Genomic DNA, 55,859 nt, shown 5'->3' on the forward strand with positions numbered 1-55,859 from the left:
TTTTGCTTTTGCCGGTCGGGAAAATCCCGAGGCCGGGGCGGTGAGGTTCCGCCCCGGCCGCTGCCGACGCACGGCGGCGGGCGGGCCTTGCGGCTGCCCGCCGCGGCGTTCAGAAGTCGATCTTCGCGCTCAGGCTGACCGTGCGCGGGTCGCCCGGCTTCACGTAGTCCGCGTACTGGTATTCCCAGTAACGACGGTTCAGCACGTTGTCGATCGATGCGCGCAACGTCACGTCGTGGCGGCCGACCCGCGTCAGGTAGCGCGCGCCCGCGTTGACGACGAGAAAGCCCGGCGCGTCGAGGCCGCCGGCCGCGCGCAGCGGCGTCGCGCCGGTGAATTTCGCGTCGACGCCGAGTGTCAGCCCCGGCACGCCAGGCACCGCATAGCCAACTTCACCGGCGAGCACGAAGCGCGGCGCGCCGGCAACCCGGTTGCCGTTGTTGCCGATCCCGTTCGCGTACCACGCGTCGAGCAGCATCGCGTCGAAGCCTGCATTCCAGTGCGCGCCGAATCTCGCGCGCGCGCCGACCTCGATCCCTTGAATGATCGATTCGCCATCCTGCACGTAGACGTTCGCGGCATTCGCGTATTCGGCGCTGCGCTCGATCCGGAACAGCGCGGCCGTCGCGCTCCAGCGTGCGTGCTCGCTCTTGATCCCGAGCTCGTACTGCTTGCTGCGCAGCGGCTTGAGCACCTGGCCCGCGTTCGCATAGACGTCGTTGACGCGGCTGCCGGGCTCGAGCGATTCGGCGTAGCTCGCGTACGCGGTGGTGGTCGGCGCGAGCTTGAACATCACCGCGAAGGTCGGCGTCACCACGCCGTTCTGGCGATAGCCGGGATCCTCGGCGCCGTTCGCCTGAAACGAGCGCTGCTCGTAGTTCATGTAACGCACGCCGGCAAGCACCGACCAGCGCTCGGTCAACTGCACGGTATCGCTCGCGAACAGCGATTTCTGCACGATCTCGCTCGTGCGGTACTGGACGAAGCCGTGCGGGCTCTCGTAGCGGTACGGGTTCGGCGCGTAGAGATTGCCGGCGCCGAGCGGCACGAACACGCTGTTCGCCGAATAGTCGTTCGCCTGCTTCTGCCACGACGCGCCGAGCACGATCTGGTGGCTGAACGGGCCCGTGCGCACCTTGCCCTCGACCATCGCGCGCCACTGGCTGAAGCGGTGATCCTCCATGCCGACGTAGCGGCTGTCGGTGTAGTTGCCGGCCGCGTCCTGCAGGTACAGCGTGCTTTCGTTGCGTCGGCGCGTCGCCTTGCTGTAGCTGTACGCGACGTCGAGCTGCCAGTCGGGCGCGAGCTGGTATTGCAGCCCGGCCGTGTAGAGCTGCAGGTTCGTGTTCAGGTACTGGTCCTTGCCGCCCAGGTTCGTCGACCCGCCGCTGATCGTGGCGGGCAGTGCGCCGCCCGGATAGCTGCCGGTGAAGATCGACGGCGTCTGGCCGGTCGTGCGGCGGTCCTGGTACAGCGCGCCGAACGACACGGAGAGGTCGCGCGTCAGGTTCGCCTGCAGCGCGAGCGACACGCTGTCGCGGCGGATGTTGCCGTCGTTGTACGTCTTGCCTTCCTCGTGCGTCGCATTCAGCCGCGCGCCGAACATGTTGCCGGGCCCGAAGCGCTGGCCGAGATCGACATGCTCGGTCCAGACGTTGGTGCTGCGGTAGCCGATGTCGACGCTGCGCACCGGTTCGGCGCCCGGCTGCTTCGTCACGTAGTTGACGACGCCGCCCGGCGTCACGAAGCCGTACAGGAAGCCGCCGAGCCCCTTCAGCAACTCGACGCGCTCGAGCTGCTCGTAAGGCATCGTGATGCCGTACGTGACGAACGGCAGCCCGTCGATCTTGTAGCCGTTCTGCCAGTCGAGCTGCATGCCGCGCACGGTCAGGTAGCTGGCCCACGCGCTGTACGCGCCGCTGTTGTCGGACACCGACGCGTCGTTCGCGAACACGTCGCCGAGCTTGTACGGCTGACGCGCCTCGAGCTCTTCCGACGTGACGATCGTGGTCGAGAACGGCGTGTCGAGCTGCCGGCGTGTGCCGAGCGCACCGGTCGAGATCGTGTCGGTCAAGTGTTGCGGCGAATCGTGCGCGGCCGTGATGTTGAGGGCTGGCAGCAGCGCGGCGTCGCCCGGCGAATCGTCCGCATGCGCGAGCGAGGCGGCAAGGCAGGCGAGGGCGGCGACGACGCGGGGACGGACGGGAGGGCGGGCAAGGCTGACGGTCATGGCGAGCGAGTAAAAATGCGAGTAAGAATCATTCGCATTGCGTTAAAATGTCGCGCATCGTATCAAAACCCGCCGAACGCGCAACAATTCCATGCCGCGCACAAGGGCATCCGGCCTCTTCCGACTGGGCCGGATGGCCGTTGCGCGGTGCCCAACCTGAAATGAACCGCATCCCGTCGAATCGGGGCCGCCGCTCGTGCCGGCCCGCTTTCCTTTCGCTGCGCACGCGATGAACGCGCTCCTGCGACCGTTGCTCGTGCGCCTGCACCGCTGGTTCGGGCTTGCCATCGCGCTGTTCCTGTTCGTCGCGGGGCTCACCGGCGCGCTGATCGCGTGGGACCACGAACTCGACGCGGCGCTGAACCCGGATTTCTATACCGCGCGCAGCGGCGCGGCGCCGCTTGCGCCGCTCGAACTCGCGGCGCGCATCGAGGCGGCCGATCCGCGCGTGCAGGTGACCTATCTGCCGCTCGCGGTCGAACCGGGGCACACGCTGCAGGCGGGCGTGACGCCGCGTACCGATCCGGCGACCGGCCAGCCGTACGCACTCGGTTTCAGCCAGATCGCCGTCGATCCCGCGACCGGCGCGGTGCAGGGCCGCCGCGAATGGGGCGCGCCGTCGCTCGCGCGGCTCGACCTGATGCCGTTCATCTACCGGCTGCACTACTCGCTGTTCCTGCCCGTGTACGGCGGGATCAACTTCGGGTTCTGGGTGATGGGCGTCGTCGGCATCGTGTGGGCGATCGACAGCCTGATCGCGCTGGTGCTCGCATTTCCGAACCCGAAAAGCTGGCGCAAGTCGTTCGCGTTCCGCGTGCGGCGCGGCGGCTATCCGCTCGTGTTCGACCTGCATCGCTCGGGGGGCGTGTGGGTGTGGGGGCTGCTGCTGGTCGTCGCGGTCACGTCGATCTCGATGAACCTTGCCGTTCCGGTCGTGCGCCCGCTGGTCTCGCTCGTTTCGCCGCTCGCGGAAACGCCGTATACGAATCCCGAGCATTTCCCGCCGGCCCCGCCGGGCAGCCAGGTGCTGCCGCGCGAGCGGATCGTCGAGATCGCGCGCTCGGCCGGACGCGACGCGGGCCTCGCCGCGCCGCCGGGCGCGCTGTTGTTCGCGCCGGCGATGAACGCCTATGCGGTCGGTTTCTTCACGCCGGGCAACGACCATGGCGACGTCGGGCTCGGCAATGCGTGGCTGTACTGGAATGCGGTGACCGGCAAGCCCGTGGCGGCTCAGGTGCCGGGCCGCGGTTCAGCCGGCGACCTGTTCATGCAGGCGCAGTTTCCGCTGCACTCGGGGCGGATCGCCGGTGTCGCCGGACGGGTCGCCGTGAGCGTGCTCGGCATCGTGATCGCGATGCTGAGCGTGACGGGCGTCTGCATCTGGGTGAAGAAGCGCAGCGCGCGCATGCGGGCTGCGCGGAGCGCGCGGCCGGTCGTGCCGGCGTCGTCGCGGGCGGCGCGGTAAGGAGCGAGTGGCAAGGGCCGAGCGGTAAGGGCCGAGCGGCAAGGGCCGAGCGGTAAGGACCGAGCGGCAAGGACCGAGCGGCAAGGGCCAAGCGGCAAGGGCCAAGCGGCAAGGGCCAAGCGGCAAGGGCCAAGCGGCAAGGGCCAAGCGGCAAGGGCCAAGCGTCAAGCAGTACGCGGACGGTGCAACCGACGCCGGTCGGCGGCGCGGCGCCTGCGCCCAGCGTGTGCCTGCGCCGTCAGCCCGCCTTGCGCCGGCGTGCCGGCTGCTTGCCGCCGAGCGCCGCGCATTGCGCATGGCACGGGCAGCCGGCTTCGTGATCGTTGACCATGCCGGTCGCCTGCATCAGCGCATAGCAGATCGTCGAGCCGACGAACTTGCAGCCGTACGCCTTCAGCGCCTTGCTGAGCGCGTCGGACTGCTCGGTCGAGGCGGGCGCGTCGCGGTACGACTGCCACGCATTCTGGATCGGCGTGCCGCCGACGAACGACCACAGGAACGCGGCGAGCGACCCGTGCTCTTCGCGGATGCGCTGCACCGCCCGCGCGTTGGTCACCGCCGATTCGACCTTCGCGCGGTTGCGCACGATGCCCGGGTTCTCCAGCAATTTCTCGATGTGCCGGGGCGTGAAGCGCGCGACGGCGTCGACGTCGAAATCGGCGAACGCCTCGCGATAGCCCGCGCGCTTGTTCAGGATCGTCGACCACGACAGCCCGGCCTGCGCGCCTTCCAGGATCAGCATTTCGAACAGGTGGCGATCGTCGTGCGACGGCACGCCCCACTCGGTATCGTGATAGTGAGCGTCCGCTTCCGTCTTCACCCAGTTGCACCGCTGCGACATCGTCTGCCTCGTTTTCAGTGTCGATTCGATCGCGCCAGCATAGCGGAAGCCCTTTTGGCGGGATAGCCGGCCGAACGGCAGATGGGCGCGCGGCGCCGATCCGGTTAAGCTTGGCGCCTGTTCGAATCAGCGGGATGAAGGCATGGCGGCATTACTTTTTGCGATCGGCATCGACGGCGGCGGCACGGGCACGCGCGCGGTGCTGGCCGACCGGGCGGGGCGCGAGCTCGCGCAGGGGCGCGGCGGCCCGTCGGGGCTCGGGCTCGGCATCGAGCGGGCATGGGCGTCGATCGGCGCGGCCTGCGCGGATGCGTTCACGCAGGCCGGTCTCGCGTTCGACTGGTCGCAGTGCGCGCTCGGTTGCGGGCTCGCCGGCGTCAACAACGCGGCGTGGCTCGCCGCGTTCCGCGCGCAGGCGCCGCTTGGCGCACTGGCGATCGAGAGCGACGCGTACACGACCGTCGTCGGCGCGCATGGCGGCGCGCCCGGGCTCATCGTCGCGCTCGGCACCGGCAGCATCGCGGCGGCGCTCGATGCGGCCGGCGCGTGCCGGATCGCGGGCGGCTTCGGCTTTCCGTCCGGCGACGAGGCGAGCGGCGCGTGGCTCGGCGTGCGTGCGCTCGCCTACGCGCAACAGGCGCTCGACGGCCGCGTGCCGCGCGACGCGTTCGCCACGGCGCTCCTCGCGGAAACGGGCACGCAGGATCGCGACGCGCTGGTCCAGTGGTCGTGCGACGCGAACCAGACGATCTACGCGCGTCTCGCGCCCGTCGTGTTCGCGCATCGCACGCATCCGGTCGCGCGCGCGCTGATCGCGCAGGCCGGCGACGAGATCGGCAAGATGATCGACGCGCTCGATCCGCAGCAGGCGCTGCCGGTCGCATTGTGCGGCGGGCTGGCTGACGCGCTCGCGCCGGCGGTGCCGGCGCGGCACGCCGCGCGGCTGCGCGCGCCGCTCGACGATTCGGCGCACGGTGCGCTGCGGCTCGCGCTCCAGGCGTTGCGGGCGGCGGAGGGCGGCTAAGGTGAGCGAGGCGCGCGGCGGATGCCGCGCCGCAGCAGCCCGCAGCAGCCCCGCCTCAGCCCCCCAGGGCGGCGCGTGCCCGGCAACGACCCGGCGCGCTGCCGGGTACGACGTTAAAATGGCGCTTCCTCCGTGCCGCGCGCGCCACTCTCCCGCCCCATGTACAAAGTCATCGCCACCGATCTCGACGGCACGCTGCTGAACAGCGACCACCAGCTCGACCCGTACACGATCGACACCGTTCGCCGGCTCGACCGCGACGGCGTGCAGTTCGTGATCGCCACGGGGCGCCACTATGCGGACGTCGCCGGCATTCGCGACGTGCTCGGCATCCGGCCGTACCTGATCACGTCGAACGGTGCGCGCGTGCATGCGCCGGACGACACGACGATCCACGCGCAGGACGTCGACGCGGCGATCGTTCGCCGCCTCGTGCAGCCGGAAGTCGCCGGCGCGCACGGCCGCGTGATCGTCAACCTGTTTACCAACGACGGCTGGCTGATCGACCGCGAAGCGCCGCACCTGCTCGAATTCCATCAGGATTCGGGCTTCCGGTACGAGGTGATCGACATGGCCGCGCATGACGGCGCGGCTATCGCGAAGGTGCTGTATATCGGCGAACCGGCCGATCTGGCGGTCGTCGCCGAGCAGATGCGCGTGCAGTTCGGCGATGCGCTGTACGTCACGTACTCGCTGCCCGACTGCCTCGAGGTGATGACCGCGAACGTGTCGAAGGGGCGCGCGCTGCGCACGGTGCTCGCGCGGCTCGGCGTCGATACCGGCCACTGCATCGCGTTCGGCGACAACATGAACGACATCGACCTGCTCGAAACCGCCGGTCATGCGTTCATGATGAACAACGCGAATCCCGACCTGATCGCGCGGCTGCCGCACATTCCGCGGATCGGCAACAACTTCGACGCGGGCGTCGCCCGCCACCTGCGCACGCTGTTCTCGCTCGAAGACGACGTCGTCGCGTCCTGAGCGCCGGCCCCGTGCGCGTTTGCCGCGTGGAAATGAAAAACGGGCGCCAGGGGCGCCCGTTGAAATTGCCTGCCTCGATGTTCTTCGACAGCGTGAGGCTCGCTGCTCTGCTCGCTTGACCCCGTAGTGTTTATTCGCTTGTGCGAGCTGATGCGGGCAGCAGGTCGACGGCGTCGTCACGCCCGGCGACCAGCGGATAGATGATTCCGGCGAGCACCGCGCCGATCAGCGGCGCGACCCAGAACAGCCAGAGCTGGCCGATCGCGTCGCCGCCCACGAACAGCGCCGGGCCGGTCGAGCGCGCCGGGTTCACCGACGTGTTGGTGACGGGAATCGAGATCAGGTGAATCAGCGTCAGGCACAGCCCGATCGCGATCGGCGCGAAGCCGGCCGGCACGCCGCGCTTGTCGGTCGCGCCGAGGATCACGAACAGGAAGAAGCCCGTCATCACGACTTCGCAGATGAACGACGCGGCGAGCGAGTAGTGGCCGGGCGAGCGATCGCCGAAGCCGTTCGTCGCAAAGCCGCTGCCGACCACGTCGAAACCCGGCTTGCCGGTTGCGATCAGGTACAGCACGAATGCGCCGAGCGTGGCGCCCACCACTTGCGCGACGATGTACGGTGCGAGATCGCGCGCCGGAAAGCGGCCGGCGACCGTCAGGCCGACGCTCACCGCCGGGTTCAGGTGGCAACCGGAGATGTGGCCGATCGCGAAGGCCATCGTCAGCACGGTCAGGCCGAACGCGAGTGCGACGCCGGCAAAGCCGATGCCGAGGCCCGGAAAGGCGGCGGCCAGCACGGCGCTTCCGCACCCGCCGAGCACCAGCCAGAACGTGCCGAATACCTCTGCAGCGAGACGCTGAGAAAGATTCATGTAGGGACCTCGTTCGAGTGGGTTGAAGACCCGGGGCGACGCAACGGATTTATTCGGTCGTCCGGAATTGGTCTGGATTATAGGAAATGAATCGGGCCCGGGAGGGTAAACGATTGTTAAATTTGAATGGCTGACGAATGCCTTTTATTAGAATAAGTCCGCATTCTCGATATAGGCGATTCGGTTAAAGATGGCAGCATTAATTTCGAAGGGCAGGGCGGCAGTGCGGATGACGTAACGGATGTTGGTGTCCCGGCCGGATTCGCCGGGGCCGCATCATCGAAAAGGGGAGTCGAAAAATGTCTCAATACGCGAAACTCAAGGCGCAGATCGCCGATCTGCAGGCTCAGGCGGACGACGTGCGCCGCCAGGAAGTGGCGGCGGTGATTGCCGAAGTCCAGCAGAAGATTGCGGAATATGGGCTGACCGCCCAGGATCTGGGCTTCGCGGAGCGGGCGAAGCGCGGGCGCCCGCCGAAGAAGGCGCCGCTGCCGCCGAAATACCGTGATCCGAAGTCCGGTGCAACCTGGAGCGGGCGCGGCAAGCCGCCGAATTGGATCGTCGGGAAAAACCGCGATCGTTTCCTGATCGAATGACCGCAAGCCAAATAGAAAGAGCCGCATCGACGATGCGGCTCTTTCGTTTTACGCGCCGATTTCGGCGCGGTTTTTACCGCGCATTTCCCGGCGGATTTCCGTGTCAGGCGCCCGCAACCCGGCGCAATGCCGGCTGCTTGGCGGCCGCGCAAAGCGATTCGTAGGTTTCGACGTAACGCCGCGCCATCGCCTTCGCGCTGAAGCGCGTGTCGAACCGTTCGCGGATCGCGGTGCGCGACAGGCTGTCGATCCGGTGCAGCGCGCCGACCGCGCCCTGCACGTCCTCGACGATGAAGCCGGTCACGCCGTCCTCGATCACTTCCGGCACCGAGCCGCGGTTGAACGCGACGACCGGCGTGCCGCAGGCCATCGCCTCGATCATCACCAGGCCGAACGGCTCCGGCCAGTCGATCGGGAACAGCAGCGCCTTCGCGCCGGACAGGAACGCGGGCTTTTGCGCTTCGTTGATCTCGCCGATGAATTCGACGTGCGCCTGGTCGAGCAGCGGCTCGATCACTTCCTTGAAGTAGTCGGCGTCGGCCTTGTCGACCTTCGCGGCGATCTTCAGCGGCAGCCCGCTTTGCGCGGCGATGCGGATCGCGGTGTCGACACGCTTTTCGGGACAGATCCGGCCGAGGAACGCGAGGTATTCGGGCTTCACGTCGGGCTGCGGCGTGAGCAGCGTGTCGGGCAGCCCGTGGTACACGGTGCCGGCCCACGCGGCCTGCGGCAGCGGCTTGCGCTGGTTGTTCGAGATCGACACGACCGGCGAATCGGGGAACGCGTCGAACACCGGCTGCAGCTCCGGCAGGTCGAGGCGGCCGTGCAGCGTCGTCACGTACGGCGTGTCGAGGCGCGACATCAGCGGGAATGGCAGGTAGTCGAGGTGGAAGTGCAGCACGTCGAATTCGTGCGCGACCCGGGCGACCTGCTCGAGGAGCCGCATATGGGGCGCCATCGAGTCGCGGACCGACGGGTCGAGCCGCAGTGCGCGCGGCCACGCCGCCTCGAGACGGGCCGACGTGACGGAGTCGCCGCTGGCGAACAGCGTCACGTCATGGCCGAGTTCGACGAGCGCCTCGGTGAGATAGGACACGACCCGCTCGGTGCCGCCGTAGAGTTTCGGCGGGACGGCTTCGTAGAGCGGCGCGATCTGGGCAATTCGCATGGATGTTCTCCAGTGTCGATCCGGGGGGCGCGCTGGCGCCGATGGGGATCCCGTACAAGGTGGCGGAACTCGCCGACGCACGCGCTTCGCGGCACGTGGCCGGGCCCTGGGCGGGTGCGCGGGGCGCCGGACGGCAAGCTGCGGGGCGGGCCGGCACGGCTCGCGCCGCCGCCCATTGGAGTCCATTATCGATATCGCCCTGAGGGGTTCGAGTGTTTTTTCAAACACTTAAGGCTTGTTACACGATGAAATACGCGAAAACCCCGAGAAAAAGGGCACGGAATCGTGAACCGAGATAGCCTCGACTATTGTTGCGCTATCGTGAAAAACCACTATAATTTTTACCGATCCGATTGTCGGCGGCCCTGCCGGCGAGCCTTCCGCCACCGGCGCGGCGGGCATCGGCCTCCTCGCAACCGAATCCGCGTTGCAACCCGTTTTTCCAATGGCGCCTTTCAATCGGCCTTGTCAGAAAAATTCCTACACGGTTTACAGACAAATCCTGCATGGCATACGCCACTTCGCTGATACCGACATAAATCCCGTTTGGCCAAAATTCGCCCTGTAAGACTATAAACGAGCCGACTGAGCGCCCGGTGCGCACTGATCGAGCAAACGTTTTCATAACATGAATGGCCAAAGCAACGCTCTTTAACGGGGGAATCATGGGCACCACCAGCGAAATGCTCAGTGAGATCAAAGAGGTCAACCTGTCGTACCTCCTCCTCGCGCAACGACTGCTGCGGGAAGACAAGGCGATGGGTATGTTCCGCATGGGCATTTCTCAGGAACTCGCCGACGTGCTCGCCAACCTCACGCTCGCGCAGACCGTGAAGCTGGCCGCGTCCAACCAGATGCTGTGCCGCTTCCGCTTCGATGATCACGCGCTGCTGTCGTCGCTCGCCGACAAGGGCCGCAGCGATGTCGTCGCGCACGCCCACTCGGCCATCCTGATGGCCGGCCAGCAGGTCGAAGGCGTCCGCTGATCCATTCCGCCTTGCGTTCGTCCCGGCGCGCCGCGCCGGCCGGCAGCGTATTGGCCATTCATTCGAACAACGTCAAGCGGACGGTTATCACCATGGCAAGCAAAAGCGTCGTGATCGAGGTGAAGGAAATCACCCTCGCCATCGAACTGATCGAACTGGGCGCCCGGCTGCAGCTGCTGGAGGCGGAGACGAGCCTGTCGCGGGACCGTCTGATCAAGCTGTACAAGGAACTGAAGGGCGTGTCGCCGCCGAAGGGGATGCTGCCGTTCTCGACCGACTGGTTCATGACGTGGCAGCCGAACATCCACTCGTCGCTGTTCTACAACATCTACCGGTTCATGCAGGACCACGGCCGCTGCGAGCCGATCCAGTCGATCGTGAAGGCGTACCGGCTCTATCTGGAGCACGTGAACCTGTCCGGCGACGAGGCCGCGCTGAGCCTCACGCGGGCATGGACGCTGGTGCGCTTCTTCGATTCGGGGATGCTGCAGATGACCCCGTGCACGCGCTGCGGCGGCCATTTCGTCGCGCATGCGCATGATCCGCATCAAGGTTTCGTGTGCGGCCTGTGCCAGCCGCCGTCGCGCGCCGGCAAGACCCGCAAGGCCGCCGCCGCGCGCGCCGAACTGGCCGCCGCCCTGGCCTGAGCGCCGGGCCGGGCAAGGCCGGGCGGGGCGCGAGCGTCGCACGGGCGGCGCCCGCGGGCCGCGCGAATCGTCCGCGCACTGCTGGTAAACACCGTCGGGCCGCCGCCGGGCGGCCGCGAAAGTTTTCCTGCCGACTGCCGTAAACCTGTTTAACGGCGGTCTTCCCGCCGGTCTTTCGTGAGGGACAGGCAGTGCTGATTATCGTGGGAACACTCGTGACGCTGTTGTCGGTCTTCGGCGGTTATGCGCTGGCGGGCGGGCATCTGGGAGCCTTGATCCAGCCCATCGAGGTCCTGATGATCGTGGGCGCCGGCGTCGGCGCGTTCATCCTCGGCAACGGCGGCAAGACCATCAAGGCCACGCTGCGCGTGCTGCCGACGCTCTTCAAGGGCTCGAAATACACGAAGGACGTCTATATGGAGCTGATGGCGCTTCTTTACGTGCTGCTCGCGAAGGCACGCAAGGAAGGCACGCTGACGCTCGAGGCCGACATCGACGATCCGGAAAAGAGCCCGATCTTCACGCAATACCCGAAGATCCTCGCCGATCACCACATCGTCGAATTCCTGACCGACTACCTGCGCCTGATGGTGGGCGGCAACATGAACGCGTTCGAGATCGAGAGCCTGATGGACGAGGAGATCGAGACGCACCACACGGAAGGCGAAGGCCCGGCGCATGCGCTGATGCGCGTCGGCGACGCGATGCCGGCGTTCGGGATCGTCGCGGCCGTGATGGGCGTCGTCCACACGATGGCCTCGGCCGACAAGCCGCCCGCGGTGCTCGGCGCGATGATCGCGCAGGCGCTGGTCGGCACGTTCCTCGGGATCCTGCTGTCGTACGGGCTGATCGGGCCGCTCGCGAGCCTCGCGGAGCAGCGCGTGGCCGAGTCGACCAAGATGTTCCAGTGCATCAAGGTGACGATCCTCGCGACGCTGAACGGCTATGCGCCCGCGATCGCGGTCGAGTTCGGCCGCAAGGTGCTGTTCTCGACCGAGCGCCCGTCGTTCTCGGAGCTCGAAGAGCACGTGCGACGCGTGAAGGCGAAGTGAGGCGGAGCGACCGATGAGCAAGAGCAAGGATCGCGCGATCGTCGTCAAGCGGGTGGCCCCGGCGAAGAAGGGCCATCACGGCGGCGCATGGAAGCTCGCGTACGCGGACTTCATGACCGCGATGATGGCGTTCTTCCTGCTGATGTGGCTGCTGAGCTCGGTCACGCCGGTGCAGCTGAAGGGGATCGCCGAATACTTCAACATGCCGCTGAAGGCCGCGATCCTCGGCAGCGGCGACCGCAGCTCGCAGGATTCCAGCATCATCAACGGCGGCGGCCGCGACCTGTCGAGCGCGGACGCCGGCACGCTGCGCCGCACCGACGGCACGACGCCGCTTGCCGAGCGCCTCGCGAAGGCGGGCGACGAGCATTCGCGGTCGCAGGCGCAGGGCGCGCAGGACCGGCTCGAGCAGACGCGCCTGCACGACCTGCAGATCAAGCTGATGGCCGCGATCGAGGCCAATCCGACGCTGCGCCAGTTCAAGCAGCAGATCCGCATCGATTCGACGCTGATGGGGCTGCGCATCGAGATCGTCGATTCGCAGAAGCGGCCGATGTTCGCGATGTCGAGCGACCACGTCGAGCCGTACATGCGCGACATCCTGCGCGAGATCGGCAAGACGCTGAACGACGTGCCGAACCGGATCATCGTCCAGGGCCACACCGACGCCGTGCCGTACGCGGGCGGCGAGGGCGGCTACAGCAACTGGGAGCTGTCGGCCGATCGCGCGAACGCATCGCGCCGCGAGCTGATCTCCGGCGGCATGGACGAGGCGAAAGTGCTGCGCGTGCTCGGCCTCGCGTCGACGCAGAACCTGAACAAGGCCGATCCGCTCGATCCGGAAAACCGCCGGATCAGCGTGATCGTGCTGAATCGCAAATCCGAAGAAGCGCTGATGCGCGACGACGCGACGACGACGACGCTGTCCGCCGACGCGGCCGGTTCGAAGCTGCTCGCGCAGCAGCTCGGCGGCCCGACGCCGGCGGCGCGTCCGGTCGTGGCGAGCGCCGTGGCCGTGGCGCCGAAACCCTGACGTTTCCGAGACAGACATGATCCGAACCATTCTCGCCATCGACGACTCCGCGACCATGCGTGCGCTGCTGCAGGCGACGCTTGCGCAGGCCGGCTACGACGTGACGGTGGCGCCGGACGGCGAAGCCGGCTTCGACATGGCGGCGACGGCGCCGTACGACCTGGTCCTGACCGACCAGAACATGCCGCGCAAGAGCGGGCTCGAGGTGATCGCCGCGCTGCGCAAGCTGAGCGCGTACGCGGACACGCCGATCCTCATCCTGACGACCGAGGGCAGCGACGCGTTCAAGGACGCGGCACGCGACGCGGGCGCGACCGGCTGGATCGAAAAGCCGATCGACCCGGGCGTGCTGGTCGACCTGGTCGCCACGCTGTCCGAGCCGGCTGCCTCCTGACATGAACGCGACGAATTCAACCGGTGACCGGGCATGACTCTCGACATCACTCAGTTCTACCAGACCTTTTTCGACGAAGCGGACGAGTTGCTCGCGCAGATGGAGCAGCTGCTGCTGAACCTGGACGTCGATTCGCCCGATCCCGAGGATCTGGCGGCGATCTTCCGCGCCGCGCATTCGATCAAGGGCGGCGCGGCGACGTTCGGCTTCTCCGCGCTGACCGATACGACGCACATCCTCGAATCGCTGCTCGACCGCGCGCGCAACCATGAGCTGACGCTGACCAAGGAGATGGTCGACGCGTTCCTGGAAACGAAGGACGTGCTGTCCGACCAGCTCGTCGACTACCGCGCGAGCGCCGAACCGGACGCGGCCGCCGCCGCGGCGATCTGCGCGAAGCTCGAGCGGCTGAAGGCCGAAAGCGGCTCGGGCGCGCCCGCGGCAGCCGAGCCGGCGCCGGCCGCGCCTATGCCGGTCGCCGCCGCCGTGGCGCCGGCCGCCGAGCCCGTCGCAAGCGGCGATCGCGCGCCCGACCATGTGGTCGAGCAGGCCGTCGCGGCCGCGCATCCGGCGGCTGACGCCGATGCCGACGGCCCGCACCTGAAGATCACGCTGGTCGGCGTCGACGCGAAGGATCAGGCGCTGCTCACCGAGGAACTCGGCAACCTCGGCCGGATCGTCGGCCGCGAGGAAGCGGGCGCGGACCTGTCGCTGTGGGTCGAATCGGAGGTGCCGTCCGACGACATCGTCGCCGTGTGCTGCTTCGTGATCGACGAAAGCCAGATTCGCGTCGCACGCGGCACGGCGCCGGCCGCCGCCGGCGATGCGAAGGACGCCGCCGCAGTGGCCGCCGCCCCGGCCGCCGCGGCCGCGCCGCCCGCACGCGTCGAGGTGTTCGCGCCGCAGGCCGCCGCCGCGCAGCCGGCTGCTTCGGCGCCGGCCGAGCCGCCCGCCGCCCCGGCCGCGGCAGCCGCCACGCCGCCGCAGCAACACGCTCGAGCGCAACCGCAGCCGGCCGAACACGCGGCGCCGGCCGCCGCCGCGCATCACGACGACAAGCGCGCCCGCCCGGCCGCCGCGGCCGCGGGCGGCGCAGAAGGCAGCTCGATCCGCGTCGGCGTCGAGAAGGTCGACCAACTGATCAACCTCGTCGGCGAACTGGTGATCACGCAGGCGATGCTGGCCGAGACGGCCAGCGCGTTCGATCCCGCGCTGCACGACCGCCTGTTCAACGGGATGGCGCAGCTCGAGCGCAATGCGCGCGACCTGCAGGAAGCGGTGATGTCGATCCGCATGATGCCGATGGACTACGTGTTCAGCCGCTTCCCGCGCCTCGTGCGCGATCTCGCCGGCAAGCTCGGCAAGCAGGTCGAGCTCGTGACGTTCGGCCAGGCGACCGAGCTCGACAAGAGCCTGATCGAACGGATCATCGATCCGCTCACGCACCTCGTGCGCAACAGCCTCGACCACGGGATCGAAACGGTCGACAAGCGCGTCGCCGCCGGCAAGGATGCGGTCGGCCAGCTCGTGCTGTCGGCCGCGCATCACGGCGGCAACATCGTGATCGAGGTGAGCGACGACGGCGCGGGCCTGAACCGCGAGCGGATCCTCGCGAAGGCCGCGAAACAGGGCATGCAGATCTCCGAGAACATCAGCGACGACGAAGTCTGGCAACTGATCTTCGCGCCGGGCTTCTCGACGGCCGAGACGGTGACCGACGTGTCGGGCCGCGGCGTCGGGATGGACGTGGTGAAGCGCAACATCCAGTCGATGGGCGGCCATGTCGAAATCTCGTCGCAGGCCGGCCGCGGCACGACCACGCGGATCGTGCTGCCGCTCACGCTCGCGATCCTCGACGGGATGTCGGTGAAGGTGGGCAGCGAGATCTTCATCCTGCCGCTGAACTTCGTGATGGAGTCGCTGCAGCCGTCGAACGACGACATCTACACGGTCGGCAACGGCGAGCGCGTGGTGCGCGTGCGCGGCGAATACCTGCCGCTCGTCGCGCTGCACGAGGTGTTCTCGGTCGACGACGCGCGCACCGACCCGACCCAGGGGATCGTCACGATCATGGAAACCGAGGGGCGCCGCTTCGCGATGCTGATCGACGAGCTGGTCGGCCAGCAGCAGGTGGTCGTGAAGAACCTCGAAACCAATTACCGCAAGGTCCACGGCATCTCGGCGGCGACCATCCTGGGCGACGGCAGCGTCGCGCTGATCGTCGACGTCGCGGCGCTGAACCGCGAAACCCGTGCGACGCACGGCGCCCGTGCGGGCGCCGAACTCGCCGTCTTCTGACTCTCGCCATCAACCGATTGGGGGCAAACGTGTCCGCTGAAGTTCAAATGATCAATCCGGCCGCGGCGAACGCGGCCACGAGCCGCCGCGACGCCGAACACGGCGATGCGACGGGCCAGGAATTCCTCGTCTTCACGCTCGGCGACGAGGAATACGGGATCGACATCCTGAAAGTGCAGGAAATCCGCGGCTACGACAGCGTCACGCGAATCGCGAACGCGCCCGAGTTCATCAAGGGCGTGATCAACCTGCGCGGGATCATCGTGCCGATCGTCGACATGCGGATCAAGTTCCACCTCGGCCGCGTCGAGTACGACCACCAGACCGTCGTGATCATCCTGAACGTGTCGAACCGCGTGGTCGGGATGGTGGTCGACGGCGTGTCGGACGTGCTGACGCTGCAGACCGACCAGATCATGCCGGCGCCGGAATTCGGCGCGACGCTGACGACCGAGTACCTGACCGGCCTCGGCACGGTCGACGGCCGGATGCTGATCCTGATGGACATCGAGAAGCTGATGTCGAGCCGTGAAATGGCGCTGATCGAGACACTCGGCGGGTAAGCGCGCCGCGCGCGCAGCAATTTCGGGAGAATCTGCAATGTTGCATAACTGGTCGATCCGCACGACGCTCACGGCGGTCGGACTCATCCTCGTGTGCCTGGCCGCCGCGGTCGGCGGGCTCGGCCTCTACGCGCTCAATCAGGCGAGCCGTTCGCTCGACGAGATCGCGCACGTCGACCTGCCGGCGATCCACACGCTCGACGACACGGCCGCGCAACTGCTGCGCTCGCGCGTGGCGCTCGATCGCTTCCGTACGCTGACCGAAGCCGGCAACGCGGCCGACGCGGCGAAGGTGCTCGACCGCGCGCAGGAGCTGTTCGCGAAGTCGAACCAGAACTGGCAGGCGTTCCAGTCGACGCCGAAGCTCGGTGTCGAGCAGGCGCTTCTCGACGAGCTCGCCGCACGCTACACGACGATCGTGAAGGAAGGCGTGGAGCCCGAATTTGCCGCGGCGCGCGCGGGCGACATGGCCGCGTACCACGCGGTGGCGGACACGAAGATCAGCCCGATGTTCGTCGCGTTCGACCAGACGGCATCGGCCGTGATCGCGGCGCTGCAGAAGCGCGCGCAAGAACGTCAGGCCGCGACGCAGTCGCAGATCTCGACGATGGTCGCGCTGATCGCGGCCGGCATCGCGATCGCGTTCGTCGTCGTGATCGCGATCCGCTTCGTGCTGCGCGGGCTGATCGTCCAGCCGATCGAGGATGCGATCGCGCACTTCGAGCGCATTGCCGGGGGCGACCTCACGCAGCCGGTGAACGTATCGAGCACGAACGAGATCGGCCGCCTGTTCGGCGGCATCAAGCGGATGCAGGACGCGGTGACGACGATGGTGCAGGCCGTGCATCGCGGCACCGAATCGATCGACGTCGGCGCGCGCGAGATCGCCACCGGCAACATCGACCTGTCGCAGCGCACCGAGGAGCAGGCCGCGTCGCTGCAGGAAACCGCGTCGAGCATGGAGCAGCTGACGGGCACCGTGCGGCAGAACGCGGAGAACGCGCGGCAGGCGAGCCAGCTCGCGGTGAACGCGTCGGACATCGCGACGCAGGGCGGCGAGGTGGTCGGCCAGGTCGTGTCGACGATGCAGGACATCGCGGCGAGCTCCGGCAAGGTGGTCGACATCATCGGCACGATCGAAGGCATCGCGTTCCAGACCAACATCCTCGCGCTGAACGCGGCCGTCGAGGCGGCGCGCGCCGGCGAGCAGGGCCGCGGCTTCGCGGTGGTCGCGGGCGAGGTGCGCTCGCTCGCGCAGCGCAGCGCGAGCGCCGCGAAGGAAATCAAGCAGTTGATCGGCGATTCGGCCGAGAAGGTCGACAGCGGGTCGGCGCTCGTCGCGCGCGCCGGCTCGACGATGGACGAGATCGTGCAGGCCGTGCGCCGCGTGACCGACATCATGGGCGAGATCAGCGCCGCGTCCGACGAGCAGTCGACCGGCATCGAGCAGGTCAACCGCGCGGTCGGCCAGATGGATGCGGTCACGCAGCAGAACGCGGCGCTCGTCGAGCAGGCGGCCGCCGCAGCCGCGTCGCTCGAGGAGCAGACGCGCCAGATGAAGGCGATCGTGTCGGGCTGGCGCGTCGCGGGCGGCATCGCGCTCGCGCCAGCGCGCAGCGTCGCGCGGCCGGCCGCGCACGAACCGGCGGCGCTGCCGTCGGCGTCGCGCCACGACGCGCCGGTCGCCGCGCTGCCGGCGCCGCAGGCCGCGGCCCAGCCGGCGGCACGGCGCGCCGCGCCGGCGTCGCGCACGGCTGCGTCGGGCGCCGAGCACGAAGCGAAGCGCGCGGCCGACGCCGCGCCGCGCACGCAGAAGGACGCACCGGCTGCCCGGGGTGGCGCCGCCGCGGCGGGCGGCTATGGCCCGCGTCTGGCGAAGACGGCCGCCCCGGCGGACAAGCCGGCCGCGAAGCCCGCGCTCGTGCGCCCGGCGCTGAGCGGCGAGAAGCCCGCGCTGGCGGCCGCCGGCGCGTCCGACGACGACTGGGAGACCTTCTAAGCCATGCAGCACGCGCGCGCGCCGTTTCGACCCGATGCACCGGATGCCTCGCCTCGCGCGGGCGAGCCGGGGCGCGACTTCGCGTTCACCGGCGCGGATTTCGCACGCATTCGCGCGCTGATCCACCAACGCGCGGGCATCTCGCTGTCCGAGCACAAGCGCGACATGGCCTACAGCCGTCTCGCGCGGCGGTTGCGGGCGCGCGGCCTCGACACGTTCCGCGACTACCTCGACCTGCTCGAACAGGAAGACGATCCGCTCGAGTGGGAAGCGTTCACCAATGCGCTGACGACCAACCTGACCGCGTTTTTCCGCGAGGCGCATCATTTCCCGATCCTGTCGGAATTCGTGAAAGGGCGGCCGGCGCCGGTCTCGGTCTGGTGCTCGGCGGCGTCGACCGGCGAGGAGCCGTACTCGATCGCGATCACGCTGATCGAGGCGCTCGGCGAAACGGCCGCGCGCGGCGCGTCGATCCTCGCGACCGATCTCGACACGCAGGTGCTCGCGAAGGCCGAAGCCGGCATCTACACGTACGACCAGGTCAAGCACCTGTCGCCGGAGCGGCTCAAGCGCTTCTTCCTGAAGGGCACGGGCGCGCAGGCCGGCCGCGTGAAGGTGCGGCCCGAGCTGCGCGCGATGATCCGCTTCGAGCAACTGAACCTGACCGATGCGGACTACGGGATCGCGAAGCCGTTCGACGCGATCTTCTGCCGCAACGTGATGATCTATTTCGACAAGCCGACGCAGGGGCAGGTGCTGTCGCGCTTCGAGCCGCTCGTGAAGCCGGGCGGCCTGCTGTTCGCCGGCCATTCGGAGAACTTCACGTACGTGACCCAGGCGTTCCGGCTGCGCGGGCAGACGGTGTACGAACTCACGCGCGACGCCGCGCAGGGCGCGCGCGCGCGCGGTGCGCCGGCGAGCGCGGCGGCCGAGCTGCCGTCGCCCGTGCGCGCACGGGCCGCGAGCGGCGCGCCGGCCCTGGGAGAGCGCGGATGAGCGCACTGCCGATCGCGACCAATCGCTACTTCGACAACCACTTCGAGCGCCCCGGCGTGAAGCTGTTGCCGAACGAGTTCTACACGACGGCCGATGACATGGTGCTGATGACCGTGCTCGGCTCGTGCGTCGCCGCGTGCCTGCACGACCCGTACGCGGGCATCGGCGGGATGAACCACTTCATGCTGCCGGACGACGGCGCCGATCCGGGCGCGGCCGCGTCGGAATCGATGCGCTACGGCGCGTATGCGATGGAAGTGCTGATCAACGAGCTGATCAAGGCCGGCGGGCGCCGCGAGCGCTTCGAGGCGAAGGTGTTCGGCGGCGCGGCCGTGCTGGCCGGGATGACGACGATCAACATCGGCGATCGCAACGCCGATTTCGTGCGCCGCTACCTCGCGCTCGAGCGCATCCGCATCACCGCGGAAGACTTGCAGGGCGTGCATCCGCGCAAGGTCGCGTTCATGCCGCACAGCGGGCGCGCGATGGTGAAGAAGCTGCGGCTGCAGGTGCCGGGCGTGACCGAGCGCGAAGCCGCGCTCGCGCGCGAGGCCGAGCGCGCCCGCCGCGCGCACGTCGAGCTGTTTGCCGCGAAGCGGCCTGCCGCGCCGCAGCCGGCGCGCCCGCGCATCGAGCTGTTCGGCGGGCGCGGCGCCGCGCCGGCCGGCGGCAGCGCGGCCGCAGCCGGCGGCGGACGGGCGGCAAACCTATCAAGAAAGCAGGAGGCATGACCGCAGTGCAGAAGATCAAAGTATTGTGCGTCGACGATTCGGCGTTGATCCGCAGCCTGATGACCGAGATCATCAACAGCCAGCCCGACATGACGGTGTGCGCGACCGCGCCCGATCCGCTCGTCGCGCGCGAGCTCATCAAGCAGCACAACCCCGACGTGCTCACGCTCGACGTCGAAATGCCGCGCATGGACGGGCTCGACTTCCTCGAGAAGCTGATGCGCCTGCGGCCGATGCCGGTCGTGATGGTGTCGTCGCTGACCGAGCGCGGCTCGGAAATCACGCTGCGCGCGCTCGAACTCGGCGCGGTGGATTTCGTCACGAAGCCGCGCGTCGGGATTCGCGACGGGATGCTCGACTACGCGGAAAAGCTCGCCGACAAGATCCGCGCGGCGTCGCGCGCGCGCGTGCGCCAGGCGCCGCAGCCGCAGGCCGCCGCGCGCGCGGCGGACAGCGCCGCGGCCGCGCCGATGATCAACAACCCGCTCGTCAGTACCGAGAAGCTGATCATCATCGGCGCGTCGACGGGCGGCACCGAGGCGATCCGCGAAGTGCTGACGCCGCTGCCGCCGGATGCGCCGGCCGTGCTGATCGCGCAGCACATGCCGCCGGGCTTCACGAAGTCGTTCGCGCAGCGGCTGAACGGGCTGTGCCGGATCGCGGTGAAGGAAGCCGAGCACGGCGAACGCGTGCTGCCCGGCCATGCGTACATCGCGCCGGGGCACGCACACCTGTTGCTCGCGAGAAGCGGCGCGAACTATATTGCGCAACTGTCGGACGAGCCGCCGGTGAACCGGCACCGCCCGTCGGTCGACGTGCTGTTCCGCTCGGCGGCGACGCACGCGGGCAAGAACGCGATCGGCGTGATCCTCACCGGGATGGGCCGCGACGGCGCGGCCGGCCTGCTGGAAATGAAACGCGCGGGCGCTTACACGTTCGCGCAGGACGAAGCGAGCTGCATCGTGTTCGGGATGCCGCGCGAGGCGATCGCGCTCGGCGGCGCGGACGAGGTCGCGCCGCTCGCCGACATGAGCCGCCGCGTGATGGCGCGCCTGGCGACGATGGGCGACCGCGTGCAGCGCGTGTGAATGGAATGTCACGGGGCGCGTGCCACGCTACACGCCTCGACGGAAACGAATCTGGAAAGGAACGACGATGGACAAGAGCATGAAAATCCTGGTGGTGGACGATTTCCCGACGATGCGCCGGATCGTCCGCAACCTGCTCAAGGAACTGGGCTACACGAACGTCGACGAGGCGGAAGACGGCGCGGCCGGCCTCGCGCGGCTGCGCGGCGGCGGCTTCGACTTCGTGATCTCCGACTGGAACATGCCGAACCTCGACGGCCTCGCGATGCTGAAGGAAATCCGCGCGGACGCGACGCTCACGCACCTGCCGGTGCTGATGGTCACGGCCGAGTCGAAGAAGGAGAACATCATCGCGGCCGCCCAGGCCGGCGCGAGCGGCTACGTCGTGAAACCGTTCACGGCCGCGACGCTCGACGAGAAGCTGAACAAGATCATCGACAAGATGGCCAAGACCGGGAGCTGAACGTGAACGAGCCGATCCATGCGGCGCTCGCCGGCGCGGCGGTCAACGCCGACGGCCATGCCGAAGGCGCCGATTACGCGAGCGACCGGATCCTCGCGCGCATCGGCCACGTCACGCGCACGCTGCGCGATTCGATGCGCGAGCTCGGGCTCGACAAGCATGTCGAGCGCGCGGCCGAAGCCGTGCCCGATGCGCGCGACCGCCTGCGCTACGTCGCGACGATGACCGAGCAGGCCGCGGTGCGCGTGCTGAATGCGATCGAGATCGCGAAGCCGATGCAGGAGCGCGTCCAGAACGAGGCCGAGGCGCTTGACGCACGCTGGGCGCAGTGGTATGCGGCGCCGATCGAGCACGCGGAAGTGCGCGAGCTGATGGACGATACGCGCGCGTTCCTGCGCACGCTGCCCGAATCGACGGCGGCGACCCGCGCGCAACTGCTCGAGATCATGCTCGCGCAGGATTTCCAGGATCTGACCGGGCAGGTGATCAAGAAGATCATGGACATGGTCTACCTGATCGAGCAACAGCTCCTCACCGTGCTCGTCGAGAACATCGCGCCCGAGCGGCGCGAGCAGTTCGCGGCCACCGCCGCCGCGCTCGCGGCCGAACAGATCAGCGCGACCGGCAGCCCCGAGTCGCTGCTGAACGGCCCGCAGATCGCGCCGGAAGGCAAATCCGACGTGGTTCAGGACCAGGGGCAGGTCGACGACCTGCTCGCGAGCCTCGGTTTCTGACCCGCCGCGGCGCAGCCGCGCGCCCCTTCGCCGGGCGCCCCATTGCCGGGCGCCCCATTGCCGGGCGCCCCTTTGCCGGGCGCCCCGTTCCGCGGGGCCGCCGATGCGCGCATTCCCCTTTCTTGCGTCGTTCCTTAGTGCCCGCCGCCGCCGCTGCGCGGCGTGATCCTGCGTCGAATTGACACTCGGACACACTCCGCAGGCATACTACGCGTCAGCAGCAACGCAGGGTCATTCGTACGATTCATCAGTGGACAGGCGGCGCGGGCCGATGGCGGCGCCGTCGGCAACGCAGCCAGTCCCTTGGGGGGGAACGTGAAGCTGAAACGCTTGGGCTGGACCGTCGCGCACGCGACGGCTGCAATGGGTGTGCTGTGGGCGGTCCACGCACACGCGGAACTGGGCGGCGCGCCGATGTCGCCGCCGGCGGACGATCAGGCCGCCACCGTGCGCGCGCTGCAGCGCGCGATGCGCTCGGCGGACGGCGTGCAGACGAGCGCGGCCGCCTATACCGTGCGCGAGATCACGCTCGGGTCGGGCACCGTCATCCACGAATACACGTCGGCCGCAGGCAGCGTGTTCGGCCTCGCCTGGCGCGGGCCGACGATGCCGGATCTCGCGTCGCTGCTCGGCAGCTATTTCCCGCAGTACACGGCCGGCGTCCAGGCGGCGCACCGGGCGCGCGGCTGGCGCGCGCCGGTGGCCGTCGAGACGAGCGGCCTCGTGATCCGGACGGGCGGCCACATGGGCGCCTTCTCCGGCCAGGCATGGCTGCCGTCGGCGCTGCCTGCCGGCGTGGCCGGCACCGATATCCAGTGACAGCGGGAGAGCGATCTTGAGCATTCCTCGTACATTCAAGCGCTGGCTCTGCGTGCTGGGCCTCCTGGCCGCGACGGCCGTGCTCGTGACGGCATGCGGCGGCGGCGATGGCGGCGGCGGCAGTGCGGGCAACAACGGCAATACCGGCAACAACGGCTCCGACGGCAACAGCGGCAACACGGCCGTCATCACGGTCGGCGCCGGCGCCGCGAACGTGATCAACATCCCGACCGTCAGCGTGAAGGTCTGCGTGCCGGGCACGTCGAACTGCCAGATCGTCAACAACGTGCTCGTCGATACCGCGTCCTACGGGCTGCGGCTCGTCGGCAGCGCGGTGTCGGGCGTCCTTGGCAGCCTGCCGCATGTGACGAGCGGCGGCGCGCCGGTCGCCGAATGCGGCAAGTTCGTGTCGAGCTACACGTGGGGGTCGGTGCGCACGGTCGACCTGTCGATCGGCTCCGAGCAGGCGGCGTCGCTGCCGGTGCAGATCATCGGCGACCTCGGCACGGCGAACGTGCCGAGCTCGTGCACGAACGGCGGCGCGTCGGCCAACTCGACGGGCACGCTCGGCGCGAACGGGATCCTCGGCATCGGGCCGGCGCCGTACGACTGCGGCACGACGTGTGCGACGTCGACGTCGACGAGCAACAACTACTACGCGTGCCCGAACGGCGACAACGCGAGCTGCACGGTCGCGCTCGTGCCGCTCGCGCAGCAGGTGGCGAACCCCGTGCATCGTTTCGCGAACAACGACGGCGTGAGCGTGCAGATGCCGACCATCTCGGACAACGGGCAGGCGAGCGCGACCGGCACGCTGACGTTCGGCCTGCCGAACCTGAGCGGCAAGACGGTGATGACGTCGACCACGACCGGCGACGTCAGCGCGACGTTCCAGGGGCGCAACGTGACCGCGTTCTTCGATACGGGCTCGAACGCGTATTTCTTCAACGATTCGGCGCAGACGGTTTGTTCGAGGAATACGGAGTTCTACTGCCCGTCGTCCACGACCACCTATTCGGCGACGCTGAGCGGCCAGAACGGCGCATCGGGCACCGTGTCGATGCCGGTCGCGAACGCGGATTCGCTGTTCTCGAATTCGTCGACGTTCGCGTTCAACGACATCGCGGGGCCGTTCGGCTCGTCCAGCTGGCTCGACATCGGCATGCCGCACTTCTACGGCAAGACGATCTACTTCGGGATGGACAAGACCGCGAGCGGCGGCGCGCAGCCGTTCGTCGCGTTCTGACGCGGCACGGCCGCGGGCAGCAGCAAAGAGGGGGCGAGCGATCGCCCCCTTTTTTTATCCGAGAGCCGGCCGCGCGCGCACTACGGATCGAATCGCCGCCGTGTGCGCGTGCAGCGCCTACGATGTAAGACCGGCACCGGTGCCGGCACGACATCGAGGAGACAGCGCCATGACCCCGCGCATACAACGCATCACGCCGTTCCTGTGGTTCGACCGCGACGCCGAGGCGGCGGCCCATTTCTACGTATCGGTGTTCGACAACGCGCGCATCGTGCACGTCGCGCGCTACGGCAAGGCCGGCGCGCATGCGTCCGGACAGGCCGAGGGCACGGTGATGACGGTCGCGTTCGAACTCGACGGGCAGGCGTTCGTCGCGCTGAACGGCGGCCCCGTGTTCCAGATGACGCCGGCCGTGTCGTTCGTCGTCAACTGCCGCGACCAGGACGAGATCGACCATTACTGGGCGCGCCTGTCCGAAGGCGGCGACGCGCGCGCGCAGCAATGCGGCTGGCTGCGCGACCGCTTCGGCGTGTCGTGGCAGGTCGTGCCCGTGCAGATGGCCGAGCTGATGACGGGCGACCCGGCCCGCGCCGAGCGCGTGATGGCGCAGGTGATGACGATGAAGAAGCTCGATCTCGGCGCGCTGCAGCGGGCGGCGGCCGGTTAGGGGCGGTCGGCCAGGCCGCTTCGCTCGGTCTGGCCGTTCAGGCTTTTCACGTCTTTCACGCCTTTGAGGCCGGTGGCCGCCCGTGCCGTATTGCCGTCGGGCCAGGCGATGCGGCCGGTATCGACAATGGCGAAGGGTGACGCGACCGCCGCGCCTGCGTATTGCCGGCTGCCCGGTTAATCGCATGCCGGATACTCGAGTCGATTATCGGGGCGGCCGTTTCATTCGGCTGTAATCAAATGCCGGATTATCCGGGCCGTCGTTTCCGTCAGATCTTCACGATTATTAAAATGACGCGGCGTGCAAGCCCCGGCCAAGCCGAAATGCGCCATTGCAGCCATTTCCGTGTCATATGGGCGGGCGATACGCCCCTGTGCGCGTAGTGCGCCGCATGCGAAAAGAGATGGAGCGCACTGAAATTCAACCCTATAATTTCGGCGTTGTTTCCGGGGTGCCAATATAAAACAGGAGGGTAATAAGATGAATTTTTCCGAAGCCATTCGTGCCGTACTGAATAAATACGCCACGTTCGAAGGCCGTGCGCGCCGCGCCGAATACTGGTATTTCGCGCTGCTGAGCTGTGTGCTGTCGATCGTCGGCCAGGCCATCGGCGCGGCCGGCCGCGACGGCGGCCTGATCACGCTGCTGCTGCTCGGCGCGATCTCCCTGGTGTCGCTCGCGCTGATCGTTCCGGGCATCGCGGTCAGCGTGCGCCGCCTGCACGATACGGGCCGCTCGGGCTGGTTCCTGCTGCTCGCGCTGATTCCGATCGTCGGCAGCATCCTGCTGCTCGTGTGGATGTGCTCGCGCGGCACCGAAGGCCCGAACCGTTTCGGCGCGGACCCGATTCCGGCCGTCTGACCGACGCTGGCCCCCGACGCGCGACGTCGTTGGGGGCCGTTTGCCCCGCTTTTCCCGCTTTCCCGCGCTTCTCCCGCTTTCCCGCCCGCCGTTTCACCGTTCCCTTCGCATCTCACCGTCACCGTCCCGCCTGCGGCCGCCATTTCGCCGATGCGCCGCCCGGCCCGCTTTCGCGCCGCGCCGCGCGTCGTTCCGCCCCCGCTCCGGCCGCGTTCGCGGCCGCTCGCCCGATTCCCCGAAATACCCCCCTTTCCCGGCTTTGCTCGACCGATCGGCGTTTGACGCCTCCATGAATAATCGGTGTCACTGAAAAACGGCATTCCGCCGTACCCGACTGGAGGCCCCGTGGCAGACGAGAGCGATCTCGACAAGACCGAAGCCGCCACTCCCAGGCGCCGCGAGAAGGCGCGCGAGGAGGGGCAGGTCGCGCGTTCGCGCGAACTGGCTTCGTTCGCACTGCTCGCGGCGGGGTTCTACGGCGCATGGCTGTTCGCGGGCCCGTCGGGCGCGCATCTGCAGGCGATGCTGCGCGGCGCGTTCACGTTCGATCGCGCGACCGCGTTCGACACCGACCGGATGCTGTCGGCGGCCGGCAGCGCGAGCCTCGAAGGCTTCGCCGCGCTGCTGCCGCTCCTCGCGCTCACCGGCGTCGCCGCGCTGCTCGCGCCGATGGCGCTGGGCGGCTGGCTGATTTCGCAGAAGACGCTCGAACTGAAGTTCGACCGCCTGAACCCGATCTCGGGGCTCGGCCGGATGTTCTCGATCCAGGGGCCGATCCAGCTCGGGATGTCGATCGCGAAGACGCTGGTCGTCGGCGGGATCGGCGGCGTCGCGATCTGGCGCAGCAAGGACGAACTGCTCGGCCTCGCGACCCAGCCGCTCGGCGCCGCGCTGCCCGATGCGCTGCATCTGGTCGCCGTGTGCTGCGGCACGACGGTCGCCGGGATGCTGGTGGTCGCCGGGCTCGACGTGCCTTACCAACTCTGGCAGTACAACAAGAAGTTGCGCATGACGAAGGAAGAAGTGAAGCGCGAGCATCGCGAGAACGAGGGCGACCCGCACGTGAAGGGGCGGATTCGCCAGCAGCAGCGCGCGATCGCCCGCCGCCGGATGATGGCGGCCGTGCCGAAGGCCGACGTCGTCGTCACGAACCCGACGCACTTCGCGGTCGCGCTGCAATACACGGATGGCGAGATGCGCGCGCCGAAGGTCGTCGCGAAGGGCGTGAACCTCGTCGCCGCGCGCATCCGCGAACTCGCGGCCGAACACAACGTGCCGCTGCTCGAAGCGCCGCCGCTCGCGCGTGCGCTGTATCACAACGTCGAACTCGAGCGCGAGATCCCCGGCTCGCTGTACTCGGCGGTCGCCGAAGTGCTCGCGTGGGTCTACCAGCTCAAGCGCTTCCGTTCGGAAGGCGGCGCGTTCCCGGCGGTGCCGGTCGATCTCGACGTGCCGGCCGAACTCGACAAGGGCGCGTCGGTCGCCGCCGACGACGAACGTGAAGAAGCCGAAGACGCGCTCGGCCAGCAAGGGAGCGCAGCATGAGCACCCCGACCACCGGCCTGTTCGCCAAACGCACGAACCCGTTCGCGGGCACCAACCTGCGCGCGCTCGCGGGCCCGATCCTCATTTGCATGATCCTGGGGATGATGATCCTGCCGCTGCCGCCGGTGCTGCTGGATCTGCTGTTCACGTTCAACATCGCGCTGTCCGTGATGGTGCTGCTCGTCAGCATGTACACGATGAAGCCGCTCGACTTCGCGGCGTTCCCGAGCGTGCTGCTGTTCTCGACGCTCCTGCGCCTGTCGCTGAACGTCGCGTCGACGCGCGTCGTGCTGCTCGAAGGCCACACCGGGCCGGATGCCGCCGGCCAGGTGATCGAGGCGTTCGGCCACTTCCTCGTCGGCGGCAACTTCGCGGTCGGCATCGTCGTGTTCGTGATCCTGATGATCATCAACTTCATGGTGATCACGAAGGGCGCGGGGCGGATCGCCGAAGTGTCCGCGCGCTTCACGCTCGACGCGATGCCCGGCAAGCAGATGGCGATCGACGCCGACCTGAACGCGGGCCTCATCAACGAGGAACAGGCGCGCAAGCGGCGCCTGGCCGTCTCGCAGGAAGCCGAGTTCTACGGGTCGATGGACGGCGCGTCGAAGTTCGTGCGCGGCGACGCGATCGCCGGCCTGATCATCATGGCGATCAACGTGATCGGCGGGCTGATCGTCGGGATGGTCCAGCACGACATGAGCTTCGCCGCGGCCGGCACCAACTACACGCTGCTGACGATCGGCGACGGCCTCGTCGCGCAGATCCCGTCGCTCGTGATCTCGACCGCGGCCGGCGTGATCGTGTCGCGCGTCGCGACCGACGAGGACATCGGCACGCAGATCACCGGCCAGCTGTTCACGAACCCGCGCGTGCTGAACATCACCGGCGCGATCATCGTGCTGATGGGGCTGATCCCCGGGATGCCGCACTTCGCCTTCCTCGCGCTCGGCGCCGGCGCGATCTGGCTCGCGCGCACGCAGACCCGGCGCGCGGCGGCCCGCAAGGCGGCCGGCGACGTGACCGACATCGCGCCGCCCGCCGTGCTGCCGGCCGACAGCCACGAAGCGACCTGGGACGACGTGCAGCTGATCGACCCGCTCGGCCTCGAGGTCGGCTACCGGCTGATTCCGCTCGTCGACAAGAACAGCGACGGCGAGCTGCTCAAGCGCATCAAGAGCATCCGCAAGAAATTCGCGCAGGAAATCGGCTTCCTGCCGCCGGTGATCCATATCCGCGACAACCTCGAACTGCGGCCGAACGCATACCGGATCGCGCTGAAGGGCGTCGAGATCGGCTTCGGCGAAGTGTTCCCGGGCCAGTGGCTCGCGATCAACCCGGGCCAGGTGACGGCCGCGCTGCCGGGCGCCGTCACGCAGGATCCGGCGTTCGGGCTGCCGGCCGTGTGGATCGACGTCGCGATGCGCGAGCAGGCGCAGGTGTACGGCTACACGGTGGTCGACGCGAGCACGGTCGTCGCGACCCACCTGAATCATCTGGTCGTCCAGCATGCGGCCGAGTTGCTCGGCCGCCAGGAAGTGCAGGCGCTCGTCGAGCGCACCGGCAAGGACGCGCCGTCGCTCGTCGAGGACCTCGTGCCGAAGACGATCTCGCTCACCACGCTGCAGAAGGTGCTGCAGAACCTGCTCGAGGAAGGCGTGCCGATCCGCGACATGCGCACGATCCTCGAGGCCGTGTCCGAGCATGCGGGCCGCGGCGACGCGTTCGAGATCACGGCGGCGGTGCGCCTCTCGCTCGGCCGCGCGATCACGCAGCAGTGGTATCCGGGCAACGGCGAAATGCAGGTGATGGGCCTCGACGCGAATCTGGAGCGCGTGCTGTCGCAGGCGCTCGCCACCGGCGCGAACCCGGGCCTCGAGCCCGGCCTCGCGCACAACCTTCTGACGGGCACGCAGCAAGCGTTGCTGCGTCAACAGAATCTCGGGCTGCCGCCGGTGCTGCTGGTGCAGCACGCGCTGCGCGCGATGCTCGCGCGTTTCCTGCGCCGCAGCCTGCCGCAATTGAAAGTGCTGTCGTACGCCGAAGTGCCGGACACACGCACGATCAAAGTCGTTAACGTCATCGGGGGTTCCGCTTGAACATTCGCAAATTCACCGGCGCAACGAGCCGCGACGCACTTCGTCTCGTGCGCGAGGCGCTCGGCGCCGACGCGGTCGTGCTGTCGAACCGCACGCTCGATGACGGCAGCGTCGAAATCGTCGCACTCGCCGATTCGGATCTCGCCGCGGTGGCGCCGCCGGCCGCGCGGCCGCGCTTCGCTTCGCCGCGCCTGCCGGAATCCGTGCCGGCCGCCGCCGTGCCGGGCATCGTGTCGCGCCCGGGCATCGCCCCGCGCCCGGCCGTCAATCCGTATGCGGCGGGCGAAGGCGGGCTGCCTGACGTGTTCTCGTCCGTGTTCGGCGCGAGCGCCGACGCGCAAGAGGCTGACATGCAGGCTTCGTCGAGCGATGCGGACGCGCCGGCCGCCGCGCCGTCGATCGCCGCGCCGGCCGCCGGAGCGCATGCCGCCGGGTCGCCGGCCGCAGGATCGCCTGCCGCCACTTCCGAACCGGCACCGTGGCTGGTCGAGCACGCGAAGCGCCTGACGCAGCAGCGCGACGCGCTGATCGCCCGTGCGCAGGCGCCGGTCGAGCCGCTGGCAAGCGCGCCGCAGCCCGCGGCCAGCGCGACACCGCCCGACTGGGCCCGCGACATCGTGCGTGAGGCCCAACGCCGGATGCCTGCCGCCGGATCGCCGGCCGCCACGAAGCGCACACCCGACACGGGCGCCGCGTACGCGGCGAGGGCGGCGGACCGCACGCGCCTGCCCTCCGACGCGGCCGCCGCGGTGGCCGACGCGGTGAAGTCGCGCATCGAGCGGATCGTCAACGACACCGTGATGCACGAGCTCGGCGAGCTGCGCGGGATGATGGAGGAGCAGTTCGACAGCCTGATGTGGCACGACCGCCAGCGTCGCAGCGCCGTTCACGGCGCGCTGACGAAGCACCTGTTCGCGGCCGGTTTCTCCGCGCAGCTCGTGCGGATGCTGGTCGACAACCTGCCGGCCGGCGACGGCGCGCAGACCTTCGAGCAGGCCGCCGAATGGGCGCAGTCGGTGCTCGCGTCGAACCTGCCGGTGCTCGACAGCGAGGACGCGCTGATGGAGCGCGGCGGCGTGTTCGCGCTGATGGGGCCGACGGGCGTCGGCAAGACGACCACCACCGCGAAGCTGGCCGCCCGCTGCGTGATGCGCTTCGGCGCGAGCAAGGTCGCGCTGCTGACCACCGACAGCTACCGGATCGGCGGCCACGAACAACTGCGCATCTTCGGCAAGATCCTCGGCGTGCCGGTGCACGCGGTGAAGGACGCGGGCGATCTCGCGCTCGCGCTGTCCGAGCTGCGCAACAAGCACATCGTGCTGATCGACACGATCGGCATGAGCCAGCGCGACCGCGCGGTGTCCGACCAGATCGCGATGCTGCACGGCGCGAACGCACCGGTGCAGCGCCTGCTGCTGCTGAACGCGACGAGCCACGGCGACACGCTCAACGAAGTCGTGCAGGCCTACCGCAGCGCGGGCGAGCACCCCGATCTGGCCGGCTGCATCCTGACCAAGCTCGACGAGGCGACCCACCTCGGCGGCGTGCTCGACACGGTGATCCGCTACAAGCTGCCGGTCCACTACGTGTCGACCGGCCAGAAGGTGCCGGAGAACCTGTACGTCGCGTCGACCCGATTCCTGCTGAAGAGCGCGTTCTGCGTGCCGCGCGACGGCTCGCCCTTCGTGCCGCAGGACGACGACATGCCGACGCTGCTCTCCGCACTGACCGCGCGTTCCACCGCCGAGCTGCACGAGGTGCGATTTGGATAAACCGATCATCGATCAGGCCGAAGGGCTGCGCCGCCTGCTGGCCGGGCGCGCGTCGCGCATCGTCGCGGTGACGGGCGGGCCGGCGGGCGTCGGCTGCACGTCGACCGTCGTGAATCTCGCGGCGGCGCTCGCGTCGCTCGGCAAGGACGTGCTCGTCGTCGACGAGCGCGCCGACGTGCGCTCGGCCAGCGCGACGCTCGCCGGCGCGTGGCTGCGCGACGGCGCGCGCACGCGGGTCGCGGCCGGTTTCAGCCTGTGCGCGGCGGCGCGGCTCGCGCGCGCCGGCTACAGCGACGCGCAACTGAGCGACTTCATCGACGGCCCGGCCGACATCGTCCTCGTCGACGCGCAGCTCGGCGCCGACGGGTCGTTCTCGGCGCTCGCGCGCGAAGCGCACGACGTGCTGGTCGTCACGCGGGTCGCCGCGCAGGCGATCACCGAGGCGTATGCGTGCATGAAGCGGCTGCATTTCACGCACGCGTTCGCGCAGTTCCGCGTGCTGACCAACCAGGTCGGCAGCCACGCGGACGCGAAGGCGGCGTTCGACAACCTCGCGGGCGTCGCGAACCGCTACCTGACCGTGTCGATCGCCGACGCGGGCTGCGTGAGCGCCGATCCGCTCGTCGAGCACGCCCGCGAATTGATGCATGCGGTGGTCGACGCGTTTCCGTCGTCGTCCGCCGCGCGCGACTACCGGCAGATTGCCGCCGACCTGTTGTACTGGCCGATGCGCCCGCGTTCGGGTGCGGGCCGCGCGGTCCACGCCGGCGGCAAGCCGTCGTACGAGGCGGGCGCGGCACACGCCGCGTGAGCGCCACCCGGAGGAGGGAGCCATGATGTACAACGCTCAAGGAAAGATGTCCCAGGCCGACGTGCTCGCGCAATACGCGCCGCTCGTGCGTCGCCTCGGATTGCAGCTCGTCGCGAAAATGCCGGCGAGCGTCGATCTCGACGACCTGATCCAGGCCGGCATGATCGGCCTGATGGACGCGGCGGGTCGCTACAAGGAAGACCAGGGCGCGCAGTTCGAGACCTACGCGACGCAGCGCATCCGCGGCGCGATGCTCGACGAGCTGCGCAGCAACGACTGGCTGCCGCGCAGCCTGCGCAAGACCTCGCGCGAGGTCGAGCACGCGGTGCACCAGGTCGAGCAGCACCTCGGCCGCTCGGCGAGCGAGACCGAGATCGCGCAGCACCTGAACATGCCGCTCGACGAATACCAGGGGATGCTGCAGGACCTGCACGGCAGCCAGCTCATCTACTACGAGGATTTCGATCGCGCGGCCGACGACGAGCCGTTCCTCGACCGCTATCGGGTCGATCACGCCGATCCGCTGTCGGCGCTGCTCGACGAACACCTGCGCGAGGCGCTCGTCGAGGCGATCGAGCGGCTGCCGGAGCGCGAGAAGCTGCTGATGTCGCTGTACTACGAACGGGGTCTGAATCTGCGCGAGATCGGCGCGGTGCTCGAAGTGAGCGAATCGCGCGTGTGCCAGTTGCACAGCCAGGCCGTCGCGCGCCTGCGCGCGCGGCTGCGCGAGCAGGCGTGGGTGGGCGCGGAGTCCTGACCCTCTGCCGACGGCGGCGGCGCGCCGGCGCCGCGCGCTCGCGCCGTATGCGGTGCTTGCGCATTTCGCGCGCCGATTTGCTACAATCCCCTCCGTTTTCCGAGGAGCGTTGCGACGGACCATCCTGCGTCCGCCAGGCTCGGAAGGCTTCACCAAGCAGCCGTGCGGCGATTTTTTTCGCGCCGGCCCCGCTTCCTGAACGGCGCTCACGTCACCAATCTAGAAACTTTTTAGAAAGGAGGGCGTGATGAACGCCATTATCGATTCCAAGGCTTCCCACGATTACGTCGTCGCCGACATGGCGCTGGCCGGCTGGGGCCGCAAGGAACTCAACATCGCCGAGACCGAAATGCCGGGCCTCGTGCAGATCCGCGACGAATACAAGGCGCAGCAGCCGCTGAAGGGCGCGCGCATTGCCGGTTCGCTGCACATGACGATCCAGACGGGCGTGCTGATCGAGACGCTGAAGGCGCTCGGCGCGGACGTGCGCTGGGCGTCGTGCAACATCTTCTCGACGCAGGACCACGCGGCCGCCGCGATCGTCGAAGCCGGCACGCCGGTGTTCGCGTTCAAGGGCGAGTCGCTCGACGAATACTGGGAGTTCTCGCACCGCATCTTCGAATGGCCGAACGGCGAATTCGCGAACATGATCCTGGACGACGGCGGCGACGCCACGCTGCTGCTGATCCTCGGCTCGAAGGCCGAGAAGGACCGTTCGGTGATCGCGAAGCCGACCAACGAGGAAGAAGTCGCGCTGTACAAGTCGATCGCCGCGCACCTCGACGTCGACGCGAACTGGTACTCGAAGCGCCTCGCGCACATCAAGGGCGTGACGGAAGAAACCACGACCGGCGTGCACCGTCTGTACCAGATGGAAAAGGACGGCCGCCTGCCGTTCCCGGCGTTCAACGTGAACGATTCGGTCACGAAGTCGAAGTTCGACAACCTGTACGGCTGCCGCGAGTCGCTCGTCGACGGCATCAAGCGCGCGACCGACGTGATGATCGCGGGCAAGGTCGCGGTCGTCGCCGGCTACGGCGACGTGGGCAAGGGTTGCGCGCAATCGCTGCGCGGCCTGGGCGCGACCGTGTGGGTCACCGAAATCGATCCGATCTGCGCGCTGCAGGCGGCGATGGAAGGCTACCGCGTCGTGACGATGGAATACGCGGCGGACAAGGCCGACATCTTCGTGACGGCCACCGGCAACTACCACGTGATCAATCACGATCACATGAAGGCGATGCGTCACAACGCGATCGTCTGCAACATCGGTCACTTCGACTCGGAAATCGACGTCGCGTCGACGCGCCAGTACCAGTGGGAAAACATCAAGCCGCAGGTCGACCACATCATCTTCCCGGACGGCAAGCGCATCATCCTGCTGGCCGAAGGCCGCCTCGTGAACCTCGGCTGCGCGACCGGCCACCCGTCGTTCGTGATGTCGAATTCGTTCGCGAACCAGACGCTCGCGCAGATCGAACTCTTCACGCGCGGCGACCAGTACGAGAACAAGGTCTACGTGCTGCCGAAGCATCTCGATGAAAAGGTCGCGCGCCTGCACCTCGCGCGCATCGGCGCGAACCTGTCGGTGCTGTCGGACGAGCAGGCCGCGTACATCGGCGTGCAGAAGGACGGCCCGTTCAAGCCGAACCACTACCGCTACTGATGCGCTGCCGCCGCCGCGCCGTGCATGCCCGTCGCGGGCCGCGCGGCGCGGCGGCGCTCACCGATCGTACCGATCGACAACCGAACCGGAGCCCTCCATGAGCGTCATCCTCACCTGGGTCATCAACGCGCTCGCGCTGCTGATCATCACGTACCTCGTGCCGTCGATCCACATCAAGAGCTTCGGCACCGCGTTGATCGTCGCGGTCGTGCTCGGGCTGATCAACACGGTGATCCGGCCGGTGCTGATCCTGCTGACGCTGCCCGTCACGATCGTCACGCTCGGGGTGTTCATCCTCGTCGTGAACGCGCTGTGCTTCTGGTTCGCGTCGTCGCTGCTGAAGGGCTTCGAGGTGTCGGGGTTCTGGTCCGCGTTCTTCGGTTCGATCCTGTACAGCATCGTGTCGTGGCTGCTGTCCGCCCTGATCTTCGGCCAGCGCGACATCGGCTGAGGGCCGGCGGGCGCAGGCCCAACCCCATCGAATCATGAAACCGATCGAACTCTCGTTTGAATTCTTCCCGCCGAAGACGGCGGACGGCGTCGAAAAGCTGCGCGCCACGCGCGCGCAGCTGCTGCCGCTGAAGCCGAAATTCGTCTCCGTGACGTTCGGCGCCGGCGGCTCGACGCAGCAGGGCACGCTCGATACCGTGCTCGACATGCAGAAGGACGGCCTCGAGGCCGCGCCGCACCTGTCGTGCATCGGCTCGTCGCGCGACAGCCTGCGCGCGATCCTCGACCAGTACCGCTCGCACGGCATCCGGCACATCGTCGCGCTGCGCGGCGACCTGCCGTCGGGGATGGGCGCGGTCGGCGAGCTGCGCTATGCGTCGGAGCTCGTCAGCTTCATCCGCGCCGAGCACGGCGACTGGTTCCACATCGAGGTCGCAGGCTATCCGGAGTACCACCCGCAATCGCGCTCGCCGAAGGCCGATCTCGAGAATTTCGCGCGCAAGGTGAAGGCCGGCGCGAATTCCGCGATCACGCAGTACTTCTTCAACGCGGATGCGTATTTCCGCTTCGTCGACGACGCGCGCAAGCTGGGCGTGGACGTGCCGATCGTGCCGGGCATCATGCCGATCACGAACTTCTCGCAGTTGATGCGCTTCTCCGAGATGTGCGGCGCCGAAGTGCCGCGCTGGGTCGCGCGCCGGCTCGAGAGCTTCGGCGACGATCGCGAGTCGATCCGCGCGTTCGGCGCGGACGTCGTCACGGGCCTGTGCCAGCGCCTGATCGACGCGGGCGTGCCGGGGCTGCACTTCTACACGCTGAACGCGGCGGTCGCGACGCGGACGATCTGCGAACGGCTCGCGGTGTAAGCGCCGTCACGCGGTTGCATGCGTGAAAGCCCCGCCGGTTTGCGCCGGCGGGGCTTTTTCATGGTTCATCGAGCAGTGCGACGCGCGGCGCAAACACGCGCGTCAGCGCTGCGCCTGCATCAGCGGCGGGCGGCGGTCGAACCACGGCCGGGCCTGTTCGAGCTGCCGCGCGAGCCGGAGCAGCAACGCATCGTCGGCGTGGCGCGCGGCGAACTGCACGCCGATCGGCAGCCCGCGCGCATTCCAGTACAGCGGCACCGACATCGCCGGCTGGCCGGTCAGGTTGAACAGCTCGGTGCAGCCGGCCCACGCGAACGCCTTCTCCGACGACTTCGCGAGCATTTCCTTCAGCAGCGGCTTCACCGGCAATGCGGCGACGAGCTTCATCTGCGCGGATTCGAACGGCGTCGGCTGCAGTTCGCCGATCTTCACCGGCGGCCCCGCGAGCGACGCGCACAGGATCGCGTCGTAGCGCGACACGAGGCCCGCGACCTGCACGGTGAGCTGGCGCTGCCATTCGAGCACGTCCGCCAGGCGCGTGCGCGCGAGGCGGCGGCCGACCACGGCCATCGCCCACGTCGCGGCCTCGAATTCGCCGCGCCGCGGCGCGCGGCCCGTCAGTTCGCGCGCGCCGAGCACCATGTCCTCGGCGATCGTCGCCCACAGCGTGAGGAAGGTTTCGGCCGCGCGCGCGTAGTCGATCGGCAGCGTCGCCGGCTCGACGTGGTGGCCGAGCGATTCGAGCAGCGCGGCCGCGTCGTCGAGCGCCGCGCGCGTGTCGGCCGCGAGCGCCGGCGCGAGCATCGGATCGACGACGAGGCCGATCCGCAGCGGGCCGGGCGGCGTATCGAGCGCGCCGAGGAAGGTGCCGGGCGCGCCGGGCGGCAGCGTCTGGCCGGTCGTCACGTCGAGCAGCAGCGCACTGTCGCGCACGCTGCGCGACACCGCGTGCTGGACGACGAGTTCGCCGTTCGACGGCAGGTCGACGAGCACCGGATTGCGGCTCGGCTTCAGGCCGAACAGCCCGCAGCACGACGCCGGAATGCGGATCGAGCCGCCGCCGTCGGACGCATGCGCGAGCGGCACGATGCCGGCCGCGACGGCCGCCGCCGCGCCGCCGCTCGAGCCGCCGGGCGTATGGTCGAGGTTCCACGGGTTGCGGCACGCGCCGAACAGCGCCGGTTCCGTGTACGGCATCTGGCCGATCTCGGACGTGTTGGTCTTGCCGAATATGTTCAGGCCCGCCGCGCGGCTGCGCGCGATCACCGGCGAATCGTCGGCCGGCACGAAGTACCGGTAGTGCCGGCTGCCCATCGACAGCGGCAGCCCGGCGACCGCCGCGCCGAGATCCTTGACGAGATACGGCACGCCCGCGAACGGCGTATCGGCGCCGGGTGCGGGCGTGGCCGCCGCACGCGTGCGCGCGGCTTCGTAGTCGTGCAGCACGATCGCGTTGATCGCGCCGTTGACCGCTTCGGCCTGGCCGATCGCGGCGTCGAGCAGTTCGCGCGGGCTGGCCTGGCGGTCGCGCACGAGCGCGGCGAGGCCGATTGCGTCATGCGCGAGATAGTCCGAGTGCATCGCGGTCACCCCCGTGTGATTCATGGCGATGGTGCGAGCATAACGCGGGCCCGGCGTGCGGGCCCGCGGCCGTGCCTTTTTAAAGATGCTCGGCGAGGAACGTCAGCGTGCGACCGTGCGCGAGCGCCGCGGCACGTTGGTTGTACGATGCGCGATCCGTGCAGTTGAAGCCGTGCTCGGCGCCCGGGTACACGTGGAACGACGCGTGGCCGCGGCCGGCGAATGCGGCCTTCACCTGGTCGACGGCGTCGAGGGGAATGCCGTGGTCGTTTTCCGCGTAGTGGAACAGGATCGGCTGCGTGATCTGGCCGGCGAGGTCGAGCGCGTTCTGGATGCCGCCGCCGTAATAGGACACCGCCGCGTCGAGCTTGCCGGTCGCGGCCGCGCGATACGCGAGCTGGCCGCCGAAGCAGTAGCCGATCGCGGCGAGTTTGCCGGCCACTTCGGGACGGGCGCGCAACGCGTCGGCCGCCGCGACGATGTCCGCGACCGCGAGACCCACGTCGGTTTTCTTCAGCAGCTCGATGCCCTTGTCGCGATCCGCGCCCTCGTAGGTCAGCTCGACGCGCGGCTGCGTGCGCCAGAACACGTCGGGCGCGAGCGCGACGAAGCCGTCGGCCGCATACTGGTCGGCGACCGCACGGATGTGCGCGTTCACGCCGAAGATCTCCTGGATGATGATGACGGCAGGCCCCTTGCCGCGCTTGGGCAGTGCGAGATAGCCGCCGAAGCTGTCGTTACCGGTCGGGATGTCGATCCATTGGGCAGTCACGTTCTGAACTCCTGGCGTGCGGGGTGCGGGAGGCGCCCCGGAGTGATAAGAGGCGGCCTAGTGTGCCACCAATCGCCCGCTGCTGCAGCGCATGCGGGCGCTTCTCGCGCAGCGATCGTTTCGATCTCGATTATTCATTTTTCGGCGCCGCGCCGCTTCGATAAAGTCGATGTGCCGGCCTTTACAAAGCGCTTTCGCGCACCGTCATCGAAGGATTCGCCATGTCTGCCCGCTCGTTTTCCACGCCCTTTTCCGAACGCTTCGGCCTGCGTCTGCCGCTCGTGCAGGCGCCGATGGTCGGCGCGACCACGACCGCGATGGTCGCCGCCGCATCGAATGCCGGTGCGCTCGGCAGCCTCGGCGCCGGCGCGCTCGCACCGGAGCGCATCGGGACGGAAGTCGCCGCGATCCGCGCGGCGACCGATCGCCCGTTCGCGATCAACCTGTTCGTCTTGCCCGATGAAGTCGCGCCGGACGCGGCGACCGTCTCGCGCGCACTCGCGGCGATCGACCCGCTGAACGCCGCGCTCGGCCTGCCGCCGGGCACGGCGCCTGCGCGCTACGCGCCCGATTTCCGCGCGCAGCTCGATGCGCTCGTCGCGCTGCGCGTGCCGGTCGCGAGCTTCACGTTCGGCGTGCTCGACGCGGCCGACGTCGCGCGCCTGAAAGCCGCCGGTACCTATGTGATCGGCACCGCGACGCACGTCGCCGAGGGGCTCGCGTGGCGGGCGGCCGGCGCCGACGCGCTGTCCGCGCAGGGCGCCGAGGCGGGCGGCCATCGCGGCACCTTCATCGGTTCGGCCGCCGACGCGCTGATCGGCACGCTCGCGCTCGTCCCGCAGCTCGTCGACGCGACGGGCCTGCCGGTGCTCGCCGCGGGCGGCATCATGGACGGCCGCGGCATCGCCGCCGCGCTCGCGCTCGGCGCGCAGGGCGCCCAGCTCGGCACCGCGTTTCTCACGTGCGCGGAAAGCGCGATCGCAGCCGACTGGAAGGCGCGCCTGCTCGCGAGCGCCGATACGTCGACGCAGGTCACGCGCGCGATCACCGGCCGTCATGCACGCGGGCTGCGCAACACGCTGATGGCGCGGCTCGGCGAGCACGAGGCCGACGCCGCGCCGTATCCGGTGCAGAACGCGCTGACCCAGCCGCTGCGCCAGGCCGCCGCGCGCGCGAACGACGGCGACTATCTGTCGCTGTGGGCCGGCCAGGGCGCGCCGCTCGCGCGGCGGCGCGGCGATGCGCTGACGACGGCGCAACTGATCGCCGCGCTCGACGCCGAATGGCGCGCATCGGCTGCCTGAACACTGCTTCGGCCGCTTGAACCATTCATGTCATCGGGCGACGAAACGCGCGTGGTGTCACGCGCGTTTCATTCAATGATCCAGGTCACAAAATACCGAATCGAAATGCCTCCGGGAATGGGCTGAAACGACCTTTCGACGGATCGCCGTGAATTAGCGGAAACCCTTATCCGGCGGGGCCTGCAGCGATATTCGAGTCATTTCTCCAAAGCGCCGATATCGGTAGTGTTACCACTACCCCAAAAAAGTCCCACAAATTAATTTGATCACCTACACTTGCGCGCAAGTACGGGCGGGCGGCTGCTAAAAGCGGCTGTTTTCACGTGCTTGAGGCCAAGTGCATGAAGGATGCAACCGGCGAATCGTCCAGTGATTGCAAACACAGGGATGGCAGCGGGGCACCGGGCGATGGCGTTTATTGGGACCGAACTGGAGACTTACATGAATATCAAGATGCAAAAGCTGTTGCCGATCACCGCAGCGGCGATGCTGTGTGCTGCAGCTGCAAGCAACGCGTCCGCCGATCAAGTCGTCAAGATCGGCCACGTCGCGCCGTTGACGGGCGGCATTGCACACCTGGGCAAGGACAACGAAAACGGCGCGCGTCTCGCCGTCGAGGAACTCAACGCGAAGGGTCTCACGATCGGCGGCCAGAAGATCACGCTGCAACTCGACCCGCAGGACGACGCCGCCGACCCGCGGCAGGCGACGCAGGTTGCGCAGAAGCTCGTCGACGACAAGGTCGTCGCGGTGGTCGGCCACCTGAACTCCGGCACGTCGATCCCGGCGTCGAAGATCTACAGCGACGCGGGCATCGTGCAGATCTCGCCGTCGGCGACCAACCCGGCGTACACGCAGCAGGGCTTCAAGACCACGTACCGCGTGGTCGCGACCGATGCGCAGCAGGGCCCGGCACTGGCGAACTACGCGCACTCGAAGGGCATCAAGAGCGTGGCGGTGGTCGACGATTCGACCGCGTACGGCCAGGGCCTCGCGAACGAGTTCGAGAAGAAGGCGAAGGCGCTCGGCCTGAAGGTGATGTCGCATGACGCGACCAACGACAAGGCGGTCGACTTCCGCGCGATTCTGACCAAGATCAAGGGCGAAAACCCGGACGCGATCATGTACGGCGGCATGGACGCCACCGGCGGCCCGTTCGCGAAACAGGCGAAGCAGCTCGGCCTGCGCGCGAAGATCTTCGCGGGCGACGGCGTGTGCACGGAGAAGCTGGCCGACCTGGCCGGCGACGCGACCGACAACATCGTGTGCTCGGAAGCCGGTGCCTCGCTCGAGAAGATGCCGGGCGGCGCGGCGTTCAAGGCGAAGTACGAGAAGCGTTTCGGCCAGCCGATCCAGATCTACGCACCGTTCACGTATGACGCCGTGTACATCATCGCCGACGCGATGAAGCGCGCGAACTCGACGGACCCGGCGAAGATCCTCGCGGCGATGCCGGCGACGAAGTACACGGGCGTGATCGGCACGACGACGTTCGATTCGAAGGGCGACCTGCAGCACGGCGTGATCTCGCTGTACAACTACAAGAGCGGCAAGAAGTCGCTGCTCGACGAAGTGAAGATGTAACGCGGCAAGCGGCCGACAGAAGGGGTGAAAACGCGCATGCGGCAACGCATGCGCGTTTTCTTTTGGGGCCGGCGGGCGTCGGCGGGCCGTCAGATCTTCAGGTGCGCGAGCACCCTCGGCGCGACGAGTGCGACGAGCGCCGCGCACAGCGCGACGACCGACAGGCCGACCGTCAGGTTCGCGGCCTGCGCGACCGCGCCGATCACGACCGGACCGAACAGCAGACCGAAATACGCGAGCCCGGCCACGTGCGCGAGCCCTTCGGCCGCGTGGATGCCCTTCACGCGCGCGGCGGCCGCGAACAGCACGGGCATCATGTTGGCCAGCCCGAGGCCCATCAGCGTGAAGCCGGTGAGCACCGCGGCCGGATACGGCAGCAGCAGCGCGCCGATCATCCCCGCGCAGGCGAGCGACGCGCTCGCGAACACGAGCTGCGGCGCGCCGAAACGGGCGCGCACGGCGTCGCCCGCGAAGCGCGCGATGGCCATCCCGCCCGAGAACGCCGCGTACGCGGCGCTCGCGAGCGCCGGGCTCGCCGCGACGACGTCGCGCATGTAGACCGTCGCCCAGTCGTACATCGCGCCTTCGGCGATCAGCGCGATCAGCGCGATGCCGCCGAGCATCCACAACGCAGGCGAGCGCCAGCGGTTGCCGCCGCCGTGCGCGTGCTCGTGATGCGGCACGTGCGGCAGCACGGCAGGGCTCGCGGCCACGAGCACCGCGGCGCTCACCGCCGCCGCGAGCGCGAGATGCGCGACGGGCGCCATGCCGGCCGACAGCAGCGCGCCGCCGGCCGCCGCGCCGGCCATCCCGCCGATGCTGAACATCCCGTGCAGCGACGACATGATCGGCTTGCCGAGCGCGATTTCGACCGCGCTGGCCTCGGCATTCATCGCGACGTCGAGCGTCGCCATCGAGAAGCCGAACAGCGCGAGCACCGCGATCAGCATCCAGTAGTCGGGCACGACGAGGATCAGCGCCGCGCACGCGGCCATCACGAGCCCGCCGGCGAGGCACGCGGTGCGCGAACCGACGCGCGCGATCCAGCGCGCGATGGTCAGCATCGCGGCGATCGACCCGCCGGCGACCGCGAACAGCGCGATCGACAGCAGCCCGGGGCTCAGCGCGAACTTGTCGCGCACGGTCGGCACGTGCACGCCCCACGACGCGTACATCATGCCGGCGACGAAGAACAGCGCCATCGACGCCGTGCGCGCGCGCTGGCGGGCCGGCAAGGGCAGCACGCGGTGCGCGTCGGGCGGCGCGGCGAACGGAGACGACGATTCGGGGGAGGAGGATTCGGACACGGGAAGGCTCGTCAGGGAAAGGCGCGGGCGCGGGCGGCGCCGGTCGGATTTGTCCGATTCTATCGAACCGCTTACGATCCTGCCGGCGCTGGCCGTTCGGCCGATGCGCGGGCGATCGCGCCATCCCGCGGCGGCGTCCCCGATCGCGCATTGGCCATCCGGCCGATGCGCGGCGCGCGGCGCCCGCGGGTAACATCGAAACCATCCCCGACGCCGCTTTTTCACCGCAGGAGTCCCCTTGAACATCGATCCCGCCCTCGCCTTGCATCTGCTGCACCGTTGCGCGTTCGGCACGCTCGCCACCCATACGCGCGAACCGCAGGGCTTCCCGTATCCGACGGTCGTCCCGTTTGCGCCCGATGCAAGCCATCGGCCCGTGATCCTGGTGAGCGGCCTGGCCGAGCACACGCGCAATCTGGCCGCCGATCCGCGTGCGGGCTTTCTCGTCGTCGATGCAGGCGGCGACGATGTCCTGAGCGCCGAGCGCGCGACGCTGGTGGGCCGGTTCGTGCCGCTCGGCGACGATCCGCACGTCACCGCGCGCTACCGGCGCTACGAGCCGGACGCCGAGCGCTATCTGGCGCTCGGCGATTTCGCGTTCTGGGCGCTCGAGATCGAGCGGCTGCGCCATATCGTCGGGTTCGGGCGAATGGGCTGGGTCGACGGCACGCGTCTCGATACGCTGCCGCCGCTCGCGTTCGACGACGAACAGGCGCTGTGGCATGCCTACGACACGAGCGACGCGCGCCGCGACGGGCTCGACCTGCTCGGCGTCGATCGCCATGGCGCGGACTGGCGATGCGACGGCCGCCGCGTGCGTACGCCGTTCGACGCGCCGTTGGCCGATACCGCGGCGTTGCGCGATCGGCTGATTGCCTGCGCCCGGGATGTGACGTGACGTCGCGGGTCAGGATTTGTCCGGTTAGCGAACGGCGTCATGTAGTTTTCGCAAAACTGTCGTCTGATGAAAGCTTTGATTTTTTCGAATGCGGGTAATTGCGTATGTTGATAGACCGAATAGCCAATCGCTAATGTCCTAATCTCTCTACGGGAGCGTGAAAATTTGAGAAAAGGCCGCGGCCGGTCAAAATGACATGGGCGAATTACAATGCGTCTCAGGATTTTCATGAATCTCGCTTCTATCAAATCTTTTTTGTGCTAATCTCTGCCTTCGAAAATCCGAGGCACATATATTTCATGAATGGTGAGCTGGCTGCAGACCGGCGCCATTGGTCAGATAGAAAGGGAAACTATGTCTTCTTACAAGGACCTGCTGGCCCAGCGGGAGAAGCTGGAGAAGCAAATCGAAGAAGCGAAGTCGCGTGAATACGCTGAAGTGCTGAATGACGTGAAGCAGAAAATTGCCGACTACGGCTTTTCGCTCGCCGAACTCGGTCTCAGCCGCGCGAAGGCCGGCAAGGTCGGCCGTCCGCGCGCTGGCGTGGCGGCAAAGTACCGCGATCCGGAAACGGGCGCGACGTGGTCGGGCCGTGGCAAGCCGCCGCGCTGGATCGCCGGCAAGAACCGCGACCAGTTCGCGATTTAAACGTTCGTTCAGGTTGCCCGCTCTTCGAAAGAGCCGCGTATCCGTCGAGGAGCGCGGCTTTTTTGTTTTCGGGCTGCCGGCGGCCCGTGTCGGCGCTGTCACGAAAATGTAAGAATCCGGTGTGAATGAAAATGCGACACGTTCGCATAAGCGATTGATTTAAATGGGAAATTTGTGGGTATTGGAAGGGCGTGCGGCGCGTCTTTGATAGAATTGCGTATCGCACACCGATGCGCACACCGATATCTCATATTTCATGTCCACGTTTTCCGGCGACGCGCAGAGCGCAGATAAGCACGCCGTTGCGCGCAAGAGCACGCTCGTCAGTATTGTGCTGAATGTCGTACTTGCGACATTTCAGATCGTCGTCGGCGTGATTGCGCATTCGCAGGCATTGATTGCCGACGGCGTGCATTCGATTTCCGATTTGATCTCGGATTTTGTCGTGCTGGTTGCGAATCGGCACAGCGGCGCGTCGCCCGATGCCGACCACAATTACGGCCATAGCCGCTACGAGACGGTCGCGTCGCTGTTTCTCGGCGCGATCCTGATTGCGGTCGGTATCGGCATGCTCTGGCGCGCCGGCGACCGCCTCGTTAATCTCGAAAATATTCCGGCCGTGCATTTTTCCGCGCTGATCGTTGCGCTGACGGTGCTCGTGTCGAAGGAAGCGCTGTTTCGCTACATGCTGCGCGAAGCGCGGCGCGTGCGCTCGGCGATGCTCGTCGCGAACGCATGGCATGCGCGTTCGGATGCCGCGTCGTCGCTCGTCGTCGCGATCGGCATCGTCGGCAGTCTGGCCGGCGTGCGGCTGCTCGACCCGATCGCGGCGGCGATCGTCGGCTTCATGGTCGCGCGCATGGGCTGGACGTTCGGCTATGACGCGTTGCAGGACCTCTCCGACCGCGCGCTCGATACGGCCGACACGGCCGAGATTCGCGCGCTGCTCGTCGCGACGCCCGGCGTGCGCGACGTGCACGACCTGCGCACGCGGAAAATGGGCGATGCCGCGCTCGTCGATGCGCACATCCTCGTCGATCCGAAGATCTCCGTCTCCGAAGGGCATTACATCGCCGAGACCGCGCGTGCGCGCGTGCTGTCCGACCCGCGCGTGCTCGATGCGCTGATCCATGTCGACCCGGAGAACGACGCGGCGCGGCGCCCGGCGCTCGCGCTGCCGCCGCGCGGCGAGCTCGCGGCGCGGCTCGAGGCCGCGCTCGCGCAGCGCGGCCTGCGTGCGGCGGCGATCAACCTGCACTACCTGAGTACGGGGCTCGAGGTCGACGTGACGCTCGACAGCGACCCGCGCGACACCGACGCGGCGTTGGCCGGCCGGCTCGACGTCGAGACGCTGAAGCGCGAGTTCGGCGCGCGCCGGATCAGCTTCACGCGCACGTTGCCCGCGCCGACGTGACCGGCGGCGCGCGACCGCGGACGCGGCCCGCCGCAGCGGCAGGGCCGCGCGTTACAGCGGCAATTGCGTGTCGAACTTGATTTCGCGCAGCACGACGCTCGTGCGCACCTGCGACACGGCCGGGATCTTGAAGATGCGCTCGTGGAGGAACACGTCGTAGGCCTTGATGTCCGGCGCGACGATCTTGAGGATGTAATCGGCTTCGCCGGTCGTGCTGTAGCACTCGGTGACTTCCGGGCAGGTCGCGATCTCGCGCTCGAACTGCTCGACGCCGCCCTCGTTGTGGCGCGTCAGGTGCACGTGCGCGAGCGCGCAGACGTGCAGGCCGAGCTTCTCGCGATCGAGCAGCGCCGTGTAGCGCTGGATCACGCCCGACTGTTCCATGTCCTTGATGCGGCGCCAGCACGGCGTGCTCGACAGCCCGACCTGGTCGGAGATTTCCTGAACGGAGCGGCGCGCGTCGAGCTGCAACAGGCGAAGGATTTTTTGCGAAAAGGAATCGAGCGTCACCTGCGCCTCCATGCGGCAGCTACAACACGCTGAATGTTAGAGGGCCGGGAAAGGAAAGGCAATCTGGCGACGCGTCGCTGAGCGAGATTCGCTAATTTGCTCGCGGATCCGTGGGATTTTGTCCCGCCCCCGCGCTTTCCGACCGATCGGTATCCGACACCGCGAGGCCCGCCAGCGCGGCCTGCTGCCGGCGCAGGTCGGCGAGCATGTTGCAGAACAGCGCGCCTTGCTCGATCGCGTCGTCGAGCGCGACGTGCGTGTGCGGATGGTCGTCGAACCAGTGCTTCGGAAAGCGCGGCTTGATCGCCTTGCGGTACGGCAGGCCCGTCATCGCGAACGCGAGCGTCTTGATGTCGAGCGCCGACCACGAGAACGGGCAGCGCCCCGCGAAGCGCATCATGTACCAGAACATGAACGTGAAGTCGAAGCCGGCCGGCATCGCGACGAACACCGGCTTGCCGGGCAGCGCCTCGACCCATTCGACGTAGGCGACGAGCGCCGCCTCGGGCGTCTGCAGATCGCGCCGGCACGCGGCCCAGGCTTCCGGCTCGGTCTTCCACCACGCTTCCTGCACCGGGTGCGCGTGCGCGCCGGGCAGCGTCTCGAGGTTCGCCGAGAACGTCGCGATCAGCTGCTTGTCCTCGGTATAGGCGGCCGACGCGAAGCTCAGCATCGAGTGCGGGCCGGGAATCGGGCCGTCGGCCTCGACGTCGGTGCTGACGTAAATTTCCGGGATGGCGGTCTGGTTCATCCGAACACCTTGTCGGACACGAACGGGTTCGTGCGGCGCTCGTCGCCGAACGTCGACACGGGGCCGTGGCCGGGCACGAACGTGACGTCGTCGCCGAGCGGCCACAGCTTTTCCTTGATCGAACGGACGAGATCCTCGTGATTGCCGCGCGGGAAATCGGTCCGGCCGATCGAGCCCGCGAACAGCACGTCGCCGACGATCGCGACGCGATGCGCGCGGCTGAAGAACACCACGTGGCCGGGCGTGTGGCCCGGGCAGTGATAGACCTCGAGCGTCTCGTCGCCGAACTGCACGGTGTCGCCGTCGTTCAGCCACCGGTCGGGTTCGAAGCTGTCGGCGGCCGGAAAGCCGAAGCGCTCGCTCTGCGTCGGCAGCTTCTCGATCCAGAAGCGCTCTTCTTCCTGCGGCCCCTCGATCGGCACGCTGTAGCGCGTCGCGAGCGTCTTGGCGCCCGCGCAGTGATCGATGTGCCCGTGCGTGAGCAGCACCTTGTCGACCTGCACGTTCTGCCGCGCGATTTCCTGTTCGATCCGGTCGAGATCGCCGCCCGGATCGACGACGGCGGCGCGGCCCGTCTTCTCGCAGACGAGCAGCGAGCAATTCTGCTGGAACGGCGTGACCGGAATGAGCGTGACTTTCATGGAGGCACCGGCGGCTAAAAGGAGCGATTGTACCGGTCGTGCGCGCGGCCTGCCGTGCGTGCGACGCACCCCGAGGTGCACGCATCAGGGCATTCCCGGAGCATGCCGATTGTTACAGCCATAGCGAGAATCAATGGTCCGCCGGGGACCCTTTTCGAGACAAGGTTTTGATTTATGTATAATGCGCCCCATTGCGCGTGAATTTCACGCCATTCGCTGGTGTTTCGGCCCCGTTAAACGAGGCATCCGATTCACCGTCAAGCATCGGCCGCCGGGGAGTCCGGCGGTGTATCCAGCACCGAACATTCGGTGCTCACGTCTTGTCCGGCCGGGCGCTGCGCGCCCGCCTGCGGCCTTGCTGCCGCGCCGCCGGATGAGGCCTGTGCCGCCGTTCCTGTGCGTTGGTCGTATCGACGCGCGCGAACGTGGAGCCATGTTCGATGGCGGCATGTGGGGTCTGGTCAGGCTGTTGGGGACAGGTTGCGCCAGACGTGAAAACTAATCAGGACGGTTGCGGCCCAGACGAACGCCGCGCCCATGCTAGCCGCCTGCTCGCATTCGAGCGGGGCGTGCACGCATTTGCCGTCCGGACCGCATCGCGTTGTGAAGCAGCGTTGTATCGATGCGGCCCGAACCAGAAGGCGACACGTCGATGAATTTACGTTTTCCGAGCCGATTCGGAACCATTGCATTGTTTTTTGCGCTGACGGGCTGTGCGGTGCCACCCAGCCAGACCACCGGCAGCGTGAACCCGAAGCGGGCGGTCGACAAGACGGCCGCTGCCGCGAAGGCGGACGACGACAAGCAGCCGCTCAATTTCGATTCCGCGCTGGCATCGATGCCGGCCGCCGACAGCAAGGACGCGAAGAAGTCGTCGCTGGCCGACGCCGAGCCGATCGACGGCAAGGATGTATCCGATTTCCGCCAGAGCGGCCGCGCATCGTGGTACGGGCGCGATTTCCACGGCCGCCGCACCGCGAACGGCGAGCGCTTCAACATGAACGCGTTCACCGCCGCGCACCGCACGCTGCCGCTGTCGTCGTACATCAAGGTGACGAACGCATCGACCGGCAAGTGGGTCGTCGTGAAGGTCAACGATCGCGGGCCGTTCAAGCGCGGCCGCGTGCTCGACCTGTCGTATGCGGCGGCCAAGGTGATCGGCCTCGTGCACGCCGGCACGGGCCGCGTGAAGATCGAGGGGCTGTCGCCGCAAGAAGCGCGCGAGGCGCGCGACGAAATGTTCGCGTCGATCTCGGCGAAGTAACGCGGCGATCCAGTCCGGCGCATCCGTCGCTCATGTACAAAGGGCTGCCTTCAGGCAGCCCTTTGTACTTTTCGTGCGGCGGCGGCGCGCGTCAGTCTTCCCTGCCTTCCTTCAGCACCAGCGCACGCGCATACAGCGTGTTGCGCGATGCGCCCGTCAGCGCGGCCGCGAGCCGGGCCGCGCTCTTCACCGGCACCTCGTCCAGCAGCAGCCTGAGCAGCGCGTCGTGCGCGGTGTCGTCCGCTTCGCCGCTTGCCGCCGGCGCGCCTTCGACGACCAGCACGAACTCGCCGCGCTGGCGGTTCGCATCGCCGGCGAGCCAGCTCTGTCCTTCGGCCAGGGTGCCCTGGAACAACTGCTCGTGTAGCTTGGTGAGTTCGCGCGCGATCAGCAGCCGGCGCGCGGGGCCGAACGCGTCGGCGAGCGCGGCGACGGTTTCGGCGATCCGGTGCGGCGCTTCGTAGAACACCAGCGCGTACGGGTGCGACACCAGCGCCTGCAGCGCGGTCGCGCGCTGCTTGGCCTTCGGCGGCAGGAAGCCCGCGAACGTGAACGCGCCGGCCCAGTCGCCGGCCACGCTCAGCGCGGTCACGGCCGCGCTCGCGCCGGGCAGCGGAACCACTGCGAAGCCGGCCGCGCGCACGGCGTCGACGAGCCGCGCGCCGGGGTCGGAGATGCCCGGCGTGCCGGCGTCCGACACATAGGCCACGCGTTCGCCGCCACGCAGCAGTTCGATCACGCGCTGCGCGGCTTCGCGTTCGTTGTGCTCGTGCACGGCCACGAGCGGTTTCGAGATCCCGTAGCGGGCGAGCAACTGGCCCGTGTTGCGGGTGTCTTCGGCCGCGATGCGGTCGGCGAGGCCGAGCACGTGCAGCGCGCGCAGCGTGATGTCGGCCGTATTGCCGATCGGCGTGGCGACCACGTAGAGCGCGGCGTCCGGGTAGTGCTGCGTATGCGCGAGTTCGAGGAGGGCAGTCATGGCAGGCAATGCACGCAATCGCGGCACGAACGGAACAAGGACGGCATTGTGCCACGCGGCGCCGGCCCGGCCGGATGGCGCGCGCGGCCGGCCGCCTTCGGGCGACAACTTTTCCGGCGCGGCGCGATCCAAACCGGTCGGCGCGGCGTTCGAGCAGCGCGCGCGGCAGTTTCTCGAGCGTCATGGTCTCGCGTTCGTCGCCGCCAATGTGACGATGCGCGGCGGCGAGCTCGATCTCGTGATGCGCGAGCCCGACGGCATGCTCGTGTTCGTCGAGGTGCGCGCGCGGCGCAGCACCCGGCATGGCGGCGCGGCCGCGAGCGTCGGCTGGCGCAAGCGGCGGCGTCTGGTCGCGGCCGCGCTGCAGTTCTGGTCGCGGCACGGCGCCGGCGCCGCGTGCCGTTTCGACGTCGTCGCGTTCGAGGCCGGCCGGCTTGCGTGGCTGCGCGATGCATTTCGTACCGACGATGCGTAGCCGGGAGCTGTGACGAGATGTAAAGAGTTCTTGCCGGACCGCCGGAGAGGGCGCCGGAGTACGGTAAACTCGCCGCACCCACGATGTCGCGCGAGTTGTGCCGCGCGCCCAGTTCACCAGGAATCGATGTCAGTCGAACGTATTCAGCAACAATTTCGCGACAGCGCCGCGCTTCACGCCGAAGCGGCCGACGCGCTGTCGCTGCCGATCGCAGCCGCGGTCGATGCGATGTTCGCCGCACTGGCGAACGGCAACAAGATCGTCGCGTGCGGCGACGGCCCGTCGGCCGCCGCCGCGCAGTACCTCGCCGCGTCGCTCGTCGGCGGTTTCGAGCGCGAGCGTCCGGGCCTGCCCGCGATCGCGCTGGCCACCGACGCGTCGCAGGCCGGCCTCGCGGGCGTGGCGGCCGCCGAGCAGTTGTTCGCGCAGCAGGTGCGCGTGCTGGGCCAGACGGGCGACGTCCTGCTGGTGCTCGATGCGGGCGGCGCATCGCCGCGCGTGCTCGCGGCGATCGGCGAGGCGCACGAGCGCGAGATGACCGTCGTCGCGTTGACGGGCGGCAACGACCACACGGTGGCGGCCGCACTGTCCGATACCGATATTCCGATCAGCGTGCCCGCCGTTCGCGCGGCGCGCATCCACGAAGTCCATCTGCTGACCATCCACTGCCTGTGCGACGGCATCGACGCGATGCTGCTGGGTGAGGATTGAACGAAGGAGAGCCGTCGATGAATCAAAGCCGCGTCAAACAGACGCTCGTCAGAACCACGCTGCTCGCCGCGCTGACGGCGGGCCTCGCCGTGTCGCTGCAGGGCTGTGTGCTCGGGGTCGTGGGCGCAGCGGCCGGCGGCGGTGCGCTGATCGCGACCGATCGCCGTACGCTCGGCGCGCAGACGGAGGATCGCGAGATCCAGGTCAAGTCGCTCTCGCAGATCAACAACGGGCTGCCGGACCAGTCGCACGTGAACGTGACGGTGTTCAACCGCCGCGTGCTGCTGACGGGCGAGGTGCCGAACGATGCGTCGAAGCAGCGCGCCGAGGAAATCGTGCGTGGCATCAACAACGTGAACGGCATCGTCAACGAACTGTCGGTCGGGCCCGCGTCGTCGCTGTCGTCGCGCGCGAACGACTCGTACCTCGAAGGGCGCGTGAAGTCCGAGCTGATCGCGACGAAGGGCATCTCGGCGAACTACTATAAGGTCGTTGCCGAACGCGGCAATCTTTACCTGATGGGGCTCGTGACGGTGGACGAAGGCAATCGCGGCGCGGAAGCCGCGAGCCAGGTGCCGGGCGTCGAGAAGGTCGTGAAGGTGTTCCAGTACGTGAAGCCGCAGGACGCGCAGGCGCTGCAGGACGCGTCGCCCGCGAGCGGCGCATCCGGCGCGCAGGCGGCTGCCGCACCGGCGGACAGCGCGACGGTCGGCGCGGTGCCCGACGCGTCGGTGCAGTCCACGCCGCTGCAGCCGCCCGCGCCGATCTCGAATTCGTCGAGCGTGCATCCCGGCAATCCGAAGGCGAAGGCGCAATGACGGGCATGCAGATGAAGCAGATGAAACGCTGGATGGTGCACGGTGGCGCGGCCATGGCGCTCGTGGCCGGCACGCTGGGCGCGGCTCACGCGGACGTCGGCGACGGCCTGAAAGTGGCGCGCGGCAACGCGTGCATGGGCTGCCACGCGGTCGACCGCAAGCTCGTCGGCCCGTCGTTCAAGGACATCGCCGCTCGCTACAAGTCCGATCCGCAGGCCGTCGCGAAGCTGTCGAAGAAGGTGAAGGACGGCGGCTCGGGCGTGTGGGGCGCGATTCCGATGCCCGCGCATCCGCGCATGAGCGACGCCGACGTCCGGTCGGTGGTCGAATGGGTGCTGGCCGGCGCGCCGTCAAAGTAACGCATCGCGAGTGACGTAACCCCTATTGCCAAGCGTGGAAATGCGTGTGTATGATGGTCGACTGTTGGGGCGGTAGCTCAGCTGGGAGAGCGTCGCGTTCGCAATGCGAAGGTCGGGAGTTCGATCCTCCTCCGCTCCACCAACGGAATTCGAAAGGCCCGATCGCAAGATCGGGCCTTTTTGTTTTCCGCGAGCCATGGGCGCGACGCGCTAGGTCGCCAACTGGCAGGCCAACCTGAACGCAGGCACCGACAGCACGGCGAACCCCACCGTCATGGCCGCGAGCACCGCGGTTCTTCTCCGCAGCAGCACGCACAGGGCGATCGACAGCCCGTAGACCGCGCAGGTCAAAATGATGATCCACCCGAGCGTCGCGTAGCCCGCACCGCCTTCGAAATTCGACACGTTCCGCGTGATCCGGGTCGCGACATAGCCGGCGACGGTCACGCTCGCGGGCAGGCACAGCGCCGAATACAGCACGAAGACGATGATCTGCCGCGGTGTCGGACCGGATGAAGTCATGAAAAGCGATATTTGCGAATGGACGAGGAGCGCCCGACCGTCCGCCGCACGGGTCGATCCAGGCAGCCGGCAGGATGCGGCCGTTTCCCGTATTTGGCAACCGCCCCCGTCAGCACACCGCCCCGTCACCCGCGCCCGAAACTCGGCCGCTTCGGATCGTACGTCCACCCCGGCACCAGATAGCGCATCGCCACCGCATCGTCGCGCGCGGTGCCGCCCACCTGCCGGTACAGCGCATGCGCGGCCTCGACCTGTGCCATGTCCAGCTCGATGCCGAGCCCCGGCCGTTCCGGCACGGCCACCTTGCCGCCGACGATCGCGAGCGGCTCGCGCGTGAGCCGCGCGTCGCCTTCCTGCCAGATCCAGTGCGTGTCGATCGCGGTGATCGTGCCGGGCGCGGCCGCCGCCGCATGCGTGAACATCGCGAGCGACACGTCGAAGTGGTTGTTCGAGTGCGAGCCCCACGTGAGCCCCCAGTCGCGGCACAGCTGCGCGAGCCGCACCGAGCCCTGCATCGTCCAGAAATGCGGATCGGCGAGCGGGATGTCGACCGCCTGCAGCCGCACCGCATGATCCATCTGCCGCCAGTCGGTCGCGATCATGTTGGTCGCGGTCGGGATCCCCGTCGCGCGGCGGAATTCGGCCATCACCTCGCGGCCCGAATAGCCGCCTTCCGGCCCGCACGGATCTTCCGCGTACGCGAGCAGGTGGCCTTGCCCGCGGCACAGCGCGACGGCCTCGTCGAGCGACCACGCGCCGTTCGGATCGAGCGTCGTGCGGGCGTCGGGAAAGCGCGCCTTGATCGCCGCGATCGCTTCCATCTCGTCCGCGCCGGCCATCACGCCGCCCTTCAGCTTGAAATCGGCGAAACCGTAGCGCTCGACCGCCGCTTCGGCCTGCCGCGCGATCGCGGCCGGCGTGAGCGCCGCTTCGTTGCGCAGCCGGAACCAGCCATCCGAAGCGTGCGCCTCGTCGCGATACGGCAGATCGGTGCGGCGCCGGTCGCCGATGTAGAACAGGTACGCGAGCATCGGCACCGCGTCGCGCTGCTGGCCTTCGCCGAGCAGCGCCGCGACCGGCACGTCGAGATGCTGGCCGAGCAGGTCGAGCAGCGCGGCCTCGATCGCGGTGATCACGTTGTCGAGCCGCAGGTTGATCTCGTGCGGCTGGCGCAGCACGGCCGCCTCGCCGGCCGACGTCACTTCGTGGCGGATCGTGCGCTCGGCGCCGGGACCGGCGCCGGACAGCGCCGCGCGCACCGCGTTGAGCGTCGCCTGGTAGCGCCCGATCGGCTGCCCGACCACGCGATCCGTCATGCGCTCTAGCGCGTGGCGGATGCCTTCGCCGCCCGGCACTTCGCCGACGCCCGTATGCCCGCTGCTGTCGTCGAGGATCACGAGGTTGCGCGTGAAGTACGGCGCGTGCGCGCCGCACAGGTTGAGCAGCATGCTGTCGCGGCCGGCGACGGGAATCACCTGCATGCGCGTGACGCGCGGGGTGCCGGCACGGCTGGGTTCGGACATCGGTTCGCTCCTGGTTCCGGTGGCGCGCGGGCCGACGGACGCGTCGGCGCGGCCCGCGCGGTTCATTGAAGCTCGACGCGGCGGATCTCGCCGACGACGAACAGGTAGCAGATCACGGCGACGAGCGCATGCGCGACGACATAGACGAGCGCGCCGTTGAACGACCCGCTGCGGTCGACGATATAGCCGATCGCGATCGGCGTCGTGATGCTGGAAAGGTTGCCGCAGGTGTTGAGCAGCGCGCCGCTCAGCCCGGCGATCTGGCGCGGCGCGGTGTCGGCGTTGACGGCCCAGCCGAGCGCGCCGAGCCCCTTGCCGAAGAACGACAGCGCCATGAACAGCACGACGAGCACGTGCGAATCGGTGTAGTTGCAGACGATCATCGACATCGACAGCAGCATGCCGATCACGATCGGCACCTTGCGTGCGACCGACAGCGAGCGGCCCTGCCTGAGCAGCGCATCGGACACGACGCCGCCGAGAATCCCGCCAAGGAAGCCGCACACGGCGGGAATCGACGCGACGAGCCCCGCGTTGAGGATCGACATCCCGCGCGCCTGCACCAGATAGACGGGAAACCACGTGATGAAGAAGTAGGTGAGCGCGTTGATGCAGTACTGCGCGACGTATACGCCGACCAGCATCCGGTTGCGCAGCAGCGCCTTCACGTGGCGCATAGACGGGCCGCCGTCGCGCCCGCCCGTCGCCTGGTCGATGTTGACGAGCGCACCGCCTTCGGCGAGGTAGTCGAGTTCCGCGCGGTTGATGCTCGGGTGGTCCTTCGGGTCGTACATCGTGCGGTTCCACACCAGCACGAACGCGAAGCCGAGCACGCCCATCACCGCGAACACCGCCTGCCAGCCGAACGCGTGCACGAGCCAGCCCATCAGCGGCGCGAACACGACGGTCGCCGCGTACTGCGCGGCGTTGAAGATCGCCGACGCGGTGCCGCGTTCGGCGGCCGGGAACCACGCGGACACGATCCGGCTGTTGGCGGGGAACGACGGCGCCTCGGCCGCGCCGACCAGGAAGCGCAGCCCGAACAGCAGCGCGAACGCGGCCGCGCCGCCGAAGAAGCCGATGCCGCCCTGCAGCAGCGTGAACAGCGACCAGAAGAAGATGCTGAATGCGTAGACGATGCGCGATCCGTAGCGGTCGAGCAGCCAGCCGCCCGGCAGTTGCGCGACCACGTACGACCAGCCGAACGCGGAAAAGATGAAGCCCATCTGCACGTGGCTCAGGTGCAGCGCGCGGGCGAGGCTCGGGCCCGCGATCGCGATGGCCGCACGATCCGCGTAGTTGATCGTCGTGACCGCGAACAGGACGGCGAGCACCAGCCAGCGCACGCGGGTGCGCCGGGCCGTTGCCGACGCGGACGCCGGCAGCGCGTGAAGCGGATTCATGACTTGTCTCCTCCGAAGGGCGGAAGGTGCCGTCGTGCGGCAGGCGCGTCGGTGCGCGCGTGATGTGGGTGGATGCCGCCGGCGGGAGGCCGGGCACCGGACGCCGATGCGAGGGCGTCCGGGCCATTCTGTCATGTCGAAACTTGCGTTTTCATGCCAATTGCTGACTTGATCGATTCAGCATTTGAATCGATCGGGCGAGGTTCCCCGCGGTCGACCCCGCAGGATGGGAACTCGATGAGGGCAATGTTTTTACCCGGATAATATTGACATCCGATTAATACCCGGATAAAAATTGCGTCATTCCGATTTCAGCCTGCGGGCGACCACGATGACCGCTTCCACGCTCCTTCCTTCGTACACGGCCTTCGACGGCCACCGGCGGCTCGCGTCGGGCCCGCTCGCGACGGTCGCGCTCGCTGCCCGGCAGGTGGCCGGCGACGCGACGTCCAGCACGATCCTGATCTTCGACGACGCGACGGGCCGCTCGATCGACCTCGACCTGCGCGGCACCGCGGACGACGTCCGCGCGCGCTATGCGGTGCCGTCGAGCGGCGCATCTGGAGCGTCCGGCGGCGCCGGCGAGCCGGCAGGCGCGGGCGCCGGCGAACAGCGCGGCCGCGGCCGGCCGAAGCTCGGCGTGGTGTCGCGCGAGGTCACGCTGCTGCCG

At 68.4% G+C, this 55,859-nt stretch carries 55 protein-coding genes, 1 tRNA gene and 1 riboswitch (1 of these 57 cut by a window edge); of the genes, 41 read left to right on the forward strand and 15 right to left on the reverse strand.

Translation table 11 applies throughout. The features are described from left to right. Window positions 1-109 precede the first annotated feature (109 nt). On the reverse strand, window positions 110-2,230 hold the full coding sequence (locus CFB35_RS00790; protein ID WP_089464458.1) for a TonB-dependent siderophore receptor: 2,121 nt from the start codon (window positions 2,228-2,230) through the stop codon (window positions 110-112). A 229-nt stretch (window positions 2,231-2,459) separates the two neighbouring features. Between CFB35_RS00790 and CFB35_RS00800 the strand changes: the two genes are divergently transcribed. Further along, complete coding sequence (locus tag CFB35_RS00800) at window positions 2,460-3,695, forward strand: PepSY domain-containing protein (RefSeq protein WP_089464460.1); 1,236 nt, start codon at window positions 2,460-2,462, stop codon at window positions 3,693-3,695. A gap of 238 nt (window positions 3,696-3,933) precedes the next feature. On the opposite strand, the gene CFB35_RS00805 is transcribed toward CFB35_RS00800, so the two are convergent. Then, the gene (locus tag CFB35_RS00805; protein WP_059580665.1) at window positions 3,934-4,536 is read right to left on the reverse strand and encodes a DNA-3-methyladenine glycosylase I; all 603 of its coding nucleotides are present in this window, start codon (window positions 4,534-4,536) and stop codon (window positions 3,934-3,936) included. Between the two features lie 142 nt (window positions 4,537-4,678). Between CFB35_RS00805 and CFB35_RS00810 the strand changes: the two genes are divergently transcribed. Both CFB35_RS00810 and CFB35_RS00815 read left to right on the forward strand, forming a co-directional pair. Then, window positions 4,679-5,560 (forward strand): BadF/BadG/BcrA/BcrD ATPase family protein, encoded by an 882-nt coding sequence (locus CFB35_RS00810; RefSeq protein WP_059580666.1) that lies wholly within the window; start codon window positions 4,679-4,681, stop codon window positions 5,558-5,560. 159 nt (window positions 5,561-5,719) lie between these two features. Then, a complete protein-coding gene (locus tag CFB35_RS00815) occupies window positions 5,720-6,544 on the forward strand; it encodes a Cof-type HAD-IIB family hydrolase (protein ID WP_059638396.1) in 825 nt (274 codons plus the stop codon). A 130-nt stretch (window positions 6,545-6,674) separates the two neighbouring features. Here the strand turns inward: CFB35_RS00815 and aqpZ are convergent, their stop codons facing one another. Beyond that, window positions 6,675-7,418 (reverse strand): aquaporin Z, encoded by a 744-nt coding sequence (gene aqpZ / locus CFB35_RS00820; protein WP_006489324.1) that lies wholly within the window; start codon window positions 7,416-7,418, stop codon window positions 6,675-6,677. Between the two features lie 299 nt (window positions 7,419-7,717). Between aqpZ and CFB35_RS00825 the strand changes: the two genes are divergently transcribed. After that, window positions 7,718-8,014: an H-NS histone family protein gene (locus CFB35_RS00825; RefSeq protein ID WP_021162849.1), complete on the forward strand. Its 297-nt coding sequence runs from the start codon at window positions 7,718-7,720 to the stop codon at window positions 8,012-8,014. 103 nt (window positions 8,015-8,117) lie between these two features. Here CFB35_RS00825 and CFB35_RS00830 read toward each other — a convergent pair whose 3' ends face one another. Both CFB35_RS00830 and CFB35_RS34875 read right to left on the reverse strand, forming a co-directional pair. After that, window positions 8,118-9,182 (reverse strand): glycosyltransferase family 4 protein, encoded by a 1,065-nt coding sequence (locus CFB35_RS00830; RefSeq protein WP_059578080.1) that lies wholly within the window; start codon window positions 9,180-9,182, stop codon window positions 8,118-8,120. A 316-nt stretch (window positions 9,183-9,498) separates the two neighbouring features. Continuing rightward, window positions 9,499-9,849, reverse strand: coding sequence for a hypothetical protein (locus tag CFB35_RS34875; RefSeq protein WP_179231705.1), 351 nt, complete (start codon window positions 9,847-9,849; stop codon window positions 9,499-9,501). Between CFB35_RS34875 and flhD the strand changes: the two genes are divergently transcribed. The 25 genes from flhD to metF all read left to right on the forward strand — a co-directional run bounded on the left by flhD (window position 9,848) and on the right by metF (window position 35,725). Next, complete coding sequence (gene flhD / locus CFB35_RS00840; RefSeq protein WP_059578082.1) at window positions 9,848-10,168, forward strand: flagellar transcriptional regulator FlhD; 321 nt, start codon at window positions 9,848-9,850, stop codon at window positions 10,166-10,168. The genes CFB35_RS34875 and flhD overlap by 2 nt on opposite strands. A gap of 92 nt (window positions 10,169-10,260) precedes the next feature. Beyond that, entirely contained in the window at window positions 10,261-10,815 is a 555-nt protein-coding gene (gene flhC, locus CFB35_RS00845) for a flagellar transcriptional regulator FlhC (RefSeq protein ID WP_059578085.1), read from the forward strand. A 191-nt stretch (window positions 10,816-11,006) separates the two neighbouring features. Continuing rightward, a complete protein-coding gene (gene motA, locus CFB35_RS00850; RefSeq protein WP_059578087.1) occupies window positions 11,007-11,867 on the forward strand; it encodes a flagellar motor stator protein MotA in 861 nt (286 codons plus the stop codon). A gap of 13 nt (window positions 11,868-11,880) precedes the next feature. Continuing rightward, a complete protein-coding gene (gene motB, locus CFB35_RS00855) occupies window positions 11,881-12,900 on the forward strand; it encodes a flagellar motor protein MotB (RefSeq protein ID WP_059638390.1) in 1,020 nt (339 codons plus the stop codon). A 16-nt stretch (window positions 12,901-12,916) separates the two neighbouring features. Continuing rightward, window positions 12,917-13,294, forward strand: a complete 378-nt coding sequence (locus tag CFB35_RS00860) for a response regulator (protein ID WP_059578092.1) — start codon at window positions 12,917-12,919, stop codon at window positions 13,292-13,294. Between the two features lie 33 nt (window positions 13,295-13,327). Further along, window positions 13,328-15,592, forward strand: coding sequence for a chemotaxis protein CheA (gene cheA, locus CFB35_RS00865; protein ID WP_089464462.1), 2,265 nt, complete (start codon window positions 13,328-13,330; stop codon window positions 15,590-15,592). A 47-nt stretch (window positions 15,593-15,639) separates the two neighbouring features. Next, window positions 15,640-16,155, forward strand: a complete 516-nt coding sequence (cheW, locus tag CFB35_RS00870) for a chemotaxis protein CheW (RefSeq protein ID WP_059578098.1) — start codon at window positions 15,640-15,642, stop codon at window positions 16,153-16,155. 37 nt (window positions 16,156-16,192) lie between these two features. Beyond that, window positions 16,193-18,154 (forward strand): methyl-accepting chemotaxis protein, encoded by a 1,962-nt coding sequence (locus CFB35_RS00875; protein WP_089464463.1) that lies wholly within the window; start codon window positions 16,193-16,195, stop codon window positions 18,152-18,154. Window positions 18,155-18,157: 3 nt separating this feature from the next. Next, window positions 18,158-19,150 (forward strand): CheR family methyltransferase, encoded by a 993-nt coding sequence (locus CFB35_RS00880; protein ID WP_059638385.1) that lies wholly within the window; start codon window positions 18,158-18,160, stop codon window positions 19,148-19,150. Continuing rightward, the gene (gene cheD / locus CFB35_RS00885; protein ID WP_059638382.1) at window positions 19,147-19,881 is read left to right on the forward strand and encodes a chemoreceptor glutamine deamidase CheD; all 735 of its coding nucleotides are present in this window, start codon (window positions 19,147-19,149) and stop codon (window positions 19,879-19,881) included. Before CFB35_RS00880 ends, cheD begins: the two co-directional genes overlap by 4 nt. Beyond that, complete coding sequence (locus tag CFB35_RS00890) at window positions 19,878-20,969, forward strand: chemotaxis response regulator protein-glutamate methylesterase (protein ID WP_060966403.1); 1,092 nt, start codon at window positions 19,878-19,880, stop codon at window positions 20,967-20,969. The genes cheD and CFB35_RS00890 overlap by 4 nt, the downstream gene beginning before the upstream one ends. Window positions 20,970-21,036: 67 nt before the next feature. After that, window positions 21,037-21,432 carry a chemotaxis response regulator CheY gene (cheY, locus tag CFB35_RS00895; protein WP_026045350.1) on the forward strand — a complete coding sequence of 132 codons (396 nt, stop codon included), beginning with the start codon at window positions 21,037-21,039 and terminating at the stop codon, window positions 21,430-21,432. 2 nt (window positions 21,433-21,434) lie between these two features. Further along, window positions 21,435-22,166: a protein phosphatase CheZ gene (gene cheZ / locus CFB35_RS00900; RefSeq protein ID WP_059578110.1), complete on the forward strand. Its 732-nt coding sequence runs from the start codon at window positions 21,435-21,437 to the stop codon at window positions 22,164-22,166. 315 nt (window positions 22,167-22,481) lie between these two features. Then, entirely contained in the window at window positions 22,482-22,985 is a 504-nt protein-coding gene (locus CFB35_RS00905) for a DUF2844 domain-containing protein (RefSeq protein WP_059578113.1), read from the forward strand. A 16-nt stretch (window positions 22,986-23,001) separates the two neighbouring features. Next, window positions 23,002-24,231, forward strand: a complete 1,230-nt coding sequence (locus tag CFB35_RS00910) for a DUF3443 family protein (RefSeq protein ID WP_089464464.1) — start codon at window positions 23,002-23,004, stop codon at window positions 24,229-24,231. 169 nt (window positions 24,232-24,400) lie between these two features. Then, window positions 24,401-24,898, forward strand: a complete 498-nt coding sequence (locus CFB35_RS00915) for a VOC family protein (protein WP_060966401.1) — start codon at window positions 24,401-24,403, stop codon at window positions 24,896-24,898. 480 nt (window positions 24,899-25,378) lie between these two features. Next, entirely contained in the window at window positions 25,379-25,759 is a 381-nt protein-coding gene (locus CFB35_RS00920; RefSeq protein WP_089464465.1) for a DUF805 domain-containing protein, read from the forward strand. A 345-nt stretch (window positions 25,760-26,104) separates the two neighbouring features. Next, window positions 26,105-27,304: a flagellar biosynthesis protein FlhB gene (gene flhB / locus CFB35_RS00925; RefSeq protein WP_089464466.1), complete on the forward strand. Its 1,200-nt coding sequence runs from the start codon at window positions 26,105-26,107 to the stop codon at window positions 27,302-27,304. Beyond that, the gene (flhA, locus tag CFB35_RS00930) at window positions 27,301-29,403 is read left to right on the forward strand and encodes a flagellar biosynthesis protein FlhA (protein WP_059578127.1); all 2,103 of its coding nucleotides are present in this window, start codon (window positions 27,301-27,303) and stop codon (window positions 29,401-29,403) included. The genes flhB and flhA overlap by 4 nt, the downstream gene beginning before the upstream one ends. Then, a complete protein-coding gene (gene flhF, locus CFB35_RS00935) occupies window positions 29,400-31,175 on the forward strand; it encodes a flagellar biosynthesis protein FlhF (protein WP_089464467.1) in 1,776 nt (591 codons plus the stop codon). The genes flhA and flhF overlap by 4 nt, the downstream gene beginning before the upstream one ends. Next, window positions 31,168-31,986 carry a flagellar biosynthesis protein FlhG gene (locus CFB35_RS00940; protein WP_089464468.1) on the forward strand — a complete coding sequence of 273 codons (819 nt, stop codon included), beginning with the start codon at window positions 31,168-31,170 and terminating at the stop codon, window positions 31,984-31,986. The genes flhF and CFB35_RS00940 overlap by 8 nt, the downstream gene beginning before the upstream one ends. A gap of 22 nt (window positions 31,987-32,008) precedes the next feature. Next, window positions 32,009-32,743: an RNA polymerase sigma factor FliA gene (locus CFB35_RS00945; RefSeq protein ID WP_006484033.1), complete on the forward strand. Its 735-nt coding sequence runs from the start codon at window positions 32,009-32,011 to the stop codon at window positions 32,741-32,743. A 95-nt stretch (window positions 32,744-32,838) separates the two neighbouring features. Continuing rightward, a riboswitch (S-adenosyl-L-homocysteine riboswitch) is annotated at window positions 32,839-32,958 on the forward strand. A 32-nt stretch (window positions 32,959-32,990) separates the two neighbouring features. Further along, entirely contained in the window at window positions 32,991-34,409 is a 1,419-nt protein-coding gene (gene ahcY / locus CFB35_RS00950; RefSeq protein WP_059503304.1) for an adenosylhomocysteinase, read from the forward strand. Window positions 34,410-34,506: 97 nt separating this feature from the next. After that, window positions 34,507-34,860 carry a phage holin family protein gene (locus tag CFB35_RS00955; RefSeq protein ID WP_011882923.1) on the forward strand — a complete coding sequence of 118 codons (354 nt, stop codon included), beginning with the start codon at window positions 34,507-34,509 and terminating at the stop codon, window positions 34,858-34,860. A gap of 34 nt (window positions 34,861-34,894) precedes the next feature. Next, window positions 34,895-35,725 (forward strand): methylenetetrahydrofolate reductase [NAD(P)H], encoded by an 831-nt coding sequence (gene metF / locus CFB35_RS00960; protein WP_059578135.1) that lies wholly within the window; start codon window positions 34,895-34,897, stop codon window positions 35,723-35,725. Between the two features lie 102 nt (window positions 35,726-35,827). Here the strand turns inward: metF and CFB35_RS00965 are convergent, their stop codons facing one another. Together CFB35_RS00965 and CFB35_RS00970 are read right to left on the reverse strand one after the other, a co-directional pair. After that, window positions 35,828-37,306, reverse strand: a complete 1,479-nt coding sequence (locus CFB35_RS00965; protein ID WP_089464485.1) for an amidase — start codon at window positions 37,304-37,306, stop codon at window positions 35,828-35,830. Between the two features lie 79 nt (window positions 37,307-37,385). Next, entirely contained in the window at window positions 37,386-38,078 is a 693-nt protein-coding gene (locus tag CFB35_RS00970; RefSeq protein WP_059578138.1) for a dienelactone hydrolase family protein, read from the reverse strand. 221 nt (window positions 38,079-38,299) lie between these two features. Here CFB35_RS00970 and CFB35_RS00975 point away from each other — a divergent pair, with 221 nt between their 5' ends. Further along, complete coding sequence (locus CFB35_RS00975) at window positions 38,300-39,382, forward strand: nitronate monooxygenase family protein (protein WP_089464469.1); 1,083 nt, start codon at window positions 38,300-38,302, stop codon at window positions 39,380-39,382. A 441-nt stretch (window positions 39,383-39,823) separates the two neighbouring features. Continuing rightward, window positions 39,824-40,966, forward strand: a complete 1,143-nt coding sequence (locus CFB35_RS00980) for a branched-chain amino acid ABC transporter substrate-binding protein (protein ID WP_059578145.1) — start codon at window positions 39,824-39,826, stop codon at window positions 40,964-40,966. 89 nt (window positions 40,967-41,055) lie between these two features. Here CFB35_RS00980 and CFB35_RS00985 read toward each other — a convergent pair whose 3' ends face one another. After that, complete coding sequence (locus CFB35_RS00985) at window positions 41,056-42,273, reverse strand: MFS transporter (RefSeq protein ID WP_059578148.1); 1,218 nt, start codon at window positions 42,271-42,273, stop codon at window positions 41,056-41,058. 238 nt (window positions 42,274-42,511) lie between these two features. On the opposite strand from CFB35_RS00985, the gene CFB35_RS00990 reads away from it, so the two are divergent. The 3 genes from CFB35_RS00990 (at window position 42,512) to CFB35_RS01000 (ending at window position 45,233) form a co-directional block, all read left to right on the forward strand. Continuing rightward, window positions 42,512-43,171, forward strand: coding sequence for a HugZ family protein (locus CFB35_RS00990; RefSeq protein WP_089464470.1), 660 nt, complete (start codon window positions 42,512-42,514; stop codon window positions 43,169-43,171). Window positions 43,172-43,525: 354 nt separating this feature from the next. Beyond that, on the forward strand, window positions 43,526-43,819 hold the full coding sequence (locus CFB35_RS00995) for an H-NS family nucleoid-associated regulatory protein (protein WP_034209561.1): 294 nt from the start codon (window positions 43,526-43,528) through the stop codon (window positions 43,817-43,819). Between the two features lie 256 nt (window positions 43,820-44,075). Beyond that, the gene (locus CFB35_RS01000) at window positions 44,076-45,233 is read left to right on the forward strand and encodes a cation diffusion facilitator family transporter (RefSeq protein ID WP_060310190.1); all 1,158 of its coding nucleotides are present in this window, start codon (window positions 44,076-44,078) and stop codon (window positions 45,231-45,233) included. Between the two features lie 51 nt (window positions 45,234-45,284). On the opposite strand, the gene CFB35_RS01005 is transcribed toward CFB35_RS01000, so the two are convergent. The 3 genes from CFB35_RS01005 to CFB35_RS01015 form a co-directional block, all read right to left on the reverse strand. Further along, on the reverse strand, window positions 45,285-45,755 hold the full coding sequence (locus CFB35_RS01005; protein WP_006477376.1) for an Lrp/AsnC family transcriptional regulator: 471 nt from the start codon (window positions 45,753-45,755) through the stop codon (window positions 45,285-45,287). A 79-nt stretch (window positions 45,756-45,834) separates the two neighbouring features. Then, the gene (locus tag CFB35_RS01010) at window positions 45,835-46,494 is read right to left on the reverse strand and encodes an exonuclease (protein WP_006483674.1); all 660 of its coding nucleotides are present in this window, start codon (window positions 46,492-46,494) and stop codon (window positions 45,835-45,837) included. Continuing rightward, window positions 46,491-47,135 (reverse strand): MBL fold metallo-hydrolase, encoded by a 645-nt coding sequence (locus tag CFB35_RS01015; protein WP_060008793.1) that lies wholly within the window; start codon window positions 47,133-47,135, stop codon window positions 46,491-46,493. Before CFB35_RS01015 ends, CFB35_RS01010 begins: the two co-directional genes overlap by 4 nt. A gap of 652 nt (window positions 47,136-47,787) precedes the next feature. Between CFB35_RS01015 and CFB35_RS01020 the strand changes: the two genes are divergently transcribed. After that, window positions 47,788-48,399: a septal ring lytic transglycosylase RlpA family protein gene (locus CFB35_RS01020; protein ID WP_059578260.1), complete on the forward strand. Its 612-nt coding sequence runs from the start codon at window positions 47,788-47,790 to the stop codon at window positions 48,397-48,399. Between the two features lie 91 nt (window positions 48,400-48,490). Here CFB35_RS01020 and rsmI read toward each other — a convergent pair whose 3' ends face one another. Beyond that, window positions 48,491-49,378, reverse strand: a complete 888-nt coding sequence (gene rsmI / locus CFB35_RS01025; protein WP_089464471.1) for a 16S rRNA (cytidine(1402)-2'-O)-methyltransferase — start codon at window positions 49,376-49,378, stop codon at window positions 48,491-48,493. Between the two features lie 46 nt (window positions 49,379-49,424). Here rsmI and CFB35_RS01030 point away from each other — a divergent pair, with 46 nt between their 5' ends. The 5 genes from CFB35_RS01030 (at window position 49,425) to CFB35_RS01050 (ending at window position 51,883) form a co-directional block, all read left to right on the forward strand. Beyond that, window positions 49,425-49,853, forward strand: a complete 429-nt coding sequence (locus tag CFB35_RS01030) for a YraN family protein (protein WP_179231709.1) — start codon at window positions 49,425-49,427, stop codon at window positions 49,851-49,853. Between the two features lie 126 nt (window positions 49,854-49,979). After that, the gene (locus tag CFB35_RS01035) at window positions 49,980-50,564 is read left to right on the forward strand and encodes an SIS domain-containing protein (protein WP_059638352.1); all 585 of its coding nucleotides are present in this window, start codon (window positions 49,980-49,982) and stop codon (window positions 50,562-50,564) included. Between the two features lie 17 nt (window positions 50,565-50,581). Next, window positions 50,582-51,382 (forward strand): BON domain-containing protein, encoded by an 801-nt coding sequence (locus CFB35_RS01040; RefSeq protein ID WP_059578262.1) that lies wholly within the window; start codon window positions 50,582-50,584, stop codon window positions 51,380-51,382. Beyond that, on the forward strand, window positions 51,379-51,741 hold the full coding sequence (locus CFB35_RS01045; RefSeq protein WP_059578167.1) for a c-type cytochrome: 363 nt from the start codon (window positions 51,379-51,381) through the stop codon (window positions 51,739-51,741). Before CFB35_RS01040 ends, CFB35_RS01045 begins: the two co-directional genes overlap by 4 nt. A gap of 66 nt (window positions 51,742-51,807) precedes the next feature. Continuing rightward, window positions 51,808-51,883 (forward strand) — tRNA-Ala (locus tag CFB35_RS01050). Between the two features lie 68 nt (window positions 51,884-51,951). Here CFB35_RS01050 and CFB35_RS01055 read toward each other — a convergent pair. From CFB35_RS01055 to CFB35_RS01065, 3 genes are all read right to left on the reverse strand, one after another. Then, the gene (locus CFB35_RS01055) at window positions 51,952-52,263 is read right to left on the reverse strand and encodes a hypothetical protein (RefSeq protein ID WP_089464472.1); all 312 of its coding nucleotides are present in this window, start codon (window positions 52,261-52,263) and stop codon (window positions 51,952-51,954) included. A gap of 125 nt (window positions 52,264-52,388) precedes the next feature. Continuing rightward, complete coding sequence (locus CFB35_RS01060) at window positions 52,389-53,786, reverse strand: enolase C-terminal domain-like protein (protein ID WP_089464486.1); 1,398 nt, start codon at window positions 53,784-53,786, stop codon at window positions 52,389-52,391. 62 nt (window positions 53,787-53,848) lie between these two features. Further along, window positions 53,849-55,189 carry an MFS transporter gene (locus CFB35_RS01065; protein ID WP_059578171.1) on the reverse strand — a complete coding sequence of 447 codons (1,341 nt, stop codon included), beginning with the start codon at window positions 55,187-55,189 and terminating at the stop codon, window positions 53,849-53,851. A gap of 331 nt (window positions 55,190-55,520) precedes the next feature. On the opposite strand from CFB35_RS01065, the gene CFB35_RS01070 reads away from it, so the two are divergent. Beyond that, window positions 55,521-55,859 carry the 5' portion of a DUF2239 family protein gene (locus tag CFB35_RS01070; RefSeq protein ID WP_089464487.1) on the forward strand. Its footprint extends 303 nt past the window's final position, so 339 of the gene's 642 nt are visible here — the first part of the coding sequence; it begins with the start codon at window positions 55,521-55,523; the stop codon falls past the right edge of the window.

This window comes from Burkholderia sp. AU16482 (genome assembly GCF_002223285.1).
GTDB lineage: Bacteria > Pseudomonadota > Gammaproteobacteria > Burkholderiales > Burkholderiaceae > Burkholderia > Burkholderia semiarida.

Bases quoted from the DNA above. Each gene is read 5' to 3' on its own strand.
- CFB35_RS00995 (WP_034209561.1), top strand. From the start codon at position 43,526: ATGTCTTCTTACAAGGACCTGCTGGCCCAGCGGGAGAAGCTGGAGAAG.
- CFB35_RS01005 (WP_006477376.1), bottom strand. From the start codon at position 45,755: ATGGAGGCGCAGGTGACGCTCGATTCCTTTTCGCAAAAAATCCTTCGC.
- CFB35_RS01010 (WP_006483674.1), bottom strand. From the start codon at position 46,494: ATGAACCAGACCGCCATCCCGGAAATTTACGTCAGCACCGACGTCGAG.
- CFB35_RS01055 (WP_089464472.1), bottom strand. From the start codon at position 52,263: ATGACTTCATCCGGTCCGACACCGCGGCAGATCATCGTCTTCGTGCTG.
- CFB35_RS00880 (WP_059638385.1), top strand. From the start codon at position 18,158: ATGCAGCACGCGCGCGCGCCGTTTCGACCCGATGCACCGGATGCCTCG.
- CFB35_RS00860 (WP_059578092.1), top strand. From the start codon at position 12,917: ATGATCCGAACCATTCTCGCCATCGACGACTCCGCGACCATGCGTGCG.
- CFB35_RS00790 (WP_089464458.1), bottom strand. From the start codon at position 2,230: ATGACCGTCAGCCTTGCCCGCCCTCCCGTCCGTCCCCGCGTCGTCGCC.
- aqpZ (WP_006489324.1), bottom strand. From the start codon at position 7,418: ATGAATCTTTCTCAGCGTCTCGCTGCAGAGGTATTCGGCACGTTCTGG.
- metF (WP_059578135.1), top strand. From the start codon at position 34,895: ATGAAACCGATCGAACTCTCGTTTGAATTCTTCCCGCCGAAGACGGCG.
- CFB35_RS00915 (WP_060966401.1), top strand. From the start codon at position 24,401: ATGACCCCGCGCATACAACGCATCACGCCGTTCCTGTGGTTCGACCGC.
- motB (WP_059638390.1), top strand. From the start codon at position 11,881: ATGAGCAAGAGCAAGGATCGCGCGATCGTCGTCAAGCGGGTGGCCCCG.
- CFB35_RS00980 (WP_059578145.1), top strand. From the start codon at position 39,824: ATGAATATCAAGATGCAAAAGCTGTTGCCGATCACCGCAGCGGCGATG.
- CFB35_RS01015 (WP_060008793.1), bottom strand. From the start codon at position 47,135: ATGAAAGTCACGCTCATTCCGGTCACGCCGTTCCAGCAGAATTGCTCG.
- flhA (WP_059578127.1), top strand. From the start codon at position 27,301: ATGAGCACCCCGACCACCGGCCTGTTCGCCAAACGCACGAACCCGTTC.
- CFB35_RS00955 (WP_011882923.1), top strand. From the start codon at position 34,507: ATGAGCGTCATCCTCACCTGGGTCATCAACGCGCTCGCGCTGCTGATC.
- flhD (WP_059578082.1), top strand. From the start codon at position 9,848: ATGGGCACCACCAGCGAAATGCTCAGTGAGATCAAAGAGGTCAACCTG.
- cheA (WP_089464462.1), top strand. From the start codon at position 13,328: ATGACTCTCGACATCACTCAGTTCTACCAGACCTTTTTCGACGAAGCG.
- flhC (WP_059578085.1), top strand. From the start codon at position 10,261: ATGGCAAGCAAAAGCGTCGTGATCGAGGTGAAGGAAATCACCCTCGCC.
- CFB35_RS01060 (WP_089464486.1), bottom strand. From the start codon at position 53,786: ATGTCCGAACCCAGCCGTGCCGGCACCCCGCGCGTCACGCGCATGCAG.
- CFB35_RS01000 (WP_060310190.1), top strand. From the start codon at position 44,076: ATGTCCACGTTTTCCGGCGACGCGCAGAGCGCAGATAAGCACGCCGTT.
- cheW (WP_059578098.1), top strand. From the start codon at position 15,640: ATGATCAATCCGGCCGCGGCGAACGCGGCCACGAGCCGCCGCGACGCC.
- CFB35_RS00875 (WP_089464463.1), top strand. From the start codon at position 16,193: ATGTTGCATAACTGGTCGATCCGCACGACGCTCACGGCGGTCGGACTC.
- CFB35_RS01040 (WP_059578262.1), top strand. From the start codon at position 50,582: ATGAATCAAAGCCGCGTCAAACAGACGCTCGTCAGAACCACGCTGCTC.
- CFB35_RS00815 (WP_059638396.1), top strand. From the start codon at position 5,720: ATGTACAAAGTCATCGCCACCGATCTCGACGGCACGCTGCTGAACAGC.
- cheY (WP_026045350.1), top strand. From the start codon at position 21,037: ATGGACAAGAGCATGAAAATCCTGGTGGTGGACGATTTCCCGACGATG.
- ahcY (WP_059503304.1), top strand. From the start codon at position 32,991: ATGAACGCCATTATCGATTCCAAGGCTTCCCACGATTACGTCGTCGCC.
- CFB35_RS00800 (WP_089464460.1), top strand. From the start codon at position 2,460: ATGAACGCGCTCCTGCGACCGTTGCTCGTGCGCCTGCACCGCTGGTTC.
- CFB35_RS01045 (WP_059578167.1), top strand. From the start codon at position 51,379: ATGACGGGCATGCAGATGAAGCAGATGAAACGCTGGATGGTGCACGGT.
- CFB35_RS00945 (WP_006484033.1), top strand. From the start codon at position 32,009: ATGATGTACAACGCTCAAGGAAAGATGTCCCAGGCCGACGTGCTCGCG.
- CFB35_RS01065 (WP_059578171.1), bottom strand. From the start codon at position 55,189: ATGAATCCGCTTCACGCGCTGCCGGCGTCCGCGTCGGCAACGGCCCGG.
- CFB35_RS00830 (WP_059578080.1), bottom strand. From the start codon at position 9,182: ATGCGAATTGCCCAGATCGCGCCGCTCTACGAAGCCGTCCCGCCGAAA.
- CFB35_RS00965 (WP_089464485.1), bottom strand. From the start codon at position 37,306: ATGCACTCGGACTATCTCGCGCATGACGCAATCGGCCTCGCCGCGCTC.
- CFB35_RS00975 (WP_089464469.1), top strand. From the start codon at position 38,300: ATGTCTGCCCGCTCGTTTTCCACGCCCTTTTCCGAACGCTTCGGCCTG.
- CFB35_RS00805 (WP_059580665.1), bottom strand. From the start codon at position 4,536: ATGTCGCAGCGGTGCAACTGGGTGAAGACGGAAGCGGACGCTCACTAT.
- CFB35_RS00825 (WP_021162849.1), top strand. From the start codon at position 7,718: ATGTCTCAATACGCGAAACTCAAGGCGCAGATCGCCGATCTGCAGGCT.
- CFB35_RS34875 (WP_179231705.1), bottom strand. From the start codon at position 9,849: ATGATTCCCCCGTTAAAGAGCGTTGCTTTGGCCATTCATGTTATGAAA.
- CFB35_RS00920 (WP_089464465.1), top strand. From the start codon at position 25,379: ATGAATTTTTCCGAAGCCATTCGTGCCGTACTGAATAAATACGCCACG.
- CFB35_RS00890 (WP_060966403.1), top strand. From the start codon at position 19,878: ATGACCGCAGTGCAGAAGATCAAAGTATTGTGCGTCGACGATTCGGCG.
- rsmI (WP_089464471.1), bottom strand. From the start codon at position 49,378: ATGACTGCCCTCCTCGAACTCGCGCATACGCAGCACTACCCGGACGCC.
- cheD (WP_059638382.1), top strand. From the start codon at position 19,147: ATGAGCGCACTGCCGATCGCGACCAATCGCTACTTCGACAACCACTTC.
- CFB35_RS01035 (WP_059638352.1), top strand. From the start codon at position 49,980: ATGTCAGTCGAACGTATTCAGCAACAATTTCGCGACAGCGCCGCGCTT.
- CFB35_RS01020 (WP_059578260.1), top strand. From the start codon at position 47,788: ATGAATTTACGTTTTCCGAGCCGATTCGGAACCATTGCATTGTTTTTT.
- CFB35_RS00810 (WP_059580666.1), top strand. From the start codon at position 4,679: ATGGCGGCATTACTTTTTGCGATCGGCATCGACGGCGGCGGCACGGGC.